The sequence below is a fragment of the Kitasatospora sp. NPDC093806 genome, assembly GCF_040683335.1.
GTDB lineage: Bacteria > Actinomycetota > Actinomycetes > Streptomycetales > Streptomycetaceae > Kitasatospora.
Map to the genome: position 1 here is coordinate 57,672 of NZ_JBFBDO010000018.1, position 41,043 is coordinate 98,714.

General features: G+C 73.5%; 38 protein-coding genes, 4 tRNA genes and 1 pseudogene (1 of these 43 cut by a window edge). 10 read left to right on the forward strand and 33 right to left on the reverse strand.

The features are described 5' to 3' along the window. Nucleotides 1–56, forward strand: partial view of a bifunctional DNA primase/polymerase gene (locus AB0N76_RS12370; protein WP_363556034.1) — the end only. Its footprint begins 625 nt before the window's first position; only the last 56 of its 681 coding nucleotides appear in the window; its start codon lies beyond the left edge, outside the window; its stop codon occupies nt 54–56. Between the two features lie 102 nt (nt 57–158). Here the strand turns inward: AB0N76_RS12370 and ftsY are convergent, their stop codons facing one another. The 6 genes from ftsY to AB0N76_RS12400 all read right to left on the reverse strand — a co-directional run bounded on the left by ftsY (nt 159) and on the right by AB0N76_RS12400 (nt 8,188). Then, complete coding sequence (ftsY, locus tag AB0N76_RS12375) at nt 159–1,379, reverse strand: signal recognition particle-docking protein FtsY (RefSeq protein WP_363556036.1); 1,221 nt, start codon at nt 1,377–1,379, stop codon at nt 159–161. A gap of 55 nt (nt 1,380–1,434) precedes the next feature. Beyond that, nucleotides 1,435–5,001, reverse strand: a complete 3,567-nt coding sequence (gene smc, locus AB0N76_RS12380; protein WP_363556038.1) for a chromosome segregation protein SMC — start codon at nt 4,999–5,001, stop codon at nt 1,435–1,437. A gap of 209 nt (nt 5,002–5,210) precedes the next feature. Then, nucleotides 5,211–5,414, reverse strand: coding sequence for a hypothetical protein (locus tag AB0N76_RS12385; RefSeq protein WP_363556040.1), 204 nt, complete (start codon nt 5,412–5,414; stop codon nt 5,211–5,213). Between the two features lie 422 nt (nt 5,415–5,836). Beyond that, a complete protein-coding gene (locus AB0N76_RS12390; protein ID WP_363556042.1) occupies nt 5,837–6,136 on the reverse strand; it encodes an acylphosphatase in 300 nt (99 codons plus the stop codon). 35 nt (nt 6,137–6,171) lie between these two features. After that, on the reverse strand, nt 6,172–6,705 hold the full coding sequence (locus tag AB0N76_RS12395; protein WP_363556044.1) for a helix-turn-helix domain-containing protein: 534 nt from the start codon (nt 6,703–6,705) through the stop codon (nt 6,172–6,174). Nucleotides 6,706–6,802: 97 nt separating this feature from the next. Further along, the gene (locus AB0N76_RS12400; protein ID WP_363556046.1) at nt 6,803–8,188 is read right to left on the reverse strand and encodes a hypothetical protein; all 1,386 of its coding nucleotides are present in this window, start codon (nt 8,186–8,188) and stop codon (nt 6,803–6,805) included. A 269-nt stretch (nt 8,189–8,457) separates the two neighbouring features. Here AB0N76_RS12400 and AB0N76_RS12405 point away from each other — a divergent pair, with 269 nt between their 5' ends. Beyond that, a complete protein-coding gene (locus tag AB0N76_RS12405; protein ID WP_363556048.1) occupies nt 8,458–9,378 on the forward strand; it encodes a hypothetical protein in 921 nt (306 codons plus the stop codon). A 15-nt stretch (nt 9,379–9,393) separates the two neighbouring features. On the opposite strand, the gene mutM is transcribed toward AB0N76_RS12405, so the two are convergent. The 10 genes from mutM to AB0N76_RS12455 form a co-directional block, all read right to left on the reverse strand. After that, nucleotides 9,394–10,272 carry a bifunctional DNA-formamidopyrimidine glycosylase/DNA-(apurinic or apyrimidinic site) lyase gene (gene mutM / locus AB0N76_RS12410; protein WP_363556050.1) on the reverse strand — a complete coding sequence of 293 codons (879 nt, stop codon included), beginning with the start codon at nt 10,270–10,272 and terminating at the stop codon, nt 9,394–9,396. Between the two features lie 57 nt (nt 10,273–10,329). After that, nucleotides 10,330–11,118 (reverse strand): ribonuclease III, encoded by a 789-nt coding sequence (gene rnc, locus AB0N76_RS12415; protein WP_363556052.1) that lies wholly within the window; start codon nt 11,116–11,118, stop codon nt 10,330–10,332. A gap of 20 nt (nt 11,119–11,138) precedes the next feature. Beyond that, a complete protein-coding gene (gene rpmF / locus AB0N76_RS12420; RefSeq protein WP_030056747.1) occupies nt 11,139–11,312 on the reverse strand; it encodes a 50S ribosomal protein L32 in 174 nt (57 codons plus the stop codon). A gap of 2 nt (nt 11,313–11,314) precedes the next feature. Continuing rightward, nucleotides 11,315–11,959, reverse strand: coding sequence for a DUF177 domain-containing protein (locus tag AB0N76_RS12425; protein WP_363556054.1), 645 nt, complete (start codon nt 11,957–11,959; stop codon nt 11,315–11,317). A gap of 141 nt (nt 11,960–12,100) precedes the next feature. Then, nucleotides 12,101–13,312, reverse strand: a complete 1,212-nt coding sequence (locus AB0N76_RS12430; protein ID WP_363556056.1) for an ATP synthase F0 subunit B — start codon at nt 13,310–13,312, stop codon at nt 12,101–12,103. 200 nt (nt 13,313–13,512) lie between these two features. Continuing rightward, on the reverse strand, nt 13,513–14,004 hold the full coding sequence (coaD, locus tag AB0N76_RS12435; protein ID WP_363556058.1) for a pantetheine-phosphate adenylyltransferase: 492 nt from the start codon (nt 14,002–14,004) through the stop codon (nt 13,513–13,515). Nucleotides 14,005–14,055: 51 nt separating this feature from the next. Continuing rightward, complete coding sequence (gene rsmD / locus AB0N76_RS12440) at nt 14,056–14,640, reverse strand: 16S rRNA (guanine(966)-N(2))-methyltransferase RsmD (protein WP_363556060.1); 585 nt, start codon at nt 14,638–14,640, stop codon at nt 14,056–14,058. 148 nt (nt 14,641–14,788) lie between these two features. Then, nucleotides 14,789–15,322 (reverse strand): hypothetical protein, encoded by a 534-nt coding sequence (locus tag AB0N76_RS12445; RefSeq protein ID WP_363556062.1) that lies wholly within the window; start codon nt 15,320–15,322, stop codon nt 14,789–14,791. Between the two features lie 116 nt (nt 15,323–15,438). After that, nucleotides 15,439–17,670, reverse strand: a complete 2,232-nt coding sequence (gene recG, locus AB0N76_RS12450; RefSeq protein ID WP_363556064.1) for an ATP-dependent DNA helicase RecG — start codon at nt 17,668–17,670, stop codon at nt 15,439–15,441. A gap of 62 nt (nt 17,671–17,732) precedes the next feature. Further along, nucleotides 17,733–19,415, reverse strand: coding sequence for a DAK2 domain-containing protein (locus tag AB0N76_RS12455; protein WP_363556066.1), 1,683 nt, complete (start codon nt 19,413–19,415; stop codon nt 17,733–17,735). A gap of 284 nt (nt 19,416–19,699) precedes the next feature. Here AB0N76_RS12455 and rpmB point away from each other — a divergent pair, with 284 nt between their 5' ends. Continuing rightward, a complete protein-coding gene (gene rpmB, locus AB0N76_RS12460; RefSeq protein WP_014138233.1) occupies nt 19,700–19,885 on the forward strand; it encodes a 50S ribosomal protein L28 in 186 nt (61 codons plus the stop codon). A 133-nt stretch (nt 19,886–20,018) separates the two neighbouring features. Here the strand turns inward: rpmB and thiD are convergent, their stop codons facing one another. The 3 genes from thiD to AB0N76_RS12475 form a co-directional block, all read right to left on the reverse strand. Further along, entirely contained in the window at nt 20,019–20,816 is a 798-nt protein-coding gene (thiD, locus tag AB0N76_RS12465; RefSeq protein WP_363556068.1) for a bifunctional hydroxymethylpyrimidine kinase/phosphomethylpyrimidine kinase, read from the reverse strand. An 18-nt stretch (nt 20,817–20,834) separates the two neighbouring features. Next, nucleotides 20,835–21,860: an ATP-dependent 6-phosphofructokinase gene (locus AB0N76_RS12470; protein WP_363556070.1), complete on the reverse strand. Its 1,026-nt coding sequence runs from the start codon at nt 21,858–21,860 to the stop codon at nt 20,835–20,837. A 253-nt stretch (nt 21,861–22,113) separates the two neighbouring features. Beyond that, the gene (locus AB0N76_RS12475) at nt 22,114–23,079 is read right to left on the reverse strand and encodes a thiamine-phosphate kinase (RefSeq protein WP_363556072.1); all 966 of its coding nucleotides are present in this window, start codon (nt 23,077–23,079) and stop codon (nt 22,114–22,116) included. A 219-nt stretch (nt 23,080–23,298) separates the two neighbouring features. Between AB0N76_RS12475 and AB0N76_RS12480 the strand changes: the two genes are divergently transcribed. Together AB0N76_RS12480 and AB0N76_RS12485 are read left to right on the forward strand one after the other, a co-directional pair. Further along, complete coding sequence (locus AB0N76_RS12480) at nt 23,299–23,532, forward strand: Lrp/AsnC ligand binding domain-containing protein (RefSeq protein ID WP_363556074.1); 234 nt, start codon at nt 23,299–23,301, stop codon at nt 23,530–23,532. Between the two features lie 20 nt (nt 23,533–23,552). Then, nucleotides 23,553–24,068 (forward strand): DUF3515 domain-containing protein, encoded by a 516-nt coding sequence (locus tag AB0N76_RS12485; RefSeq protein ID WP_363556076.1) that lies wholly within the window; start codon nt 23,553–23,555, stop codon nt 24,066–24,068. Nucleotides 24,069–24,141: 73 nt separating this feature from the next. Here AB0N76_RS12485 and AB0N76_RS12490 read toward each other — a convergent pair whose 3' ends face one another. The 3 genes from AB0N76_RS12490 to AB0N76_RS12500 form a co-directional block, all read right to left on the reverse strand. After that, a complete protein-coding gene (locus tag AB0N76_RS12490) occupies nt 24,142–25,284 on the reverse strand; it encodes a D-alanine--D-alanine ligase family protein (RefSeq protein WP_363556078.1) in 1,143 nt (380 codons plus the stop codon). Between the two features lie 70 nt (nt 25,285–25,354). Continuing rightward, nucleotides 25,355–26,356, reverse strand: a complete 1,002-nt coding sequence (locus tag AB0N76_RS12495; RefSeq protein WP_363556080.1) for an NAD(P)H-dependent glycerol-3-phosphate dehydrogenase — start codon at nt 26,354–26,356, stop codon at nt 25,355–25,357. Beyond that, the gene (locus tag AB0N76_RS12500) at nt 26,353–27,183 is read right to left on the reverse strand and encodes a lysophospholipid acyltransferase family protein (protein ID WP_363556082.1); all 831 of its coding nucleotides are present in this window, start codon (nt 27,181–27,183) and stop codon (nt 26,353–26,355) included. The genes AB0N76_RS12495 and AB0N76_RS12500 overlap by 4 nt, the downstream gene beginning before the upstream one ends. Before the next feature lie 215 nt (nt 27,184–27,398). Here AB0N76_RS12500 and cofC point away from each other — a divergent pair, with 215 nt between their 5' ends. Further along, nucleotides 27,399–28,109, forward strand: a complete 711-nt coding sequence (cofC, locus tag AB0N76_RS12505) for a 2-phospho-L-lactate guanylyltransferase (protein ID WP_363556084.1) — start codon at nt 27,399–27,401, stop codon at nt 28,107–28,109. A gap of 77 nt (nt 28,110–28,186) precedes the next feature. Beyond that, entirely contained in the window at nt 28,187–28,408 is a 222-nt protein-coding gene (locus tag AB0N76_RS12510; protein WP_363556086.1) for a hypothetical protein, read from the forward strand. A 125-nt stretch (nt 28,409–28,533) separates the two neighbouring features. Here the strand turns inward: AB0N76_RS12510 and AB0N76_RS12515 are convergent, their stop codons facing one another. The 4 genes from AB0N76_RS12515 to leuC form a co-directional block, all read right to left on the reverse strand. Then, the gene (locus tag AB0N76_RS12515) at nt 28,534–29,286 is read right to left on the reverse strand and encodes an HU family DNA-binding protein (protein WP_363556088.1); all 753 of its coding nucleotides are present in this window, start codon (nt 29,284–29,286) and stop codon (nt 28,534–28,536) included. Nucleotides 29,287–29,419: 133 nt separating this feature from the next. Further along, complete coding sequence (locus AB0N76_RS12520) at nt 29,420–29,608, reverse strand: hypothetical protein (protein WP_327684106.1); 189 nt, start codon at nt 29,606–29,608, stop codon at nt 29,420–29,422. A 343-nt stretch (nt 29,609–29,951) separates the two neighbouring features. Further along, nucleotides 29,952–30,548 (reverse strand): 3-isopropylmalate dehydratase small subunit, encoded by a 597-nt coding sequence (gene leuD, locus AB0N76_RS12525; protein WP_363556090.1) that lies wholly within the window; start codon nt 30,546–30,548, stop codon nt 29,952–29,954. Nucleotides 30,549–30,553: 5 nt separating this feature from the next. Then, the gene (gene leuC / locus AB0N76_RS12530; RefSeq protein WP_363556092.1) at nt 30,554–31,975 is read right to left on the reverse strand and encodes a 3-isopropylmalate dehydratase large subunit; all 1,422 of its coding nucleotides are present in this window, start codon (nt 31,973–31,975) and stop codon (nt 30,554–30,556) included. Between the two features lie 231 nt (nt 31,976–32,206). Between leuC and AB0N76_RS12535 the strand changes: the two genes are divergently transcribed. After that, entirely contained in the window at nt 32,207–32,920 is a 714-nt protein-coding gene (locus AB0N76_RS12535; RefSeq protein ID WP_030306825.1) for an IclR family transcriptional regulator, read from the forward strand. A gap of 147 nt (nt 32,921–33,067) precedes the next feature. On the opposite strand, the gene AB0N76_RS12540 is transcribed toward AB0N76_RS12535, so the two are convergent. The 7 genes from AB0N76_RS12540 to AB0N76_RS12570 all read right to left on the reverse strand — a co-directional run bounded on the left by AB0N76_RS12540 (nt 33,068) and on the right by AB0N76_RS12570 (nt 36,442). Beyond that, a tRNA-Gln gene (locus tag AB0N76_RS12540) sits at nt 33,068–33,142 on the reverse strand. Between the two features lie 44 nt (nt 33,143–33,186). Continuing rightward, a tRNA-Glu gene (locus tag AB0N76_RS12545) sits at nt 33,187–33,262 on the reverse strand. 26 nt (nt 33,263–33,288) lie between these two features. Beyond that, nucleotides 33,289–33,361: transfer RNA gene (locus AB0N76_RS12550), tRNA-Glu, on the reverse strand. A 43-nt stretch (nt 33,362–33,404) separates the two neighbouring features. Further along, nucleotides 33,405–33,476 (reverse strand) — tRNA-Gln (locus AB0N76_RS12555). A gap of 250 nt (nt 33,477–33,726) precedes the next feature. Continuing rightward, on the reverse strand, nt 33,727–35,226 hold the full coding sequence (gene gltX, locus AB0N76_RS12560; protein WP_363556094.1) for a glutamate--tRNA ligase: 1,500 nt from the start codon (nt 35,224–35,226) through the stop codon (nt 33,727–33,729). After that, nucleotides 35,219–36,019, reverse strand: coding sequence for a fumarylacetoacetate hydrolase family protein (locus AB0N76_RS12565; RefSeq protein WP_363556096.1), 801 nt, complete (start codon nt 36,017–36,019; stop codon nt 35,219–35,221). The genes gltX and AB0N76_RS12565 overlap by 8 nt, the downstream gene beginning before the upstream one ends. A 219-nt stretch (nt 36,020–36,238) precedes the next feature. Beyond that, nucleotides 36,239–36,442, reverse strand: coding sequence for a hypothetical protein (locus tag AB0N76_RS12570; RefSeq protein WP_363556098.1), 204 nt, complete (start codon nt 36,440–36,442; stop codon nt 36,239–36,241). Between the two features lie 567 nt (nt 36,443–37,009). On the opposite strand from AB0N76_RS12570, the gene AB0N76_RS12575 reads away from it, so the two are divergent. Further along, nucleotides 37,010–40,942 carry a nitrate- and nitrite sensing domain-containing protein gene (locus tag AB0N76_RS12575; RefSeq protein ID WP_363556100.1) on the forward strand — a complete coding sequence of 1,311 codons (3,933 nt, stop codon included), beginning with the start codon at nt 37,010–37,012 and terminating at the stop codon, nt 40,940–40,942. A 10-nt stretch (nt 40,943–40,952) separates the two neighbouring features. Then, nucleotides 40,953–41,043 (forward strand): annotated as a pseudogene (locus AB0N76_RS12580) (roadblock/LC7 domain-containing protein); the annotation flags it as partial.

Genomic DNA, 41,043 nt, shown 5'->3' on the forward strand with positions numbered 1-41,043 from the left:
GCCACCGCGGCCGCGAGCGCACCGCCGCCGCCGAACCGGCCTGGCTGGCCTCGTAGCGCACGCGCCGGGCAGCGCCACCGCCGAGCAGCGCCCCCGGGCACGCCGAAGGGCCCGCCCCACAGGAGCGGACCCTTCATCGGTGCACCGGGGCCCGGCGCTCAGTCCCCGATCAGCGCGTCCACGAACGCGCCCGGCTCGAACGGCGCCAGGTCGTCGGCGCCCTCGCCGAGCCCGATCAGCTTGACCGGGACGCCCAGCTCGCGCTGGACCGCGACCACGATGCCGCCCTTGGCGGTGCCGTCCAGCTTGGTCAGCACGATGCCGGTGATGTCGACCACCTCGGCGAAGACCCGGGCCTGGATCAGCCCGTTCTGACCGGTGGTGGCGTCCAGCACCAGCAGCACCTCGTCCACCGGGCCGTGCTTCTCGACGACCCGCTTGACCTTGCCCAGCTCGTCCATCAGGCCGGTCTTGGTGTGCAGCCGGCCGGCGGTGTCCACCAGCACGGTGTCCGCGCCCTCGGCGATGCCCTCCTTGACCGCGTCGAACGCGATCGAGGCCGGGTCGCCGCCCTCGGGCCCGCGCACGGTGCGCGCGCCGACCCGCTCGCCCCAGGTCTGCAGCTGGTCGGCGGCGGCGGCGCGGAAGGTGTCGGCCGCGCCGAGCACCACCTTGCGGCCGTCGGCGACCAGGACCCGGGCCAGCTTGCCGGTGGTGGTGGTCTTGCCGACGCCGTTGACGCCGACGACCAGGACCACCGCCGGGCCCTCCTCGTGCTTGGTGGAGTGGACGGTGCGGTCGGAGTCCGTGCCGATCAGCTCGATCAGCTCCTCGCGGAGCAGACCGCGCAGCTCGTCCGGGGTGCGGGTGCCGAGCACCTTCACCCGGGTGCGCAGCCGCTCGACCAGCTCCTGGGTGGGAGCCACGCCGACGTCGGCGGTCAGCAGGGTCTCCTCGATCTCCTCCCAGGTGTCCTCGTCGAGGTGCTCGCGGGAGAGCAGGGCGAGCAGGCCCTTCCCGAGCGAGTTCTGCGAGCGGGAGAGCCGCGAGCGCAGCCGGACCAGGCGGCCGGCGGTGGGCTCGGGAACCTCCAGGACGGGGGCTTCCTCGACCGCCTCGACGACCTCGGCCGGCGCGGGAGCGGCCTCGGCCTCCGGGGCGGTGGGGAGCTGCACCTCCTCGACGGTGCGGCGCGGCTCCTCGGTCGGCGGCGCGGCCTCCTCGCCGACGGCGGGCTCGCGCGGGGTCGGGGGCGCCGTGATGACCGGCGCCTGCGACTTCGGGGGCAGTTGCTGGCGTCGTCTGCCGGAAACGACGAGTCCGGCGATCGCGCCGACGGCGACCACCGCGATGACTACGGCAAGAATCACGTATTCCATAACCCGTCCAGTATCCGTGACCCCGGCCCGGACGGACCGCAGGCGGGCGAAACGATCAGCCCCGGCGCTCGCGGTGTTCGTCGCGCAGCCGCTGGCTGATCACCTGGGAGATGCCGTCGCCCTTCATGGTCACCCCGTAGAGGGCGTCGGCGGACTCCATGGTCAGCTTCTGGTGGGTGATCACGATCAGCTGGGAGCTCTCCCGCAGCTCCTCCATGATCCCGATCAGCCGGCGCAGGTTGGTCTCGTCCAGCGCCGCCTCCACCTCGTCCATGACGTAGAACGGGCTGGGCCGGGCCTTGAAGATGGCGACCAGCAGCGCCACCGCGGTCAGCGAGCGCTCACCGCCGGAGAGCAGCGAGAGCCGCTTGACCTTCTTGCCCGGCGGGCGGGCCTCCACCTCGACGCCGGTGGTCAGCATGGAGTCCGGGTCGGTGAGCACCAGCCGCCCCTCGCCGCCGGGGAAGAGCCGGGCGAAGACGCCCTCGAACTGGGCGGCGGTGTCGTGGTACGCGGCGGTGAACAGCTGCTCGACCCGCTGGTCGACGTCCTTGACGATGTCGAGCAGGTCGCGCCGGCCGCGCTTGAGGTCGTCGAGCTGCTCGCCGAGGAAGCGGTGCCGCTCCTCCAGCGCGGCGAACTCCTCCAGCGCCAGCGGGTTGACCTTGCCCAGCTGCTGGTACGCCTTCTCGGCCGCGCGCAGCCGCTTCTCCTGCTCGGCCCGGACGTACGGGTACGGCTCGCCCGGCTCCTGCCCCTCCTCGGGCGTCGCCGGCGGGACCGGCCGGTCCGGCCCGTACGAGGCCAGCAGCTCGCCGCCCTCGATGCCGAACTCCTCCAGCGCGCGGCTCTCCAGCTGCTCGATCCGCAGCCGCTTCTCGGCCCGCAGCACCTCGTCCCGGTGGCCGGCGTCGACCAGCTTGTCCAGCTCCTCCTTGAGCGCCCGCCCCTGCTCGCGGTGGTCCCTGAGCTCCGTCTCGCGCGCCGTGCGCGCCTGCTCGACGGCGGCCCGCCCGGCGTCCGCGCGGGCCAGCGACACCTCCAGGCAGGCGAGCAGCTGCCGGGCGCCCGCGGCGACGGCGGTCGCCACCGCGGCGTCGTGCTCGGCGCGGCGGCGGCGCTCGGCGGCCCGGGCGCGCGCCTCGCGTTCGGCGCGGGCGGCCCGGTCCAGCTGGTCGGCCCGGCCGGACAGGGCGCGGACCCGCTCCTCGTGGGTGCGCACGGCGAGCCGGGACTCCAGCTCGGTCTGCCGGGCGGCGGTGGCGGCCGCGGCCAGCCGCTGCTGTTCGGCGGCGTCCGGCTCGTCCTCCCCGTCGGCGGCGCCCTCCTCGGCGGTGGCGAGCCGTTCGGCCAGTTCCCCCGCGGTGGCGAGCAGCCGGGCCAGTCCGTCCTCGGCGCGGGCAGCCGCGGCGGTCAGCCGTTCGGCCTCGCCGGCGGCGGCCCGGGACTGCCCGCCGAGCCGGCCGAGGGTGCCGGCGACCTCGGCCCGTTCGCGTTCCAGCTGCCGCCGCCGGGTGGCGAGTTGTTCGAGCTCGGCGGCCGCCTCCCGGCGCTGTTCGGTGAGTTCGGCCAGCCGTTCGGCCGATTCGGCGCAGCGGTCGCCGAGTTCGGCGAGCGCCCGGGCGGTCTCGTCCACCGCGGCCTGGGTCTCCAGCAGGCTGGGCGCGCCGCCGGAGCCACCGTGGGCGGAGCCGGCGTCGAACCGGTCGCCGTCGGCGGTGACGGCGGTCAGCGCGGGGTGCGCGGCGACCAGCCGGACGGCGTCGTCGAGCGTGTCCACCACCGCGATCCCGGCCAGCAGCCGGTCGACGGCGGGCCGCAACCCGGCCGGGGCGTCCACCAGTTCGGCGGCCCAGCGGGCGCCGGCCGGCAACTCCCCGGCGGGGCGGTCCGGTTCGGGGGCGCCGGCGATCAGCAGGGCGGCCCGGCCGGCGTCCTCCTTGCGGAGCAGCCGCAGCGCCTCGGCGGCGGCGCCGGGCGAGTCGACCGCCACCGCGTCCGCGACCGCGCCGAACGCGGCCGCGAGGGCGGTCTCCTGGCCGGGGGCGGTCCGCAGCAGCGCGGCGGCCGGACCGAGCAGCCCGGTCAGCCGGTCGCCGGCGGAGAGCAGCGCGCCGCTGCCGTCCTTGCGGCGCAGGCCGAGCGCCAGCGCCTCGTGCCGCGCGGTCAGCGCGGCCCGCTCGCGCTCGGCGGCGCCGGCGCTCTCGCGGGCGGCGGCGAGTTCGCGGTCGACGGCGGCGAGCCGGTCCCGGGCGGTGTCGTGCGCGGTGTCGGCCCGTTCGCCGTGCTCGGCGCCGACGTCGACCCGGGCCTTCAGCTCCTCGTACTCCTGCCGGGCGGCCCCGGCGCGCAGCAGCGCCTCGTCCCGGGCCTCGGCGAGCCGGCCGGTCTCGGCCTCGGCGGCCGCCGCCTCGGAGCGGGCGGCGGCGGCCCGTCCCTGGAGCCTGGCCAGGCCCTCGCGGCGGTCGGCGATCGCCCGGGCGGCGTCCTTGAGCCGCCGTTCCTCGGCGGCGAGGGCGCGCTCCAGCCCGCTCCTGGTCTCGACGGCCTCGTCGAGCGCGTCCTGGGCCTGTTCCAGGGCCTCGGTCAGCGCGGCCTCCTCCTCGCGGACCCGTTCGGCCTCGCGGGCCAGCTCCTCCGGGTCCCGGCCGCGCCGCTCCTCGGTCTGCCCGCCGGCGGCCGCGTGCCGGACCCGGGCCTCGGCCAGTCCGATGGTGCCGCGGGTGCGCTCGGCCAGCGCGGAGAGCCGGTACCAGGTCTGCCGGGCCGCCTCCAGGCCCGGGCCGAGCTGCTGGACCTGGGCCTCCAGCACGGCCTCGCGCCGGATCGCCCGGCCCAGTTCCTGTTCGACGGTGGAGCGGCGCAGGCGCAGCGCCAGCTCGTCGGCGATCTCCGCCTCGACGGCCCGGCGCAGCGCGAGCAGGTCGTCGGCGAGCAGCCGGAGCCGGGCGTCGCGCAGGTCGGCCTGGATGCCGGCGGCGCGCCGGGCGATCCGGGCCTGCCGGCCGAGCGGGCCGAGCTGGCGGCGGAGTTCGGCGACCAGGTCCTGCGCCCGGTTGAGGTTGACCTGCATCGCGTCGAGCTTCCGCAGCGCCTTCTCCTTGCGCTTGCGGTGCTTGAGGACGCCGGCGGCCTCCTCGATGAAGGCGCGGCGGCCCATCGGGTCGGCGTGCAGGACGGAGTCGAGCTGGCCCTGGCCGACGATGACGTGCATCTCGCGGCCGATGCCGGAGTCGGAGAGCAGTTCCTGGATGTCGAGCAGCCGGCAGGTGTCGCCGTTGAGCGCGTACTCGCTGCCGCCGTTGCGGAACATCGTCCGGGTGATGGTCACCTCGGCGTACTCGATCGGCAGGGCGCCGTCGGAGTTGTCGATGGTGAGGCTGACCTCGGCGCGGCCGAGCGGGGCGCGGCCGCTGGTGCCGGCGAAGATGACGTCCTCCATCTTGCCGCCGCGCAGCGACTTGGCGCCCTGCTCCCCCATCACCCAGGACAGGGCGTCGACGACGTTGGACTTGCCGGAGCCGTTGGGGCCGACCACGCAGGTGATGCCGGGTTCGAACCGCAGGGTGGTGGCGGAGGCGAAGGACTTGAACCCGCGCAGCGTCAGACTCTTCAGGTGCACGCGCCGCTCTCCTCACACCTCGCCGGCCGGGGCTCCCGCCGCGACTTTACGCGGAAGGGGCGCGGACACGGCGACGCGGACACGACGAGACGGACACGACGAGACGCGGACACGACGAAGGGACGCCACGCGGGGCGTCCCTTGCAAGCTGCGTCCCTTATCGGGGCGGCTCAGTGCACAGCGGCGTCGATCGGGAGATCGGGCGGGACTCAGGTGAGAGCCGGCTCCCGCTGATCCAGATCGATGCTGCTGAGCAGCGAGTGCTCGTCAGCGACAGCGGTGAGAGCGTCGTTCTCAGCCTGCATCCGAATGAGCTCGGCTTCGAGATCCTGGACGCGCTGCTGCAGCCGTCGCATCTCGGAAAGCATTCGCGGGTCGGGGCCGCCGACGTACCCGAGAAGCGCCTTTGCCATGATGAATGGTCCTCCACGCTGAGTGACCGAACCGGAACGGTACAGGTCTAGGGGGAAGGGGGACGCACGCGCGGCGCGCACCGGCAGTGCTGGCTGGGCACTACGGCACAACCACCGTGAGCTGGACTCACGGGGGCATGCGCCTGCCGGGATAACGCGGTCGTGTGCGCGGGCTTCCAGCGTCTCACCAAAGACGGTACGGGTCAACACGATCACCGCACGCTACCGCGCCCCTGTCACCTGCCTGGCGGTGTCGTCACGCCGGGCGGCCGGGAGGGGGGTCCACCAGCTGCTCGTGGATCATCGTTCGATGCGGAGTCAACCACGAGTCTGCCCGGATGGCAACCGTACGACACCGTCGGTTGCCACTCGTTTTGGATCTGCGACGGTCCGCGGCCGCCGGTCCCGGTCCGGGCGGGGGCTCAGCGGATCTCGAAGGTCGCGTACCCGGCGCCGACCGCGGTCCAGATCTCGGTCACCCCGCTGACCCGCCCGGGCGTGTCCGCGCCCCTGAGCAGGGCGAGCAGCTGCTCGCAGTCGACGGCGAGGCCCTCGGCCACGACCTGCACCCGGCCGTCGCCCAGGTTGCTCGCGTAGCCGGTCAGACCGATCTCCAGCGCCCGCGCCCGGGTCCACCAGCGGAAGCCGACCTGCTGGACCTTGCCCCGCACCCAGGCGGTGACCCGGACCGGCTCGTCACTGTGGGCGTCGCGACCGTGCATGCCCCCGACCCTATCCGGCCCGGTGGCGGCCCGCGTCACGGCGCCGTCGGGCCCTCCGCCGCCCAGCCCGGGCTGCGGACCTCCGCCCGGAGGTCCCCGGCGCCCCCCGGCTCGCCGCAGGTCCGGCAGACCCAGGCCGGGTCGTACGGGTGCGGCGGGTGCCCGTCGGGGTGGTGCTCGAAGGCGACCGGCGGCTCCGGCAGCACCCAGCGGTCGCCCCAGGCAAGCAGGGCCTGGGTGAGCGGGGCGAGGTCGCGGCCGGCCTCGGTCAGGTGGTACTCGTGGCGCGGCGGCCGTTCGCTGTAGGCCCGCCGCTCGACCACCCCGGCCTCCTCCAGCGCGCGCAGCCGGGCGGTGAGCCGGTCGCGCGGCGCCCCGGTGTTCCGGGCGATCCGGTCGAACCGGTGGTTCCCGTAGAACAGCTCTCGCACCGCGAGCAGCGCCCACTTCTCCCCCACCACGTGCAGCGCGGCGGCGATCGAGCACGGCCGCCCCGGCAGGGCCGGCGGTGCGGCGATCGGTGCGGTGGTCGGTGCGGCGGGCGGACCGGAGGACGGCTGGGAGGTCACACCCGCCAGCCTCCCACACAGGGTTGCGTTCTCAAACCCAGGTGCCCCCGGCGGTCCGCTGACCGACGGGGGCACCTGGGGGGCGGGGCGGCCGGCGTCAGAAGCCGCCGCCGAAATCGCCACCGCCACCGAAGTCGCCGCCACCGCCGAAATCGCCACCGCTGTCGAAGCCGCCGCCGAAGTCGGAGGAGTTGTAGTCGGCACCGGACTGGTCGCCGCCCTCGTAGCCGGCGCCCGCGTCGACCGGGCCGGCCGCGTAGGCCGGGGTGGCCATCATCGAGCCGAGCATGGTGCCGACCAGCAGGCCGGGCAGCAGACCGCCGCCGCCGAAGCCGCCGAAGTAGCCGCCCGCCCAGGGCCCGTAGGCCGGGCCGGCGTTCCAGTACGGCTGCGGGCCGTGCTCGGTCGGGACGGTCCGGATGTCCGGGTCCTGGCCCGCCGCCAGCCGGTCCGCGTCGGCCCGGCAGACCGGGACGGTGCGCGCGGCGCCGCCCGCCGGGGCCCACTCGGCGTCCTGCGTGGACGGGCCGTGCCGCGGGTCGAAGAAGCACGGCGGACGCCGCTCCGGCACCGGCCGCTTCTCCCGCCGGGCCGCCAGCGTGGCCAGCGCGAACCGGCCGTCCTCCAGCGTCTCGGTGACCGGCTTCACGTCCTCCGGCCCCTTGGCCTCGTCCATCAGCCGCTTGGCCCGCTCGTACGAGTCCAGCGCGTGCGTGTAGTCGCCGCGCTGCACGTCGTCGGCGTCCGGCGCGCCCGGGCTGAACTCGAGCCGGTCGAGCTCCTCGCCGTACGCGGTGATGTCCTCGTCGACGACCCGGCGCAGCTGCTCCAGCTCGGCCCGGCGCTGCTCCTCCTTGCGCCGCTTGGCGCGGCGGAAGAGCAGGAAGACGCCGGTGCCGGCGAGCGCCAGCAGGGCCAGCGGGACGACGACCGCCGCGGTGGAGACGCCGCCCGAGTCGCCGTTCACCCCGTGCCCCTTGATCTGCGGGGCGGCGGTGTCGACGAAGTCGTTCAGGGTGGCGTCGATGTCGCCGGAGTGCGAGCGGAACGCGGCGCCGGCGATCCGCTCGGCGCTCGCGCTGGGCAGCGCGGCCTTGTCGGAGCGGGCCTGGAACTGGTCGCCGCGCCAGATCGCGTAGGTGCCGGTGATGCCGACCTTGGTGCGCAGGTCGTCGAAGACGGTGCGGGCTCCGTAGGGGTCGGCGGCCGGGACCACCGCCACGAAGATCGGCTTGTCGGTCTTGCGGATCTTCTCGGTCAGGGCGTCGGCCTGGCTCTGGCCGAACCGGCTCGCCATGGCCGGGTCCACGTACACCCGGCCCTGCTTGAGCGCGGCGGCCGCGTCGTCCAGCCCGCCCGCCGCCGAGGCGGCCGGCGCCAGCAGGAGCAGCAGCCCGAGCAGCGCCGCCACCAGGGCCAGGGCCTGTCCGACCGGTCCTACCGGCCCGGCGCCCCGGGAAGGTCGTCGAGCAAGGGTTCTCATGGCACCGACGCTACCCCCACGGGCCCCGCGGCAGGGCATACCAGCCGGGTACGGTCCGGTCACGGGACCCCCACCGTCCGCCGGGGTGGCTCCCCTTCTCGGGGATGATCTTTGGCCCGGCCGCCCCTGAGGGGGCTCCCCCGGGCGTGCCGACCGTACTCCGCGACCAGGCATAGTGGTGGCCGTACCGCGATCCCATGACCATCTCTTGACCTTTCCCCGCCGCCCCATCCTCCTGCCTCTCCTCCCCTCCTGATCGGAGCACCCGCGTGTTGATCGGCCTCGTCACCGCCGTGGCGGCCTCCGCCTGCTACGGCACCGGTTCGGTCCTCCAGGCCGTCGGATCCCGCCGATCCGCCCGCGAGGAGGCCGCCAAGGGCGCCTCCGCCGGCACCACCACACACGGCGGCCCCAGCCTCTCCTCCACCGCCAAGGCCGCCGTGACCTGGGAGTTCATCCTCGGCACGGTGCTGGACTTCATCGGCTTCGGGCTCGGCGCGCTGGCCGCCCGGCTGCTCCCGCTGTTCCTCTCGCAGACCATCATCAGCGCCAACCTGGTGATCACCGCGGTGCTCTCGATCAAGCTGCTCGGCATCCGCCTCAAGCAGCTGGAGTGGGCCTCGATCGGCGTGCTCTGCTCGGCGCTGGTGCTGCTCGCGGTCTCGGCCGGGCCGGAGGGCGGCCACCACGCCGAGATGGCCTTCCACTGGTGGCTGCTGGCGATCACCACCGTGCTGCTGGTCGGCGGCAGCCTGCTGGTGCGCCGGATGGGCGCCAACGGCGCGATCGTCGCCGGTCTGCTCTCCGGCCTCGGCTTCGGCGCGCTCGGCGTCGGCGTGCGCATCCTGAACGGCGTCGACCCGTTCGACCTCGGCAACCTGCTCTCCGACCCGGCCCTGTACGCGATCCTGGTCGGCGGCATCGGCGGCATGTACGTGCACACCGTGGCCCTGCAGATCGGTTCGGTGAACGGCGCCACCGCCGCCCTGGTGGTCGGCGAGACGGTGCTGCCCGGCGCGGTCGGCGTGCTGTGGCTGGGCGACTCGTCCAAGGACGGGCTGGCCTGGCTCGGCTTCGTCGGCTTCCTGCTCGCGGTGGTCGCGGCGGTCGGCGTCGCCTACTTCGGCCAGGACACCCACGGCGGCCTGCCCGACGCCGAGCACCCGCAGCCGGAACTCGCCGGGAAGTAGCGCCGGCTCGTCCCCTCAGCCCCCGCTGCGCACCCGCGGCACCCGCTGGCAGCGGGGGCAGAAGTAGCTGGACCGGTTCATCCAGGCGGCCCGCCGGATCGGGGTGCCGCAGCGCCGGCAGGGCTCGTGCTCGCGGCCGTAGGCGTCCAGGTCGCGGGAGAAGTAGCCGCTCTCGCCGTTCACGTTGACGTAGAGGCTGTCGAAGCTGGTGCCGCCGACGGCCAGCGCCGCGGTCATCACGTCCCGGGCGTTGGCCAGCAGCAGCAGCGCCTGCGGACGGGTCAGCGTCGCGGTCGGGCGGTCGTAGTGCAGCCGGGAGCGCCAGAGCGCCTCGTCGGCGTAGATGTTGCCGACCCCGCTGATCAGCGTCTGGTCGAGCAGCGCCCGCTTGACGGTGGTGCGCTTGGCCCGCAGCGCGGCCGCGAAGGCGGCGTCGTCGAACCGGGGGTCGAGCGGGTCGCGGGCGATGTGCGCGATGGAGACCGGGGTGCCCTCCGGGTCGCCGTCCTCGGCCTCCTCGACCGCCAGCCCGCCGAAGGTCCGCTGGTCGACGAAGCGCAGCTCGCGCCCGCCGTCGGCGAAGGTCAGCCGCACCCGCAGGTGCGTCTCGTCGGGCACCGAGGGGTCCTGGACGAGCAGCTGGCCGCTCATCCCGAGGTGGCCGATCAGCGAGAATCCCGCCCCGGTGCCGGTGAGCGGCACCCAGAGGTACTTGCCGCGCCGCTGGGCGGTGCCGAGCGTGGTGCCGGTGAGCCGGGCCGCGAAGTCGGCCGCGCCGGCCGGCTGGCGGCGCACCGCGCGCGGGTGCAGCACCTCCACACCGGCGACGGTCCGCCCGGCGACCCAGTTCGCCAGACCTCGGCGGACGACCTCGACCTCGGGGAGTTCGGGCACGGGAACAGGCCTCCTGCGAACGGGACTTCAGTCTGCAGGAGGAAGGCTACCGGGCGTTCAGGAGCCGCTGGGCAGGCGGTCGGCGTACTTCTCCTTGATCGCCCGCCAGGCGCTCTCCGCGGCCTTCTGCTCGGCTTCCTTCTTCGAGCGGCCGACGCCGCTGCCGAAGTCCTCGCCGGCCACCCGGGCCGCCGCGGTGAAGGTCTTCTCGTGGTCCGGACCGGACTCCTCGACCACGTACTCCGGCACTCCGATGCCCACCGAGGCGGTGAGCTCCTGGAGGCTGGTCTTCCAGTCCAGGCCGGCGCCCAGCTGAGAGGACTCCTCGATCAGCGGGTCGAACAGGCGGTGGACGAACTCGGTGGCCGCGTCCAGACCCTGGTCCAGGTAGACGGCGCCGATCACGGCCTCGACGGTGTCGGCGAGGATCGACGACTTGTCGCGGCCGCCGGTGCCCTCCTCGCCCTTGCCGAGCCGGATGAACATGCCGAGCTCCAGGCCGCGGCCCACGTCGGCGAGCGCGCGCGAGTTGACCACCGCGGCGCGCAGCTTGGCGAGCGTGCCCTCCGGGACGTCCGGGTGGACGCGGTAGAGGGTGTCGGTCACCACCAGGCCCAGCACCGAGTCGCCGAGGAACTCCAGGCGCTCGTTGGTGGGCAGACCACCGTTCTCGTACGCGTACGAGCGGTGGGTCAGGGCACGTACCAGAAGGGCGCGCTCAAGTGTGTACCCGAGGCGCCCTTCCAGGACGTCGTATTCGGTCGAAGCCGGCCCGCCGGCCTTTCCGCCGCCCGAAGGAGCCTTCGGTGCGGTGGCCGCCTTGCGGGATGAGTTACCGTCCGACATCGATCCGTACACCCCGCCGATCAGACCGAGAGGACCTGGCGACGGTTGTACGTGCCGCAGCTCGGGCACGCGATGTGGCCCAGCTTCGGCTCGTGGCAGCGGTCGCACGCCACGAGGGCCGGAACGACGGCCTTCCAGTTGGACCGACGGTGGCGCGTGTTGCTGCGCGACATCTTCCGCTTCGGAACAGCCACGGCTACTTCTCCTGGTTCTCGGCGAGACCCTCACGGGTGTCGCTGTTCTTGATCCCGTCACCCTCGTCGCCGGGGGCGGCGGAGAGTCCCTGCAGAGCCGCCCACCGGGGGTCGGCGGCGTCGTGGTGGTGCGCCGGGTCGTCACTCAGGCGCGCTCCGCACTCGGAGCACAGGCCCAGGCAGTCTTCCTGGCACACCGGCTGCAGCGGCAGTGCGAGCACCACCGCGTCACGCAGCACCGGCTGGAGGTCGAAGAAGTCGCCCTCCAGACGGTAAGTCTCTTCTTCCGAGTCCTCGTCGAGGTCCTCGGCTCCGGCGGTCCGGGCGCGGTGGCGCTCATCGGACTCCGGGTAGTAGTACAGCTCCTGGAAGTCGACGTCGAGGTCGAACTCGACGGGCTCCAGGCACCGGACGCACTCGCCCTCGACCGTGGTCTCGGCGGTGCCGGTGACCAGCACGCCCTCGACCACGGACTCCAGGCGGAGCTCCAGCGCGATCTCGCTCTTCTCCGGAACGGCGATCACGCCGATGATCCCGAGGCCCTCGGGAGCCTCCAGGGTGCGGGACACCTTGCGCAGCGAGCCCGGGCGACGGCCGAGCTCGTGCGTGTCGAACACGAGCGGGTCGCGGTGGTCGAGGCGGTTCAAGGTGTCCTGACTTCCTGGAGAAAGACTGATGCGCGGCGCTGCTCATCGGGCGAAGCGCGGGCAGACCGACGGCCCGACACGGAGAGGCCGGAGTGGTCAGACTACCCGAGTCTCCCGCCAGGCCCAACTTCGTGCCCCGGCCTACCTGCCGCCGAGCTCCCGGAGGCGGGTCATGTCGATCATGCTGGTGTCGAAGAAGCTGGTCTCGTCCAGCCCCGCCTGCGTCTGCTGCGGCACCGGGGCCGGCGGGTTGGCCGGCTGCTGCGGGTAACCTCCCCCAGCCTCCGGCCGGGGGTGCCCCCATGCGTCGTACTGCTGCGCGGCGTAGCCCTGCTGCTGGGCCGGGTAGCCGTAGCCGCCGTCCTGCTGCTGACCGTGCTGGCCGTGCTGCCCCTGCTGGCCGCCCTGCTGCTCGTAGCCGCCGTACTGCGCCGCGTACGGGTCCGCGCCCTGGCCGCCGGCCGGGTCGTAGCCGCCGCCGTACACCTCGGCGTACTGGCCGGTGCCCTGCTGCGCGGCCGCGTACTGGTCCGCGCCGGGCGCCTGCCAGCCGGCCGCGGCCGGGGTCTGCTCCGGCCAGGTCTGCTGCTGCGGTACCTCCTCGCGGTACCAGGCGAGCTCGGCGCCGTCCGCGTCGGCGGCGAAGCCGGCGGCGACCGCCTCGGCCCGCTCCTTGGCCTGCTGCGCCTGGTCGGCGGCGGCCAGGTAGGCGCCCAGCTCGTCGATCGGCCGCTTGCCGAGCAGCTTGTCGCGGCCCTTGCCGACCGCCTCCAGGGTCGCGCTGAGCACGTTCTCCAGGGTGTGGAGCTTCACGTCGACGTACTCGTCGACCTCGGGGCTCGGGCTGATCCGCTGCGGCCGGAACTCCTCGCCGTCGCTCTCGCCCTCGTACTCGGCCTCGAAGACGCTCGCGTCGCCGCGCAGCTTGGTCCGGCCGCGGCCGACCGCGCCCAGCGTCTTGGTGAGCACGACCTCGAAGTTGGCCAGCTTGCTGTCCACGTAGTCGTCGGCCTCGGCGCGCTTGCCCTCCACCTCGGCGCGGGCCTCGGCGAGGATCCGGTCCGCCTCGGCCTGGGCCCGGCGGACCACCTCGGTGTCGGAGATCAGCGAGCCGCGCTCGGCGTGCGCGCCCTGGATGATCCGGTCGGCCTCGGCCTGGGCGTCGGCGACCACCGACTCGTGGTCGGCCATCACCGACTGGGCCTGGGCCAGCTCGGCGGGCAGGGACGCCCGCAGGTCCTGGAGCAGGCCGACCAGCTCGGCGCGGTTCACCACACAGGAGGCCGACATGGGCATCGAGCGGGCGTTCTCGACGGCGGCCACGATCTCGTCGACCTTGTTCTGCACGTCCACGGGGCTCCGTCTTTCCGTGTGCCGCCGACGGTCCGGCGGAGGCAGCGCCCGGCGCGGTGGACGTCACCGCAGGGCAGGGATACAGACTGTACGGCCACTGCGGGGCGCGGTCACAACGCCCGGACCGGGCCGCCTCGCCACCTGCCGGACAAACCGTGACGGACCGGCAGAAACGGACCCCCGGTCACCGGCACCCCCCGCTACTGCTGGGCGCTCCGTTCGGCGATCCGCTCGACCAGCCGGCGGTGCACCGTCTCCGGCAGCAGGTGCGAGACGTCGCCGCCGTACGAGGCGACCTCCTTCACCAGCGTCGAGGAGAGGAAGCTGTAGGTCGGCGAGGTCGGCACGAAGAGCGTCTCGACGCCGGTCAGGCCGTGGTTCATCTGGGCCATCTGCAGCTCGTAGTCGAAGTCGCTGACGGCGCGCAGGCCCTTGATGATCGCCGGGATGTCCCGCTCGCGGCAGAAGTCCACCAGCAGCCCGAGGTGCGACTCGACCACCACGTTCCCGTACGGGGCGGTGGTCTCCTCGATCAGCTCGATCCGCTCCTCGATGCTGAACATGCCCTGCTTGTTGCGGTTGACCGCGACCGCGACGTGCACCACGTCGTACAGCTTCGAGGCCCGCTCGATGATGTCGAGGTGGCCGTTGGTGATCGGGTCGAACGATCCGGGGCAGACGGCGCGGCGCATGGCGTTGGTGCTCCCTCAGGGGTGACGAGGACTGCTGCGGGCCTCGGCCCGCTAGGGGTGGCGGCGGGTCTCGGCGGCGGCGCGACCGTACCAGAGCGTGCCCTCGCCGTAGCGGCGGGAGCGCAGCACCTCGAAGCCGTCCGGCCAGCCGAACTCGCCGCCCCGGGTGCTGCGCTCCACGGTGACGAGTGCGTCCTCCGCGAGCCAGCCCCCAGCCGACAGTGTGATCAGCATCTCGCGCAGTTCGTCGTCGGTGACGGCGTACGGCGGATCGAGGAAGACCAGGTCGTACGGGGTCTCCGGGGCCGGCCCGGCGATCACCTTCTCCGCCTTGGCGGCCTGCACCAGCGCGCCCGGCAGGCCGATGGTCCGGACGTTCTCCCGGATCACCCGGGCCGCCTGGGCGTCCGCCTCGACCAGCAGCACGTGCTCGGCGCCGCGCGACAGCGCCTCCAGGCCGACCGCGCCCGATCCGCCGAACAGGTCGAGCATCCGGGCGCCGTGCAGGGTGCCGCGCAGGGCCTCCAGGGTGGAGAACATCGCCTCGCGGGCCTTGTCGGAGGTCGGACGGGTGCCCCGGCCGGGCGGTACGGCCAGCCGGCGGCCGCCGGCCGCCCCGGCGATCACGCGGGTCATGGTGGTGGGTGGTCCTTTCGTCGCTGCCCGACCACGCTATCCCGATCACCACCGCCCCGGTCACCGCAGCGCGCTCGCGCCGGGCGGGCACGGCCCGGCCGGGACACCCCGGCCGGGCCGCACGCGTGCGCTCGGTCGGTCAGGTCGGTCAGCTCGCCTCGGACCCCGCCGCCTGGGCCGGGACGGCCGCGCCGAGCAGCGCCGGCGAGGCGTAGCGGGACCAGGACAGGCAGCCGTCGGGCGGGCAGTACTCGGGGCGGCGCGGGTCGTGCCCGAGCTCGCGCAGCTTGGTCCGGACGGAGTCGGGCGTGCGGCCGAAGCGGGCGGCGATCCGGGCGACGGTGTCGCCCTCGTGGAAGCGCCGGACCAGCTCCTCCTCGTGCTGCGGCACCCAGGGGGCGCCGTGGCCGGGGTAGAGCTCGCGCAGCACGTCGCGGTCGGGGATGGGCTCGGAGACGTCGGCGACGATCGCCAGGGCCCGGAGCGCCCGGTTGAGCGCGATCCGCAGCGAGGCGACGTCCTCGACCGGCAGCCGCAGCTTGCCGGAGGCGAGCGGGGCGGCGGCCGCCCCCTCGCGCCAGCCGGTGAGGGTGAGGGTGACCTCGCGGTCGTCGTCGCTGGCGAGTTCGATCCGGAAGACCTTGTCGCCCAGCGGGAGCTCGTTGAGATGACGGAATGCCATGGCAAAACCCCCAAGTGTCGCGCCAGGAACGCACCTTGGGGGTGCGCCCTGAACACCTTCATTCTCTCCCGGGGGTCTGACAATCGGGCCTGGCCGAAGGCTGCGCAGCGGGACCGTCAGCCCTTCTCCATGTACGCCGCGCGGTCCTCGTCGAGCAGGCTCTCCAGGGCGGTGCGCAGGTCCGGGTGGTCGGCCAGCTCCGGGTCCTCGGCGACCAGCCGGGTGGCCTCGGCCCGGGCGGTCACGATGACCTCCTCGTCCTCCAGCACCGAGAGGACCTTGAGCGAGGACTTCACCCCGGACTGCGCCTGGCCCAGCACATCGCCCTCGCGGCGCTGTTCGAGGTCGATCCGGGACAGCTGGAAGCCGTCCAGGGTGCCCGCCACCGCGTCCAGCCGGGCCCGGGCGGCGCTGCCCGCCGGCATGTCGCTGACCAGCAGGCAGAGGCCGGCGGCGGAGCCGCGCCCGACCCGGCCGCGGAGCTGGTGCAGCTGGGAGACGCCGAACCGGTCCGCGTCCATGATCACCATCGCGGTGGAGTTCGGGACGTTGACGCCGACCTCGATCACCGTGGTGGCGACCAGCACGTCCACCTCGCCGGCCGCGAACCGGCGCATCACCTCGTCCTTGGCCTCCGGCGCCAGGCGGCCGTGCAGGATCTCCACCCGCAGCCCGGCCAGCGGGCCCGTCGCCAGCTTCGCCGCGGTCTCGACGACGGACAGCGGGGGCCGCCGCTCATCGCTCGCCGCGCCTTCGTCCGGTGCGTCGTCGAGCAGCTCCTCCAAGTCCTCCGCGGTCCGGCGCTTCTTCTTCGCCCCCTTCGCGCCGTCCGGCTCCTCGTCACCGATCCGGGGGCAGACCACGTAGGCCTGGTGGCCCTTGGCCACCTCCTCGCGCACCCGCTCCCAGGCCCGTGCCAGGAAGTTGGGCTTCTCGACGGCCGGCACCACATGGGTGGAGATCGGCGAGCGGCCGGCCGGCAGCTGGTCCAGCACCGAGGTCTCCAAGTCCCCGAAGACCGTCATCGCGACCGTGCGCGGGATCGGGGTGGCCGTCATCACCAGCAGGTGCGGCGGCTGCTCGCCCTTGGCGCGCAGCGCGTCCCGCTGCTCGACGCCGAACCGGTGCTGCTCGTCGACCACGACCAGGCCGAGGTCCTGGAACTGCACCTTGTCCTCGATCAGCGCGTGGGTGCCGATCGCCAGGCCGGCGTCCCCGCAGGCCATGTCGAGCAGCGCCTGCCGGCGGGCCGGGACGCCCATCGAGCCGGTGAGCAGCACCACCCGGGTGCCGAGGTCGGAGCCGCCGATCATGCCGCCCTCGGCGAGGTCGCCCATCATCTCGACGATCGACCGGTGGTGCTGCTGGGCCAGCACCTCGGTGGGCGCGAGCAGCACCGCCTGCCCGCCGGCGTCCACCACCGCCAGCATCGCCCGCAGCGCGACCAGGGTCTTCCCGGAGCCGACCTCGCCCTGGAGGAGGCGGTGCATCGGGTGGTCGGTCGCCAGGTCGGCGGCGATCTCGGCGGAGACCTTCCGCTGGCCCTCGGTGAGGGTGAAGGGCAGCCGGGCGTCGAAGGCGTCCAGCAGGCCGTCGGGGCGGGGGCGGCGCGGTTTGGCGGGCAGCGCGGAGTCGGCGGCCCGGCGCTGGGCGAGGGCGACCTGCAGGACGAACGCCTCGTCCCAGCGGAGCCGGTCCTGAGCCCGCTCGCGGTCGGCCTGGCTGCGCGGGCGGTGGACGAGTTCGAGGGCCTCGGGCAGCGGGATGAGGCCGTGCCGCTCGCGCAGTTCGGCGGGCAGCGGCTCGCCGACGTCGGACAGGTGCTTGGTGAGCGCCGTCTCGACGCAGAGCGAGAGCTTCCAGCTGGGCATCTGCGCGCTGGCCGCGTAGACCGGGATGAGCCGGCCGGCGAACTGCCGCGCGGTGTCCGAGTCGGCGTCGGCGTCGAGGAGCTGGTAGTCCGGCGAGACCAGCTGGCGGCTCCGGTTGAAGACGCCGACCTTGCCGGCGAACAGGCCCTGGGAGCCGGGCTTGAGCTCCTTCTGCCGCCAGCCCTGGTTGAAGAAGACCAGCGAGAGCCGGCTGCGGCCGTCGGTGACGACCACCTCCAGCCGGTCGCCCTTGCGGCCGCGGAACGGGATCAGGGTGACCTTCTCGATCCGGGCCAGCACGGTGACGTGCTCGTCGATCTCCAGCTCGTCCAGGCTGGTGAGCTGCCCGCGCTCGGCGTACCGGCGCGGGTAGTGGTGCAGCAGGTCTCCGACCGTGCGCAGCTTGAGGCTGTCGGCGAGCACCTTGGCGGTCCGGTCGCCGACGAGCTTGGTCAGTGGTTCATCGAGAGCGCCCATCAGGGCCCTGTTTACACCACCGGACCGACAAACCGGCCCCGCACGGTGGTGTCAGCCCGCCGTCACTCCACCCCGATGAGCAGCGGCGCCGACTCCTGGCCGCCGTGGAAGACCATCGCGTCCACCTCCGGCCGGTGCCGCCGGGCGTGGCCGACCAGCCGCTCGGCGAGGCCCGCGGGGGCGCCCTCGCCGAGGATCAGGGTGACGAGTTCGCCGCCGGCGCCGAGCATCCGGTCCAGCACGCTCTCGCCGACCTCGGCGAGGCCGGCGCCGATCACCGCGACGTCCCCGTCGATCAGCCCGAGCACGTCGCCGGCCTGGCAGACCCCGGCCATGGTCCAGGACTCGCCCTCGGCGACGGCCAGTTCGGCGTACCGGGTGGCGCCGGCCGCCGAGGTCATGGCGACCACGTCCTCGTCGAAGCGCCGGCCGGCCTCGTGCACGGCGAGCGCGGCCAGGCCCTGGACCGGCGAGCGGGTGGGCAGCACGGCGATCCGGACGCCCTCCTCGCGCAGCTGGTCGGCGGCGGCCCCGGCGGCGGCCCGCAGTTCGGGGTCGTTGAGCAGCAGGACGACCTCCCGGGCGGCGGACCGGCGGACGGCGGCGGCGAGTTCGGCGCTGGCCGGCGGGCGGCCGGGCTCGGCGTGCAGGACGACCGCGCCGGCCTGCTCGCAGAGTTCGGCCAGGCCCGCGCCGGAGACCACCGAGAGCACCGCGCGGGCCGGCCGCGCGGGTTCGCCCCGGTCGGCGGGGGCGCCGGAGCGGGCGGCGGCCTCGGCGAAGTGGGTGATCCGGATCTGGTGCGGGCGCCCGGCCCCGACCCCGGCCTCGACGGCGGCGCCCGCGTCGTCGACGTGGACGTGCACGTTCCACAGGCCGTCGCCGCCGCCGATGACCAGCGAGTCGCCGAGCCCGGCGAGCCGTTCGCGCAGCGCGGGCAGGGCCGCGTCGGGCGCGTCCAGCAGGTAGATCACCTCGAACGCGGGGTGGCCGGGGCCCACGAAGGGTGCATCGCGAAGCGTTTCGAACGAAGGGTGGCGGCGGGTGACGGGTGGGCGGATATGCACCCCGCAGCTCTCCACCACCCTGAGGTCCTCGCCCAACGCGACCGGTCCCATCGGCTGGTGGCCGGCCACCGCGTCGGCGAGCGCGCCGAGGACGGCGACCAGGCCGCGGCCGCCGGCGTCCACCACCCCGTTCTCGGCGAGCACGGCGAGCTGCTCGGGGGTGTGCCGCAGGGCCTCGCGGGCGGCCCGGTAGGCGGTGTCGGCGACCTGACCGAGTCCGTCGCCGGCCCGGGCGGCCTCCCGGGCGGCGGTCCGGGCGACGGTCAGCAGGGTGCCCTCGACCGGTTCGGCGACGGCCTGGTAGGCGGAGTCGGCGGCCCGCTGGAGGGCGGCCCGCAGCTGGTCGGCGCCGCCGCCGGCGGCGAGCGTCTCGGCGGTGCCGCGCAGCCACTGGGCGAGGATCACCCCGGAGTTGCCGCGGGCGCCGACCAAGGCGCCGCGGGCCATCGCCCGGGCGGTCTCGGCGAGGCCGGGCGCCGGGCCGGTGCCCGGGTCGGCGAACCGGCTCTCCACCTCGGCGGCGGCCGACTCGACGGTCAGGTACAGGTTGGTGCCGGTGTCGCCGTCCGGAACGGGGTAGACGTTGAGTGCGTCGATCTCCTCGCGGGCCTGGCCGAGCGCGCGCAGCGCCAGCTGGCACCAGCTGCGCACGGCCGGGGCGTCGAGCGTGTGCAGCACCAGGTCTCCTCCGGAGTGGGACGCCGTGATGGCCTGAATGTGAACGGCGAGGGGTGGTACCCGCAGGTTATCGGGGGCCGGGAGGCGGCGCCGGACGCGGCGGGCGGAGCGATCAACCGGCCGGTCGTGGTAGTTTCGTTGAACGGAAGCAAGCGTTGTATGCTCTTCCGGTTGCCTGGAACAGGTTCAGGCTCACCCCTTGGTCCGGTTCGGTTCACGTGAGTGCTCCGCTGGTCTGGCGGGGTTTTCGAACGTAAATGATCTGAAGTCTTGGAGTGACTCCTGTGGCTGCCAACTGCGACGTCTGCGGCAAGGGGCCGGGCTTCGGCAACAGCATCTCCCACTCGCACCGCCGTACCCCCCGTCGTTGGAACCCCAACATTCAGACGGTGCGCGCTGTGATTGGGCGGACGCCGAAGCGGCTCAACGTCTGCACCTCGTGCATCAAGGCCGGTAAGGTCTCGCGCTGACGCGCAGACCGGCATGCCGGTCCTCCAGTGAGCCGGTTCACCCTCGGGTGGACCGGCTTCCTGTATTCCGGCCTGAACTGGGCGGGCCCTCGGGCCCGCCCAGAGGCATGTCCGCACCCGGCGGGCGGTGCCGTCAGCGCCAGCGCCAGGCGTGGTCGACCGGCCCGATCCCGGCGCCGAGCGCGAAGCCGCCGGCGATCGCGCCGGTGATGTACGCCTTCGCCGAGGCCACCGCCTCGGGCAGCGGTTCGCCCTTGGCCAGGCCGGCCGCGATCGCGCTGGCCAGGGTGCAGCCGGTGCCGTGGGTGTGCCGGTTGTCGTAGCGCGGTGCCCGGTACCAGTGCTCCTCCCCCGGGCCGCCGTACAGCAGATCGGCCGCCTCGCCCTCCAGGTGGCCGCCCTTGACCAGCACCCAGCGCGGCCCGAGGTCGAGCAGCGCCTTGGCGGCGTCCAGCATCTGCGCCTCGGTCCCGACGGTGCGGCCGGTGAGTTGCGTCACCTCGTGCAGGTTGGGCGTGGCGAGGGTGGCGACCGGCAGCAGCTTCTCCCGGACGGTGGCGACGGCCTCGGCGGCGAGCAGCGCGTCCCCGTGCTTGGAGACGCCGACCGGGTCGACCACGACCGGCGCGGTGACGTCGGCGAGCAGTTCGGCGACGGTCTCGACCAGCACGGTGGAGGCCAGCATGCCGGTCTTGACGGCCTGGACACCGATGTCGTCGGCCACACTGCGGAACTGGGCCCGGACGGCCTCGGCGGGCAGCTCCCAGTAGCCCTGGACGCCGAGCGAGTTCTGCGCGGTGACGGCGGTGATCACGCTCATGCCGTGGACGCCGAGGGCCAGCATCGCCTTGAGGTCGGCCTGGATGCCGGCGCCGCCGCCGGAGTCGGAGCCGGCCACGGTCAGGACGCGAGGGGGTGCGGTGGAAACCATGACGCCCAACCTACGCGGTCAGAGCACGGCCTCGGACTCCGCCCAGCGGCCCTCCGGGACGGTCTTGAGCCGGGTCACCGCGTCGGCGATCGGCACCAGCCGGATGTCGTTGCGGCGCAGCGCGGTGAAGTGGCCGAACGCGCCCGCGTGGACGGCCTCCACCGCGTGCCAGCCGAACCGGGTGGCGAGCACCCGGTCCCGGGCGGTCGGGGTGCCGCCGCGCTGGACGTGGCCGAGGATGACCGGGCGGGCCTCCTTGCCGAGCAGGTCCTCCAGCTCGTGGGCGAGCCGGTTGCCGATCCCGCCGAAGGTGCGGTGCCCGAACCGGTCGACGTCGCCGTGGTCGAAGCGCATGGTGCCGGGCATCGGGGAGGCCCCCTCCGCGACCGCGATGATGGCGAACTTCTTGCCGCGGGCGAAGCGGTCCTCGACCATCCGGGCCACCCCCTCGATGTCGAAGGGCTTCTCCGGGATCAGGATGCCGTGCGCGCCGCCCGCCATGCCGGCGGTGAGGGTGATCCAGCCGGTGTGCCGCCCCATCAACTCGACGACCATGACGCGCTGGTGCGACTCGGCGGTGGTCTTGAGCCGGTCGATCGCCTCGGTCGCGACGTGCACGGCGGTGTCGAAGCCGAAGGTGACGTCGGTGGCGTCGATGTCGTTGTCGATCGTCTTCGGGACGCCGACCACCGGCAGTCCGGCCTCGCTGAACAGCCGGGCGGCGGTGAGCGTGCCCTCGCCGCCGATCGCGATCAGCGCGTCGATGCCGATGTCCCGGGCGAGGGTCTTGGCGTTGTCCACCGCCCAGGCGATCCGCTCGCGCTGCACCCGGGCCGAGCCGAGGATGGTGCCGCCGAGGGTCAGCAGGCCGGTGACGTCCTCGTGCGAGACCGGGCGGGTGCGGCCCTCGATCAGGCCGAGGAAGCCGTCCTCGATGCCGAGGATCTCGTCGCCGTGCACATCGGTGCCCCGGTGCACCACGGAGCGGATCACCGCGTTCAGGCCGGGGCAGTCGCCGCCGCTGGTCAGGACACCGATGCGCATGGGGGTGGGCTCTCCCGCTCAGAAGTGGTTCAGACCACAGTGGTCCAGGCCACTCGCGTCGGAGGCGGGCGGTCCGGCTCCCGTCAGCCTACGCGCTCACCCCGTCCGGAGCCGGTTCGCGGGACGCGCCCGGAGCGTCGCGCGCCCCCGTCGCGCGCCCCGTCCGACCCCCGCCCCGCCCCGACGACGAGCCGACCGGGAGCCGTCCAGGAACCGACGGCGCGTCAGCGACGCCCCGTCGCGGCCCGACCGCTCACTCCGCGAAGTGGTCCCAGCCGCCGACCCGGTCCCAGGCCGCGCCGTCCACCGTCACCCGGCCGCCGCGCGCCGCCCGCGCCCGGCCGATCACCTCGCCCACCACCCGCCAGCGGGCCGACAGTTGGACCCCGCGCGGGAAGGTCGCGACGATCGCGTGGTCCTCGCCGCCGGAGAGCACCCAGACCAGCGGGTCGACCCCGACCGCCTGGCCGATGTCCGCCATCTGGGTCGGGACGTCGAAGTCCGCCGCCCGCAGGTCGATGTCCACCCCGCTCGCCCGGGCCACGTGCCCGAGGTCGGCCACCAGGCCGTCGCTCACGTCGATCATCGAGGTGGCGCCCAACTCCGCCCCGGCCGGGCCGGCGTGGTACGGCGGCTCCGGGCGGCGGTGCGCCTCGACGAAGGCCCGCGGCGAGCGGAAGCCGCGCTGCAGGACCGTCAGCCCGGCCGCCGACCAGCCCAGCCAGCCGGTGACCGCGACCACGTCGCCCACCTGGGCACCGGCGCGCGTCACCGGCGCGCGCCCCTGCAGATCCCCGAGCGCCGTGATGGCCAGCGTGATGGTGTCCCCGCGCACCACGTCGCCGCCGACCACCGTCGCCCCGGCCACCTGGCACTCGTCCCGCAGCCCGTCCATCAGCTCGGTGGCCCAGGTGGTCGGCAGGTCGGCCGGCGCCACCAGGCCCAGCAGGATGGCGGTCGGCACCGCGCCCATCGCGGCGACGTCGGCCAGGTTCTGCGCGGCGGCCTTGCGGCCCACGTCGTAGGCGGTGGACCAGTCCCGGCGGAAGTGCCGGTTCTCGATCAGCACGTCCGTGGTGGCCACCACCCGGCCGTCCGGGGCCTTCACCACCGCGGCGTCGTCACCCGGGCCGAGGTCGACCACGTCGGTGAGCGGTACCCGGGCGGTCAGCTCCCTGATGAGTCCGAACTCGCCGAGCTCGCCCACGGTCCCCTGCATCTGCCGTCCTCTCGGTTTCGATCGATCGAGCGCCCGCGTCGTGCGGCCCGGGCGCTTCCGCGCGCAGCGTACGCCCTCCGACGGCGCACAGGTCTCCCCTCCCCGCCCCGCTGCGCGGTAGCGTGGTGATCAGACTGCCGGTGAGCCCGTTTCCACCCCCCGACGCCTGACCGGGCGAGCACGGCGGCGAACCCCGTACCCAGCCGCCGGGAGGTCCCCGTGGTACAGGCCTACATCCTGATTCAGACCGAGGTCGGCAAGGCCAGCGCCGTCGCCGAGTCCATCGCCAAGATCGCCGGGGTCACCCAGGCCGAGGACGTCACCGGCCCCTACGACGTGATCGTCCGGGCCGAGGCCGAGACCGTGGACGACCTGGGCCGCCTGGTCGTCGCGAGCATCCAGAAGATCGAGGGCATCACCCGCACCCTGACCTGTCCGGTGGTCCACCTGTAGGGCGCGACTACCATCGGCGGGTGACCCGAGAACTCCGCGCCCCCCGCTTCCTGGCGGCACTGCCGGCCCCGATCCGCTGGCTGGCGGTGCCGCTCGCGCTGGCCTGCACCGTCGTGGTGCTGCTCGGCAGCTGGGGCACGCCCGAGGAGCGGGTCGAAACCCCCGAGCCCCGCGGCAAGGCCGCCGAGTACTGCCGGGCGCTCGCCGACGCGCTGCCGCGGGAGCTGCTCGGCCACCCGCGCAAGGACCCGGCCACCGCCTCCCCGTACGTCGCCGCCTGGGCCTCCTCGCCGCGCATCGTGCTGCGCTGCGGGGTGCCGCACCCCGAGGGGCTGGTCGAGGAGAAGCAGAAGGAGATCTCCCCGACCATCGACGACGTCACCTGGTGGCCCGAGCCACTGAAGGACGGCGGCTACCGGTTCACCGCGACCCAGCGCGCCGCCTTCGTCGAGGTGACCGTGCCGGGCGGGGCCATGGCCAACCCGCTGGACGCCGCCGCCGCCCTCACCGGCGTGGTGAAGGCGACCATCCCCTAGGCTCCGGCCAGGCGTTGCGCGGAGGGCGGTCCCGGGGTTCCGGGGCCGCCCTCCGGCCATGTCCGGGCGGGGACTACCGCAGGCCGGTCGAGCGGCGCAGCGCCGCCTGCAGCAGCCGGTCGATCAGCTCCGGGTAGGACAGGCCGCTGGCCTCCCACATTTTCGGGTAGGCCGAGATCGGGGTGAAGCCGGGCATCGTGTTGACCTCGTTGACCATCCAGCTGCCGTCCTCCAGCAGGAAGAAGTCCACCCGGGCCAGGCCCTCGCAGCCGAGCGCCTCGAACGCGGCGATCGCCTGGCGGCGGATCTCGGCGGTCTCCGCCTCGACGAGCTCGGCCGGGATCCGGACCTCGGAGGAGTCGATGTACTTGGCCTCGAAGTCGTAGAACTCGTAGCCGCCGCCGACCAGCACCTCGGCCGGGACGCTGGCCTGCGGGCCGTCCTCGAACTCCAGCACCGCGCACTCGATCTCGCGGCCGGAGACGCCCGCCTCGATGATCAGCTTGGGGTCGTGCCGGCGGGCCTCCTCGATCGCGCGGTCGAGGTCGGAGAGGTCCTTGACCTTGGTGATGCCCATGCTGGAGCCGGCCCGGCAGGGCTTCACGAACAGCGGCAGGCCGAGGTCGGCGGCCCGCTCGCGGACGGCGGCGCGGCCCTCCTCGGTGTCCCACTCGCGCGGCCCGACGACCGTGTAGCGCCCGACGTTGAGGCCGTGCGAGGCCAGCAGGCGCTTGGTGAACTCCTTGTCCATGCCGACCGCGCTGGCGAGCACGCCGTTGCCGACGTACGGCACGCCGGAGAGCTCCAGCAGGCCCTGCAGGGTGCCGTCCTCGCCCCAGGGGCCGTGCAGCAGCGGGAAGACCACGTCCACCTCGCCGAGCGCCTTGGGGGCGGCGCCGGGCTCGCTCCAGACCACCTCGCGGCTGCCGGGGCCGACCGGCAGCGCGACCTGGCCCTCGGTGGACTCGGCGACGTGGTCGACGTCCGGCAGCCGGCCGTCGGTGATGGCCATCCGGGCCGGCTCGTCGCTGACCAGCGCCCAGCGGCCCTCGTGGGTGATGCCGATCGGCAGCACCTCGTACTTGTCGCGGTCGATCGCCTTCAGCACGCTGCCCGCGGTGGAGACCGAGATGGCGTGCTCGGAGCTGCGGCCGCCGAAGACGACGGCGACCCGCGGCTTCGCGGACGGGTTCTGGGAGGTCTGTTCGATGCTCATATCGAGGCGAGCGTACCCGGTACTTGGATAAACCAAGGCGACCGACCCGGCGGCTGCCCCCCGGCGCCGCTCAGCGGCGTTCCGGCTTGGCCGAACGGGACATCAGCGTCTGGAGCGCCTCCTGGGTGGGCCGGCCGTTGTGCACGACCTCCACCACCGCCTCGACGATCGGCATGTCGACGCCGATCCGCCGGGCCAGGTCGAGCACCGACTCGCAGGACTTGACGCCCTCCGCGGTCTGCTTGGTGGCCGCGGTGGCCTCCGCCAGCGTCATCCCGCGGCCCAGGTTGGTGCCGAAGGTGTTGTTGCGGGACAGCGGCGAGGAGCAGGTCGCCACCAGGTCGCCCATCCCGGCGAGCCCGGCGAAGGTGAGCGGGTCGGCGCCGAGCGCCACCCCGAGCCGGGTGGTCTCGGCCAGCCCGCGGGTGATCAGCGTCGCCTTGGTGTTGTCGCCGAGCCCCATGCCGTTGGCCATGCCGACCGCCAGGCCGATCACGTTCTTGACCGCGCCGCCGAGCTCGCAGCCGACCACGTCGGTGTTGGTGTACGGCCGGAAGTACGGCGTGTGGCAGGCGGCCTGGAGCCGCTTGGCGACCGCCTCGTCGGTGCAGGCGACCACGCTGGCCGCGGGCTGCCGGTTGGCGATCTCGCGGGCCAGGTTGGGCCCGCTGACCACCGCGATCCGCTCCGGGCCGACCTTGGCGACCTCGCCGATGACCTCGCTCATCCGCTTCGCGGTGCCGAGTTCGATGCCCTTCATCAGGCTGACCAGGACGGTCTGCGGCTCCAGCAGCGGCGCCCAGGCGGCCAGGTTCTCGCGCAGCGTCTGTGAGGGCACCACGAGCACCGCGAAGTCCGCGCCGGCCAGCGCCTCGGCGGGGTCGGTGGTGGCCCGGACCGTGGCCGGCAGCGGGATCCCGGGCAGGTAGTCCGGGTTGGTGTGGGTGGCGTTGACGGCGTCCGCCAGCTCCTGGCGGCGGCCCCAGAGGGTCACCTCGCAGCCGGCGTCGGCGAGCACCATCGCGAAGGCGGTGCCCCAGGAGCCGGTTCCGAACACGGCGCAGCGGGTCACTTGGCGTCCTCCTCGGTCTGGTCGCCGCCCCGGCCGACGGTCCGCTCCCGGCGGGCCTCCGCCGCGACGGCCCGCTTGCGGGCGGCCTCCCGCATGTCGTACCGCTCGGCGGGGGCCTCCTCGCCGCGGACCTCGGCGAGCACGGCGGTGATCGCCGCCATGATGTCCTCGGTGGCGTCCCGGAGCACCTGCGAGGTCAGCTCCTGGCCCTGGTACTTGCTCAGGTCGACGGCCGGCCCGGCCGCCACGATCACCTTGTGGCGCGGGAAGAGGTTGAACTTGCCCTTCCCGGAGGCGCCCCTGCCGTACGGCGGGATGATCTCGTGGGCGCCCCAGTGGGCGACCGGGATGACCGGCGCGCCGGTCATCAGCGCGACCCGGGCGACGCCGCTCTTGCCGGTCATCGGCCACAGGTCCGGGTCCCGGGTGAGCGTGCCCTCCGGGTAGAACTGCACGCACTGGCCCCGGTTGACCGCGTCGATGGCGGCCCGGAAGGCCTGCGCCGCGTCGGTCGACTCGCGGAAGACCGGGATCTGGCCGGTCTTGCGGAGCATGAAGCCGATGAACGGCACCGAGAACAGCGAGGACTTGCCGAGGATCCGCGGCGGCCGCCCGCTGTTGTACTGCCAGTGCGCGTACACGAGCGGGTCGATGATCGAGTTGTGGTTGACCGCGGCGATGAAGCCGCCCTCCTTCGGGAGGTGCTCCCAGCCCCGCCAGTCGGGCTTGACCAGGGCGGTCGTCACCGGCTTCACCAGCACGGCCGCGAAGCGGTACCAGATGCCGTAGTCGGCGTTGCCGAAGCTGGCGTACGAGCGGCGGGCCACCCCAGGTCCTCCTCATCCGAGCGGCACGTGGGGTGCCGCGGTCGTCGACGTTTGCGCGGCCCCGGTACCGGGCCCGGGCGCGGAACAGTCTCGCCCGACCGCTGACCGGCTGTCGAGCGACCCCGCCAGCGCGTCGGGCGGGCGTGATCAAACGCACGTCCGCACAGCTCGGACGGCCTGGCGAGGGTTCCGGGACCGGCGTCACAATGACGCCGATGACCCAGGACACCGTACGCCCCAGCGGGCCCGTCGCGCCCGCCGCACCCGCCGCCGGCTGGTCGCTGGTGCTGCCGCTCAAATCGCTCGCCCGGGCCAAGTCCCGGCTCGCCCCGTTCGCCGGCCCGCACCGCCCCGATCTCGCGCTCTCCTTCGCCCTGGACACCGTCACCGCGGCGCTGGCCGCGCCCGGCGTCGGCCGGGTGCTGGTGGTCACCCGGGACGCCGCCGCTGGGGAGCGGCTGGCCGCGCTCGGCGCGCTGGTGGTCGGCGACGAGCCGGGCGGCGGACTCAACGACGCGCTGGCGCACGGCGCGGCGACCGCGCTGCTCCTCGCGCCGCGCGCCCCGCTGGCCGCGCTCTCGGCGGACCTGCCGGCGCTGCGGCCGGCCGAACTGGGCCGGGTGCTGGCCGCCGTGCCGGCCGCCGGCCGGGCGTTCCTGCCGGACGCGCCCGGGCTGGGCACGACGCTGCTGGCCTGTGCCCCGGGCAGCCCGCTCGCCCCCGCGTTCGGGGACGGCTCGCGGGCCCGGCACGCCGCCGGCGGCGCCCGTGAACTGCGGCTGCCCGGCGTGGAGTCGGTCCGCCGGGACGTCGACACCGGGGACGACCTGGCCGAGGCGCTGGCGCTCGGCGTCGGCCCGCACACTCGCGCCCTGGCGACCCGGCTCGGCTACCTGCCCCTCCAGGGGCCGTCCGGACCGCGCTGAGCCGCCGCGGCGGCGCGCCGACCCGCCCGGCCGGGACGCCGCCCGGGACTGTCGGTGGTGCTCGCTATGCTGCTCGCATGCAGGCCACCGCGTTCACCTTCGACCCCGCCACCCGGGCCGGCTCCGTGCTGCTCGACGACGGGACCCCGGTGCCGTTCGACGCGGCCGCCTTCGACGCCGGCGGCCTGCGGCTGCTCCGTCCGGGCCAGCGGGTGCGGATCCGCACCGAGGGCGCGGGCGACGCCCGCCGGGTGGTCTTCGTGACGCTCCAGACCTTCCCGGACCCGGCCGAGGCCTGAGCCCGGGCCCGCCGGGGAATCCGGCGCCGGAAAAGCGAAGAGCCGTGGCGTCGGCCCGTCCCGGAATTCCCGGTGCTGGGCGGCGCCACGGCTCTCGAAGGCCGTCCGTGGAGGACGCGCGGAGACTACTTCGCGGTGGTCTTGCGCGCGGTGGTCTTGCGGGTGGCGGTCTTCTTCGCCGGAGCCGTCTTCTTGGCCGTGGCGGTCGCCTTCTTGGCGGTCGCGGTGGTCTTCTTGGCGGCGGCGGTGGTGGTCGCCTTCTTGGCGGCGGCGGCCGTCTTCTTGGTCGCGGTCGCGGTGGTCTTCTTCGCGGCAGCGGTGGTGGTCGCCTTCTTGGCGGCGGCGGCCGTCTTCTTGGTCGCGGTCGCGGTGGTCTTCTTCGCGGCGGCGGTGGTGGTCGCCTTCTTGGCGGCGGCGGCCGTCTTCTTGGTCGCGGCGGCCTTGGTGGCGGCGGCCTTGGTCGCGGCGGCCGGGGTGGCGGCAGCGGCGGCACGCTTGGTGGCGGCGCGCTTGGCGGCGGGGGTCGCGGCGACACCGCTCTTGCCCGGGGTGAGGGAGCCCTTGGGGGCCTTCTTCACCGAGGGGCCTTCCTTCGGCAGCTTCTTGCTGCCGCTGACCAGGTCCTTGAAGCCCTGGCCCGGACGGAAGCGGGGCACCGAGGTCTTCTTGACCTTGACCTTCTCGCCGGTCTGCGGGTTGCGGGCGAAGCGCGCGGAGCGCTCGACCTTCTCAAAGGTGCCGAAACCGGTGACCGAGACCCGGTCACCGGCCACGACGGCGCGCACCATGGTGTCGAGCACTGCGTCGACGGCCTCTGCGGCAGCCTTGCGACCGCCCAGCTGCTCGGCCACCGCTTCGACAAGCTGAGCCTTGTTCACGTCTTCCCCTTCGGAAACGGGCGCCGGATGATTCCATCCGTTCATTTCGCACGTTAGGTATGTATCTGCGGACTTTCAATTACCAAACGCGCGAATCACCCTAGTGTCGCAATGGATTTGCGCGTCGGCGACCTCAGTCGACGGGCGGGCGCCCCTCGTCGAGGTCCTGCACAAAGCGACTCAACCGCCGCGCCGCCCCGGGAAGATCGCGCTTGGCGGTCTCCGTGACGATGAGCAGTTGACGGGTGAGAGCGGTCTTTGCATCGGCAGACACGTTCAGCGCATGCACGCGGTCGTGAGCTTGCTTCAACCGCTCGGCCACAAGCGCGAAGAGCGCTGCGACTTCCGGGTCGTCCGGCCCCTCAGCAGGTGAGGTGGCGGCGTCCGGCCGATCGTCAATTCGGCGTTCGGATCCCCGGCCCGTGGACTCCGGTGACGCGGGTTCGCCGCCCGCGTACGGAGGTTCATGGTGCCGGTGCATGCACTGATTGTGCCATCTACCCGCAGTTGTGCATGCGCGGGCCCCTCTGCCGCATTCCCGAATCGGCAATCCGGGGGCGGCCGGGGCGGGACAACTCCCGCCCCGGAACGCCGGATGGCCCGCCCCCCCGAGGGGGAGGCGGGCCATCCGGCGGATCGTCAGAATGCTTGTTCCTGGGGGGATCTCAGGCCACCGGCAGGGTGCGCGGCTTGAAGGCCGGGCGGGTCGCCTCGAACGCCGCGATGTCGGCCTCGTTCCGCAGGGTGATGCTGATGTCGTCGAGGCCGTTGAGCAGCCGCCACCGGACGTTGTCGTCCAGTTCGAAGGAGGCGGTGACGCCCTCGGCGCGCACCTCGCGGGCCTCCAGGTCGACGGTGATCTCGGTCTCCGGGTCGGCCTCGGTGAGCTCCCACAGCCGCTCCACGGTCTCCTGCGGGAGCACCACGGTGAGCAGGCCGTTCTTCAGCGAGTTGCCGCGGAAGATGTCGGCGAAGCGCGAGGAGATCACCGCGTGGAAGCCGTAGTTCTGGAGCGCCCAGACGGCGTGCTCGCGGGAGGAGCCGGTGCCGAACTCGGGACCGGTCACCAGGACGGTGGCGCCCCGCCGCTCGGGCCGGTTGAGGATGAACGACTCGTCCTTGCGCCAGGCCTCGAACAGCCCGTCCTCGAAACCGGAACGGGTGACCTTCTTGAGCCAGTGGGCCGGGATGATCTGGTCGGTGTCGACGTTGCTGCGGCGCAGCGGGACGGCCCGGCCGGTGTGGGTGGTGAACTTCTCCATGCTGCTCAGACCTCCAGGGCGGCGCCGGACGCCAGATCGGCGGGGGCCGCCAGGCGGCCCAGGACGGCGGTCGCGGCGGCGACCTGCGGGGAGACCAGGTGGGTGCGGCCGCCCTTGCCCTGGCGGCCCTCGAAGTTGCGGTTCGAGGTGGAGGCGCAGCGCTCGCCGGGGGCCAGCTGGTCGGGGTTCATGCCCAGGCACATCGAGCAGCCCGCGTGCCGCCACTCGGCGCCGGCCGCGGTGAACACCTTGTCCAGGCCCTCCTCGACGGCCTGCAGGGCGACCCGGACGGAGCCGGGGACGACCAGCATCCGCACGCCGTCGGCGACCCGGCGGCCCTCCAGGATGGCGGCGGCGGCCCGCAGGTCCTCGATCCGCCCGTTGGTGCAGGAGCCGACGAAGACCGCGTCGACCGCGACCTCGCGCAGCGGGGTGCCGGCCTCCAGGCCCATGTACTTCAGGGCGTTCTCGGCGGCGATCCGCTCCTGCGGGTCGGCGAAGGAGGCCGGGTCGGGCACGTCGGCGCCGAGCGGGGCGCCCTGGCCGGGGTTGGTGCCCCAGGTCACGAACGGGGTCAGCTCGGCGGCGTCGATGAAGATCTCGTGGTCGAAGACCGCGTCCTCGTCGGTGACCAGGGTCTTCCAGTACGCGACGGCGGCGTCCCAGTCCTCGCCCTGGGGAGCGTGCGGGCGGCCCTCCAGGTAGGCGAAGGTGGTCTCGTCGGGGGCGATCATGCCGGCCCGGGCGCCCGCCTCGATGGACATGTTGCAGACGGTCATCCGGGCCTCCATGGAGAGGCCGCGGATCGCCGAGCCGCGGTACTCCAGGACGTAGCCCTGGCCGCCGCCGGTGCCGATCCGGGCGATGATCGCCAGGATCAGGTCCTTGGCGGTGACGCCCTCCGGCAGCTCGCCCTCGACGGTGATCGCCATCGTCCGGAACGGGGCCAGCGGCAGGGTCTGGGTGGCCAGCACGTGCTCGACCTGGCTGGTGCCGATGCCGAACGCCAGCGCGCCGAACGCGCCGTGGGTGGAGGTGTGGGAATCGCCACAGACCACGGTGGTGCCGGGCTGGGTCAGGCCCAGCTGGGGGCCGACGACGTGCACGACGCCCTGCTCGACGTCGCCGAGGGAGTGGATCCGGACGCCGAACTCGGCGGCGTTCTTGCGCAGGGTCTCCAGCTGGACGCGGGAGACCGGGTCGGCGATCGGCTTGTCGATGTCCAGGGTCGGGGTGTTGTGGTCCTCGGTGGCGATCGTGAGATCGGTGCGGCGGACCGTGCGCCCGGCGAGCCGGAGGCCGTCGAAGGCCTGCGGGCTGGTCACCTCGTGGAGCAGGTGCAGATCGATGAAGAGCAGGTCGGGCTCGCCCTCCGCGCGCCGCACGACGTGGTCGTCCCAGACCTTCTCTGCGAGTGTCCGTCCCATCGGGTTCCCTCCAGCCGGCCGCGTTGCCGGCCTTCTCGTGTCGTCGGGGTCAAAGCTGTCGCTGCCCTGTGCGGCACGCTTCGCGCGACCTGCACGCCGGATCGGTGTCCACGATGCGGACACCGTGACGGGGCCGCATCCTGGATGTCTCCCGGGCTGCTGCATCCAGAGTGGCGCTTTTCGCGGAAGATTGAACTTGCGTCTCGCGGAATGAGACTGCAGTCTTAGCGCATGGACAACTCTAGCGGCGTCGGCGTGCTCGACAAGGCCGCTCTGGTGCTGAGCGCACTGGAGTCGGGCCCCGCCACGTTGGCGGGGCTGGTCGCCGCCACCGGTCTGGCGCGCCCCACGGCCCACCGACTCGCCGTCGCACTCGAACACCACCGTCTGGTCACCAGGGACATGCAGGGCCGGTTCATCCTCGGCCCCCGGCTGTCCGAACTCTCCGCCGCGGCGGGCGAGGACCGGCTGCTCGCCACCGCGGGCCCGGTCCTGACCCACCTGCGCGACGTCACCGGCGAGAGCGCACAGCTCTACCGCCGGCAGGGCGAGATGCGGATCTGCGTCGCCGCCGCCGAGCGGCTCTCCGGACTGCGGGACACCGTCCCGGTCGGCAGCACCCTGCCGATGAAGGCCGGCTCGGCCGCCCAGGTCCTGCTGGCCTGGGAGGAGCCCGAGCGGCTCCACCGGGGCCTCCAGGGCGCCCGCTTCACCGCCACCGCGCTGAGCGGCGTGCGGCGGCGCGGCTGGGCCCAGTCGATCGGCGAGCGGGAGCCGGGCGTCGCGTCCGTCTCCGCGCCCGTCCGCGGCCCCTCCAACCGCGTGGTCGCCGCCGTCTCGGTCTCCGGCCCGATCGAGCGGCTGACCCGCCACCCGGGCCGGCTGCACGCCCAGGCCATCATCGAGGCCGCCAACCGGCTCACCGAGGCCCTGCGGCGCAGCTGACCACCCCTGTCACCGATCCCCCACTCCCCCACCGCACCGAAAAACGGAATGGGCCCCGCTCAATGTCGCGCGGGGCCCTTCGGTCGTGCCGGATTCCCGGTGCCGGGAAAACAAAAAAGACCCCGGGCGACCGGGGCCTTCCTTTTCTGGCTGGGGTACCAGGACTCGAACCTAGACTAAATGAACCAGAATCACTCGTGCTGCCAATTACACCATACCCCAACACAAAGCAAGCGCCGGTGGGCGAACCCACCGGCTTCCTGCTCTGGTACCCCCGACCGGATTCGAACCGGCGCTACTGCCGTGAGAGGGCAGCGTGCTAGGCCGCTACACAACGGGGGCTTCCTGGCGATCCCTTGCGGGATCAGTACCCCCGACCGGATTCGAACCGGCGCTACTGCCGTGAGAGGGCAGCGTGCTAGGCCGCTACACAACGGGGGCTTGGATCTTCAATTGTGCGGTACTGCGTCACCACTGTACTGCGCTGGGGTACCAGGACTCGAACCTAGACTAAATGAACCAGAATCACTCGTGCTGCCAATTACACCATACCCCACCAGAGTTGAACCCTCGTCGGGATCTTCTCAGGCGTTGCGCCTCTCGTTCGGTCCCGGCCGGGGGGCTTTCGCTCCCTCGTCCGTTCCCTCCCGGGCGGCGCAGAAAGAACATTACCCGACGTCTGCCCTGGCTCCAAAATCGATAACCCCAGGCAGCGCGCGGGCGGTCGGCCGGTGACGTCCGGGGACGCCTCGGGCCCGGCGGTGAGGCCGGGCCCGAGGGGTGCGCGGGGACGCTCAGGCGGCCGCTCAGGCCGCCGGGAGGACGGCCAGCGCGGCCTTCAGCCGGCGCAGCGTCTCGGGGCGCCCGAGCAGCTCCATCGACTCGAACAGCGGCGGGGAGACCCGCCGGCCGGTCACCGCCACCCGCAGCGGGGTGAAGGCGAACTTGGGCTTGATGCCCAGGCCCTCCACCAGGGCCTCGCGCAGCGCGGCCTGGATCGGGTCCGGGGTGAAGTCCGCCAGCGCCTCCAGCGCCGCGATGCTGGCCTCCAGCACCGGCCGGGCGTCCGCGGTGAGCACCTTGGCCGCGTCGTCCGGGTCGAGGGCGAAGTCCTCGGGGGCGACGAACAGGAAGCCCGCCATGGCGACGATCTCGCTCAGGACGACCATCCGCTCCTGGGTGAGCGGCGCCACCTTGGCCAGCAGCTCCAGCTGCTCGGCGGTCGGCTCGGCCGGCAGCAGGCCGGGGGCCTGCAGGTACGGCACCAGGCGGCGGACGAAGTCCTCCGGCGCCAGCTTGCGCAGGTGCTCGGCGTTGATGTGCTCGCACTTCTTCAGGTCGAAGCGGGCCGGGTTGGCGTTGACGTCCGCGATGTCGAACGCCTCGACCAGCTGCTCCACCGAGAAGATGTCGTCGTCCGCGGACAGCGACCAGCCCAGCAGCGAGAGGTAGTTGAGCAGGCCCTCCGGGATGAAGCCGCGCTCCCGGTAGAGGTTGAGCGAGGCCTGCGGGTCGCGCTTGGAGAGCTTCTTGTTGCCCTCGCCCATCACGTACGGCAGGTGGCCGAAGCGCGGGGTGGCGCCGTCGCCGACGCCGATCTCGGCCAGCGCCGCGTAGAGCGCGATCTGGCGCGGGGTGGAGGAGAGCAGGTCCTCGCCGCGGAGCACGTGGGTGATGCCCATCAGGGCGTCGTCCACCGGGTTGACCAGGGTGTACAGCGGCGCGCCGTTCGCCCGGACGATGCCGTAGTCGGGCACGTTCTCCGGCTCGAAGCTGAGCGTGCCGCGCACCAGGTCGTCGAAGGCGATCGTGGTGTCCGGCATCCGGAAGCGCAGGATCGGCTCGCGCTTCTCCAGCTTGTAGACCGCGACCTGGTCGGCGGTCAGCTCGCGGCAGTGGCCGTCGTAGCCGGACGGCTTGCCGGCCGCGCGGGCGGCCTCGCGGCGGGCGTCCAGCTCCTCGGTGGAGCAGTAGCAGTGGTACGCGTGGCCGGCCTCGTGCAGGCGGCGGGCGACGTCGGCGTAGATGTCCATCCGCTGCGACTGGCGGTACGGCGCGTGCGGGCCGCCGATCTCCGGGCCCTCGTCCCAGTCGAAGCCCAGCCACTTCATGGCGTCGAGCAGCTGCTCGTACGACTCCTCGGAGTCGCGGGCCGAGTCGGTGTCCTCGATCCGGAAGACCATCGTGCCGCCGTTGTGGCGGGCGAAGGCCCAGTTGAAGAGGGCGGTGCGGACCAGGCCCACGTGCGGGTTCCCGGTCGGGGACGGACAGAAGCGAACCCGGACGTCCGGGTTTGTGTTAGCCACGCTTGATCACCTTGTTGGTGAGAGTGCCGATGCCTTCGATGGAGACGGCGACCTCGTCGCCGACGTTGAGCGGGCCCACCCCTGCGGGCGTGCCGGTGAGGATGACGTCGCCGGGCAGCAGCGTCATGGCCTCGGAGATGTGGACGATCAGCTCGGCGACCGAGCGGACCATCAGGGAGGTGCGGCCGGTCTGCCGCAGCTCGCCGTTGACCGTGCAGGTGACCGCGAGGTCGGCCGGGTCGAGGTCGGTCTCGATCCACGGGCCGAGCGGGCAGGAGGTGTCGAAGCCCTTGGCGCGGGCCCACTGGCCCTCGCGCTGCTGGACGTCGCGCGCGGTGACGTCGTTGGCGCAGGTGTAGCCGAGGATCACCTCGGGCACCCGGTCCAGCGGCACCTCTCGGCACATCCGGCCGATCACCACGGCCAGTTCGGCCTCGTGCTGGACGTCCGAGGAGAACGGCGGGTAGGCGATCGCCTCGGTCGGGCCGACCACCGCGGTGGACGGCTTGAAGAAGGTGAGCGGGACGTCCGGGACGTCGTTGCCCAGCTCGGCGGCGTGCGCCGCGTAGTTGCGGCCGACCGCGACGATCTTGTTCGGGAGCATCGGGCTGAGCAGCCGGACGTCCTGCAGCCGGTAGCTCTCGCCGGTCGGCTGCGGCTGGCCGAACGGGTGGCCGGCCAGGGCGTGGACGACCAGCGACTCGGGCTGGGCCGGGTCCCCCTCGACCACACCGAAGGAGACGCTGCCGGCGGCAGGGCTCCCTTCCCGGACGGAAAACCTGGCAATGCGCACGGCTGGGCTACCCCTCGCTTCGACGGCCGCCCGGGCGCGCCCGGGCGCTGGTGGGCACCGCGCCCGTCCGGGCCCGGCCCCGCTCAATCGCTGACCAGGCTATCGCGTGGGCCCTGACCTGGCCGCTTTGCCCCGGTTGGGGTGGGTTGCGGGCGCGCGAACACCGAAAGGGGCGCCGCCACGGGTGTGGCGGCGCCCCTTCACGGCAGGCGGAACCGTTCAGTCCTGCGGGACGTTCACCTTCGGGGCGACCATCAGGACGGTGCGGCGCGGGTTGGCGGTGTTCGTCGGCAGCTCGGTGGCGTAGGTCACCACGTCCTCGGCCTTGCGGGCGCCGGGGATCTTGGTGAAGTCCTCGACCGAGGCCAGCGTCGTCCGACGCGGGTTCGCCGTGGAGTTGGAGGCCGTGTTCGCCTGGGACATCTCGTCAGCACCTCAAGGTCGTGGCCGGCGACCGACAGTGATCGGCACCGGCCTGAGTGATTCGGGGAGATTCTGGGCAGGCTGATCGGGGCCGTGCTCCGGATACAGCCAGGTTACGGATCTCTTTCCACAGTCACCGTGACCAAAGCTACACATTCATCTGTGATTTTGGTCACAAATCACAGAACATATCGCTGATATCCGACATATCGCTTCATCAGGTTTTACCGGCATATCGGATATATCGGGCATACCCGAAGCTCTGCGACTCCTGTTGATCTCGGGCGGGCTTGGCATGTATCTGACGAGTGTCCGAAAAAGGCGGTATTCCGGTCCGGTTACCGCACAGTCAGTGAGATCCCGCGCGCGGTGGGTAGTGTCGCCCGGCGCGCCCTGGCGGCCCTTGTTGGGATTCCCCGGCTGTGCTGGAATGCCACGGACCGTGGGTAGGGAGCTGTCCACCCCGGTGACCCGCTCTCCCGGACCGGCCGGGGTGCGGATGGAAACTCGACACCGTCCAGGCCGTGGCGACGCGGCGGGACGCCCGGTCCAGAGGTTGCGACGCCAGTGCAGGGACGTTTCAAAAGGGGTAGCGGCGCCGCGGGTGACCCGGAGTCGCGCGAGCCCGCGACAGCCCCCCAGCAGGCGGCGGCCCTCGGCGGCCCGGCCGAACCGGCACCCGACGTGATCGGCGGGCCGGAGGACGAGGGCACCGGCCGGAAGTCGGCCCGGGACAAGCTCCGCACCACCCTCACCCGCCGCCGCGCCAAGGGCATGAGCCGGCTGGCCATGCGCAACTGGCGGATCCGCAGCAAGCTGATCGCCCTGCTCGCGCTCCCGGTGCTGGTCGCGCTCGTCCTCGGTGGCCTGCGCATCCAGACCTCGCTCGAGACCTCGCAGCAGCTGGCCCAGATGGCCAACCTCTCCGACCTGGCCAAGAAGGCGACCGACCTCGCCAACGCCCTGCAGAACGAGCGGGACGTCAGCGCGGGCCCGATCACCAACAAGCCCAACGCGCCGCTGGACGACGACATCGTCGCCGCCCGCAAGGTCACCGACGACCTCAGCCGCACCTTCACCGCGTCCTCGGACAAGTTCGAGAACCTCGAACTCTCCGGCGGAAAGGCGCTGCTCTTCCAGATCCGCAAGGACCTGAACTCGGTCTCCGACGCGCGTGGCAACCCGTACCAGAACAACCAGAACATCCAGGCGACGATCACCGCCTACGACGTGATCATCCGCGACCTGCTGTCCATCACCCAGGACATCGCGCTCGCGTCCAACAACCGCGAACTGGTCCGCTCGACCCGCGCCCTGCAGCAGTTCTCGCTGGCCAAGAACGCCACCTCGCAGCAGCGCGCGCTGATCAGCGCCGCGCTCGCCAACCCGGTCGCCCCCGACCTCAGCCTGAGCGACGAGTCCTTCGGCATCCGGCTGCGTTCGTCCTACGACAACGCGCTCACCGGCTTCAACAACATCTACACCTCGCACGACCTGGACAACCTGCGCGGCCAGCTGAGCTACAACTCGGTCGTCGCCGCGGCCGACCGCTACGCGCGCTCGATCCTCCAGCAGAGCGGTATCCACCAGAGCGAGGTCGTCAGCTACAAGGACTGGTACGAGCAGTCCACCGCCAAGATCGCCGCCGAGCGCCGGATCGAGTCCAAGCTCATCGAGGACCTCGACGGAAAGGCCCAGGAGCTCCAGTCCCAGGCCGACACCGAGGCCCTGATCATCGGTGCCGCCGTCGCGCTCGTGCTGCTCGTCGCCCTCGGTGGCGCCGGTCTGATCGCCCGCTCGATGGTGCGCTCGCTGACCCGACTGCAGGCCGCGGCCGAGGACGTCGCCGAGCGGCGACTGCCCGAGCTGGTCAAGACGCTCTCCGAGACCGACCCGCACGACGTGGACGTCGCCGTCGAACCGGTCGGCGTCGACTCCGCCGACGAGATCGGCCACGTGGCGCACGCCTTCGACATGGTGCACAGCGAGGCCGTCCGCCTCGCCGCCGAGCAGGCCCTCCTCCGCGGCAACATCAACGCGATGTTCACCAACCTGTCGCGCCGCAGCCAGGGCCTCATCCAGCGCCAGCTGTCGCTCATCTCCGAGCTGGAGAGCCGCGAGGCCGACCCGGACCAGCTGGCCAACCTCTTCAAGCTGGACCACCTCGCGACCCGCATGCGCCGCAACGGCGAAAACCTCCTCGTCCTCGCCGGTGAGGACCCGGGCCGCCGCTGGACCCGCCCCGTCCCGCTGGTCGACGTGCTCCGCGCCGCCGCCTCCGAGGTGGAGCAGTACGAGCGCATCGAACTCGCCGCGGTGCCGTCGGCCGAGGTCGCCGGCCGCGTCGTCAACGACCTCGTCCACCTGCTCGCCGAGCTGCTGGAGAACGCCACCTCGTTCTCCAGCCCGCAGACCCGCGTCCGGGTCACCGGCCACGCGCTGCCCGACGGCCGGGTGCTGGTCGAGATCCACGACACCGGCATCGGCCTCAGCCCCGACGACCTCGCCGAGATCAACGAGCGCCTCGCCAACCCGCCGACGGTGGACGTCTCCGTCTCCCGCCGGATGGGCCTCTTCGTGGTCGGCCGCCTGTCCCTGCGACACGGCATCCGCATCCAGCTCCGACCCAGCGACTCCGGCGGCACCACCGCGCTGGTCATGCTCCCGGTGGACGTCACCAACTCCGCCGACCGCCGCGGCGCCGGCCGCCCCGGCACCGCGCAGGCCAAGCAGCAGCGCGGGGCCGCCCCGACGCCGCGCCAGCAGCGCCAGGTGCCCGGCGGCCAGGCCGCGCTCGGCCAGGGTCCGGCGGGCGGTGCCCCGCAGGGCCGGCCGCAGCTCGGCCAGGGCGGTCCCGGCCCGTCCGGCGGCCCGGGCCAGGGCCAGGGCGGCCCCGGCGGGCTGCCGACCCGTCAGGTCGGCCAGTCGCTGCGCGAGAACCCGGCCACCCCGGGCGGCCGCCCGGCGCCGAACCAGCAGGGCGCCCCCAACCGGCAGGCCCCCAACCAGCAGGGCGCGCCGAACCAGCAGGGCGCCCCCAACCGGCAGGGCCCGAACCCGCAGGCCCCGAACCAGCAGGGCGGCGGCCAGCCCAGTGGGCTGCCGCAGCGCACCCCCGGCCGGCAGGGCCCGCCGCAGGGCGGCCCCGGTGGCCTGCCCCGCCGCGGCCAGCAGGCCGGCGCGCCGCAGCAGGCCGGTCCGGCCGGGCGCCGTCCCGGTCAGGAGCGTCCGCAGGCCGGCGCCGACGGCGGCCCGGCCGCCCGCACCGGCGAGCAGCCGCAGCACGGCTGGGCGGACCAGTCGGGCCGTCCGGGCGCGCCGCAGGGCGCCCGCCCGGGCAACCGTCCACAGGACGGGCTGCCGCAGCGCCGGCGGCCCGGACAGGACCAGGCCGGCCCGCAGGGCCAGGCGCCGCAGGGTCCGCGCGGTCCGCAGGGGCCGCAGGCCCCCCAGGGCCCGCAGGGGCCGCAGGGCCAGGGCCGTCCGCAGCGCCCCGGCCCGGGTGCGCCGCAGCCGGGCCAGCGCCGGCCGCAGCAGCAGCCGACGCAGCACCAGCAGCCCCAGCACCAGCAGCCGCAGGGCGAGCAGACCCAGCAGCTGCCGCAGGTCCAGCCCGCCCAGCAGCTGCCCCCGGCCGAGCCGGCGCCGCTGGAGAGCACCCAGCAGCTGGCCCGTCCTCGGTTCGAGGCCAGTGACATCGACCCGCGCGACCCGCTGGGTCTGGGCCTGGTCGAGCCGGTGCTGCCGAACGTGCCGCAGCCGGGCCGCCCGGAGCAGTCCGTCCAGCCGCAGGCCCAGCAGCCGGTCCAGCAGCCGCAGGTCCGGCAGGAGCCGATGGCGCTGCCCACCGGGCAGTCCGACGGCGGGGCACCGGGCGAGCAGGCCCGGCCGCGGGGCTACCAGCCGCGCCGCCCCGGCACCACCGCGCCGAACGTCCAGCAGCAGGCTCCGCAGGGCCGGCCGCAGGCCGCTCAGCCGCCGGCCGCCCCGGCCCAGCCGCGGCAGCCCCAGGCTCCGCGGCAGCCGCAGGGCCAGGCCCCGCAGGCCCACGCCCAGCAGCAGGCTCAGCAGCAGGCCCAGGCTCCGCAGCAGCAGCCGCAGGCCGGCGACGCCCCGTGGCGCCCGTCCGCCAACGACGAGCGCTGGCGCCGGGCCGAGCAGGTCCGCGAGCCGTCGACCAACGGCGTCACCATGTCGGGCCTGCCCCGGCGCACCCCGCAGGCCAACCTGGTCTCCGGCACCGCCGAGTCGGCCCCGCTGACCGGTCCGCAGGTCTCCCGCGCCCCCGAGGAGGTGCGCGGCCGCCTGACCAACCTGCGTCGCGGCATCCAGCAGGGCCGCCGGGCCGGCGCCGAGCAGGCGGCCGGCCAGGGCCCGGGCCAGGACCAGGCACAGGGTCAGGCCAACCAGGCCGGTTTCCAGCATGGTGCCCAGCAGCCCGGGTTCGATAGTTTCGGGGGCCGGACCGACGGCAACGCCGCAGATCATCAGGAGCGTTGAGTTGAATCAGATGAGCCAGGCCGCACAGAACCTGAACTGGCTGATCACCAATTTCGTGGACAACACCCCCGGGGTGTCGCACACGGTGGTGGTCTCCGCGG

Bases quoted from the DNA above. Each gene is read 5' to 3' on its own strand.
- AB0N76_RS12510 (WP_363556086.1), top strand. From the start codon at position 28,187: ATGCAGGCCACCGCGTTCACCTTCGACCCCGCCACCCGGGCCGGCTCC.
- ftsY (WP_363556036.1), bottom strand. From the start codon at position 1,379: ATGGAATACGTGATTCTTGCCGTAGTCATCGCGGTGGTCGCCGTCGGC.
- AB0N76_RS12470 (WP_363556070.1), bottom strand. From the start codon at position 21,860: ATGCGCATCGGTGTCCTGACCAGCGGCGGCGACTGCCCCGGCCTGAAC.
- recG (WP_363556064.1), bottom strand. From the start codon at position 17,670: ATGGGCGCTCTCGATGAACCACTGACCAAGCTCGTCGGCGACCGGACC.
- coaD (WP_363556058.1), bottom strand. From the start codon at position 14,004: ATGCGCCGCGCCGTCTGCCCCGGATCGTTCGACCCGATCACCAACGGC.
- AB0N76_RS12390 (WP_363556042.1), bottom strand. From the start codon at position 6,136: ATGCACGGTCGCGACGCCCACAGTGACGAGCCGGTCCGGGTCACCGCC.
- rsmD (WP_363556060.1), bottom strand. From the start codon at position 14,640: ATGACCCGCGTGATCGCCGGGGCGGCCGGCGGCCGCCGGCTGGCCGTA.
- cofC (WP_363556084.1), top strand. From the start codon at position 27,399: ATGACCCAGGACACCGTACGCCCCAGCGGGCCCGTCGCGCCCGCCGCA.
- AB0N76_RS12475 (WP_363556072.1), bottom strand. From the start codon at position 23,079: ATGCAGGGGACCGTGGGCGAGCTCGGCGAGTTCGGACTCATCAGGGAG.
- AB0N76_RS12535 (WP_030306825.1), top strand. From the start codon at position 32,207: ATGGACAACTCTAGCGGCGTCGGCGTGCTCGACAAGGCCGCTCTGGTG.
- leuC (WP_363556092.1), bottom strand. From the start codon at position 31,975: ATGGGACGGACACTCGCAGAGAAGGTCTGGGACGACCACGTCGTGCGG.
- AB0N76_RS12400 (WP_363556046.1), bottom strand. From the start codon at position 8,188: ATGAGAACCCTTGCTCGACGACCTTCCCGGGGCGCCGGGCCGGTAGGA.
- rnc (WP_363556052.1), bottom strand. From the start codon at position 11,118: ATGTCGGACGGTAACTCATCCCGCAAGGCGGCCACCGCACCGAAGGCT.
- AB0N76_RS12490 (WP_363556078.1), bottom strand. From the start codon at position 25,284: ATGAGCATCGAACAGACCTCCCAGAACCCGTCCGCGAAGCCGCGGGTC.
- leuD (WP_363556090.1), bottom strand. From the start codon at position 30,548: ATGGAGAAGTTCACCACCCACACCGGCCGGGCCGTCCCGCTGCGCCGC.
- thiD (WP_363556068.1), bottom strand. From the start codon at position 20,816: ATGGTTTCCACCGCACCCCCTCGCGTCCTGACCGTGGCCGGCTCCGAC.
- AB0N76_RS12445 (WP_363556062.1), bottom strand. From the start codon at position 15,322: ATGGCATTCCGTCATCTCAACGAGCTCCCGCTGGGCGACAAGGTCTTC.
- AB0N76_RS12570 (WP_363556098.1), bottom strand. From the start codon at position 36,442: ATGTCCCAGGCGAACACGGCCTCCAACTCCACGGCGAACCCGCGTCGG.
- AB0N76_RS12385 (WP_363556040.1), bottom strand. From the start codon at position 5,414: ATGGCAAAGGCGCTTCTCGGGTACGTCGGCGGCCCCGACCCGCGAATG.